The organism is Streptomyces canarius (assembly GCF_014650735.1).
Taxonomy (GTDB): Bacteria; Actinomycetota; Actinomycetes; order Streptomycetales; family Streptomycetaceae; genus Streptomyces; species Streptomyces olivaceoviridis.
On record NZ_BMVN01000009.1, the window covers coordinates 226,068 to 282,486 of the forward strand.

The following is a 56,419-nucleotide window of genomic DNA, read 5'->3' on the forward strand; positions in this document are numbered from 1 at the left end:
CGTCGCCACCGGCCTCTGCCTGCTGCCCGGCGGTGTCACCATGCTGCTGTTCTCCCCGCTGTCGGCCCGTATCTCGGCCACGCGGGGCCCCCGGATCACGCTCGCGCTGGGCGCCGCGGTCATCGCCTGCGGGTACGCGCTCCGCATCGCCGACAGCCGCGACCTGTGGATGATCATCCTCGGCGCCACCGTGGTGGCGACCGGCACCACGCTCGCCTACTCCGCGCTGCCGACCCTCATCCTGCGCGCCGTACCGGCCGCCCAGACCGCCTCCGCCAACGGCGTCAACGTCCTCATGCGCACCATCGGCCAGGCCGTCTCCAGCGCGGCCGTCGCCGCCGTCCTCGTCCACCACAGCAGCCCCCTCGGCGGCGTCCCCGTGCCCAGCCTGCACGGCTACCAGCTCGCCTTCGCCATGGCGGGCGCCGTCGCCCTCGCGGCCTGCGCGTCGGCCCTGTCCATCCCCGGCGACGGCCCCGCGCCGGGCACCCGGCGGGCCCGGAGCGGCACCCGGGGCGCCCGTGACGAGGCGATGGAGGGAGCATGAGGGCCATGACCACGCCACCCGGTCAGGCGCCCGCCCCCGCACGCAGGGACGCCGAGGCCACCAAGGCCGCCATCCTGAAGGCCGCCCGCCACCTCCTGGCCCGGCACGCGCACGCCGACATCACCCTCAAGGCCGTCGCCGAGCGCGCCGGGGTCAGCCCGCCGCTGATCCTGAAGTACTTCGGCAACAAGGACGCCCTGTTCGCCCGCGTGATGTCCTTCGACACCGACGCCGACGCCCTGCTGGACGCGCCGCTGGACGCACTCGGCCGGCACATGGTCCGGCACGTCGTGTCCAGCCAGCGCGAGCGGGGCGCCGACCCGCTGCTGCGCATCGCCTTCGCCCCGCTGCACGGCGACCACGGCGACGTCCTGCGCGCCAACTTCCGCGCCCAGGTCACCGAACGCCTCGCCGCCCGGCTCGCCGGCCCCGACGCGGGCCTGCGCGCCGAACTCGCCGTCGCCGCCCTGGTCGGCCTCGGCGTCATGTACGGCATCGCCCGCGGCCCCCACCTGCGCGAGACCGGCACCGACGCCCTCGCCGACCGCTACGGGCCCGCCGTCCAGGCGCAGCTGACACCCGGTGCCGACCAGCGGGATCCGGCCGGGGCGGACCCCCGGCGGTGATCTCGCGGAGCCGGCCGGTGAGCGCCGTGCGGGGTCCATCTCGTCCGGAAGCCCGGGGAGTTCCGCCGGGGCCACCGCCGGGGTGGCCGCCGACGCGGGCTCCCCGGCCGGATGACAGACTGACGGCATGGACGAACGCGTAATCGGCAGGTCGGGTCAGTGGGCATCGGTGGTCGGGCTCGGCACATGGCAGCTGGGCGCCGACTGGGGCGACGTGGACGACAAGGAGGCGCTGTCCGTCCTGGAGGCGGCGGCCGAGGCCGGGGTGACCTTCTTCGACACGGCCGACGTGTACGGCGACGGGCGCAGCGAGGCCACCATCGCCTCGTTCCTGCGCGGCCGGCCCGATCTGCACGTGCTGGTGGCCACCAAGATGGGCCGCCGGGTCGAACAGGTCCCGGAGAACTACGTCCTGGACAACTTCCGCGCCTGGAACGACCGCTCGCGCCGCAACCTCGGCGTCGACCGCATCGACCTGGTGCAGCTGCACTGCCCGCCCACCCCGGTCTACTCCTCGGACGCGGTGTTCGATGCCCTGGACACCCTGGTCGAGGAGGAACGGATCGCCGCCTACGGCGTGAGCGTGGAGACCTGCGCCGAGGCGCTCACCGCCATCGCCCGGCCGAACGTGGCGAGTGTGCAGATCATCCTCAACCCGTTCCGGATGAAGCCCCTGTACGAGGTGCTGCCCGCCGCCCGCGCGGCCGGCGTCGGCATCATCGCGCGCGTGCCGCTCGCCTCCGGGCTGCTGTCCGGCAAGTACACGAAGGAGACGGTGTTCGCGGCCAACGACCACCGCACCTACAACCGGCACGGCGAGGCCTTCGACCAGGGCGAGACCTTCTCCGGCGTCGACTACGGGACGGGCGTCGAGGCCGCCGCCGAGTTCGCCGCGCTCGCCCCGGAGGGGTACACCCCGGCCCAGCTGGCGCTGCGCTGGATCATCGAGCAGGACGGCGTGACCACGGTGATCCCGGGCGCCCGCAACCCCGAGCAGGCCCGCGCCAACGCCGCCGCGGTCAAGCTGCCGCCGCTGCCGCCGCAGACGTCCACCGCGATCCGCGAGCTGTACGACCGCCGGATCAAGGACCAGGTCGAGCACCGCTGGTAGCCGCGGGCTTGCGGACCGTTTGAAGGCACGGCCGGGCGGTTACACGCAACCGCATGACGGAGGCAGGACGGCGCAGAGGGCGGAACGAGACCGAGGAGGAGCGGGCCGACCGGATGTGGGGCGAGCTCATCCAGGAGGTCCGGGTGGCGCAGACGGGGGTGCAGATCCTCTTCGGTTTCCTGCTGACCGTCGTCTTCCAGCCGAAGTACGCGCAGCTCACCCCCGCCGACCAGGTCATCTACATCGTGACCGTCGTCCTGGGCGCCTGCGCGACCGGCGCCCTCATCGGACCGGTGTCCCTGCACCGCCTGGTCTCCGGCCGCCGGGTCAAGCCGCAGGCGGTACGGCTGGCGTCCCGGATGACCTTCGTCGGCCTGGTCCTGCTGCTCGCCACGATGACGTCGTCCCTGCTGCTGATCCTCCGGGTGGCCACCCACGACACCTATGTGCCGTACCTGGTAGCGGCCGTCGTCGCCTGGTACCTGCTGTGCTGGTACGGCCTGCCGCTGTGGGCCCGCCGCCGGCACACGTCCCGGACGGACGGCTAGGCCCGGCGGGCCGCCAGCGCCCTCAGGTGCCGGTCGTGCGTCCCGCTGAGCAGCAGCAGGGACAGGACCGAGCCGATCAGGGCGCAGAACATGTCCCACTGGGTGTCCCACACATCGCCCTGGGTGGCAAGGAACGCGTCCGCGCCGTGTCCGCCGATCTCGGCCGCCAGCCACTCCAGCAGCTCGAAGCAGGCGCTGAAGGCCAGGCAGGCGCACACCGTGAGCGGCGCCAGCCAGCGGCTGCCGCGCAACGGCGAGGTGCGGCTGAGCAGTTCACGGACCAGCACGGCCGGGACGAAGCCCTGCATCAGGTGGCCGAACCGGTCGTACGGGTTGCGTTCCAGGCCGAAGGTGTCGCGCACCCAGTCGCCCACCGGGACCTGCGCGTAGGTGTAGTGCCCGCCGACCGCGAGGACCAGCGCGTGCGCGGTCAGCAGTCCGCACAGCAGCCCGGTCAGGGGGAAGCGCCGCCAGAGCAGCACCACCAGGGGCAGCCCGGCCAGCGCCCACACCGTCTCCAGGAACCAGGTGGTGCGGTCGCGTGCGCCCCACGCCGACACGGCCAGCCCCACGGCCACCACGCCGGCGAAGAGGGCGGGCGGCACGCGGCGCGGCGCGCGGAGCGGGGCGGGGTGCACTGCGGTCACGGCGGGGCTCCTTGCCTGGGGACGGCCTGGGGGTCGTAGGAGCCCCATCGTGGCGCCCGGCCGGGGCCGCCGGCATGAGTACGGCTACTCAGCCGCGGAGAGGATCTCCGCCAGCAGTTCGTCCACGGACATGCGCTCCCGGCCCGGTGGGACGATCTGGTAGGTCTCGCGCAAGAACGCGGCGACGGCGGGCGCCCAGGCGAACACCACCGCGTGGTGCCGGCCGCCGTCCGGCCGGGCGTCGCCGAGGAACTCCAGGCGCAGCTCGTGCCACAGGCCGGTGGCCTCCGGCCGCATCCGGACGTCGCCGATGCCGACCGGCCCGGCCAGTGCGTCGGCGAGCATCTGCCGGTCCAGCCGCCAGCAGGCCAGCACCCTGCCGTCGTGGGCGAACACGGCGGTGACGGCGAACGGGTCGTCGGCGTCGTAGCCGAGGTGGGCCAGCACCGGGCACCGGCCGGTGCCGTGCGCGAGGAGCTGCACCACCAGGGTCTTGTGCACGAACGAGTTCACGCGGGGGCCTTTCGGGACGATCGGCTTAGGGCCCTCTAGTACCCCCGCTGCGCCCGGAATGCTCACCCGTGTGACTGAATCCCGAACACGGCGCGCCGCCCGGCCGGGCAGCCGCCGGGGCCGCCCGGACCGGGAGGGCACGCCCGGGAGGCGTGCCGCGAGGTGGTACCCCGTCAGGCGAACGCCTCCCGCAGGGCCGGCAGCAGGGTCTTCGCCGACCAGTCCAGGAACTCGGGCTGCGTGTCACCGCCGATCTGGACCAGGGCGACCTCCCCGAACCCGGCCTCGGCGTAGGGCCGTACGGCCTCCACGAACGCGTCCGGGTCGTCTCCGCACGGGATGGAGGAGGCGACGTCGTCCTCGGTCACGAACTGGGTCGCGGCCTCGAAGGAGTCCGGGTGCGGCAGTTCGGCGTTCACCTTCCAGCCCAGCCCGAACCAGCGGAACTGGGAGTGGGCGCGCTTGATCGCCGTCTCCCGGTCCGGGTCGTAGCACACCGGCAGCTGGCCGACCCGGGGCTTGCCGGTGCCGCCGTGCCGGTCGAACGCCTCCAGCAGGCCCGCCTTCGGCTCGGTCGCGATCACCAGGTCGGCGAGGTGCCCGGCCAGCTCGCAGGACTGGTCGCCGGAGACGGCGATGCCGATCGGCGGCGCCTGCTCCGGCAGGTCCCACAGCCGGGCCGACTCCACGTCGTAGTGCTGCCCGTGACGCGTGACATGACCGCCCTCGAACAGCGCCCGGATGATCTCCACCGCCTCTTCGAGCATCTCGTGGCGGACGTCGACCGGGGGCCAGCCGCCGCCCACGACATGCTCGTTCAGGTTCTCGCCGGCGCCGAGGCCGAGCCGGAACCTGCCCTGGGACAGCAGCTGCACGGTCGCCGCCTTCTGCGCCACGATCGCCGGGTGGTAGCGCAGGATGGGGCAGGTCACGTACGTCATCAGGGGGATCCGCGAAGTGGCCTGGGCGGCGGCGCCCAGCACGCTCCACGCGTACGAGGAGTGCCCCTGCGAGCGCAGCCACGGGAAGTAGTGGTCGGAGATCACCGAGAAGTCGAAACCCGCCTCCTCGGCCTGCACCACGTGATCCACCAGGTCACGGGGACCTGCCTGCTCGGTCATCATCGTGTATCCGATTCGCACCATAGGTGGCGAGTCCCCGGGTCGGCGTCCGGAAAACGGCCGATGGGCCCGGGTCACTCCTCCGGCGTGCGGAAGGTCCCGAGGAACGTCTTCAGCGCCAGCCGGTTCGCCGCGTCGTCCCAGGCCGCGGCCGGGGTGGTGAAGCGCAGCGAGAAGCCCCGCGTCCCGCCCAGCAGGAACCCCCGCCCGAAGGTGTGCGCCCGCGCGGCCCCGGACCCCGCCAGCCACTCCAGGTCGGCGGCCCTGCGGCCCCGGTAGGTGGTCGCCCGCACGGCGCCGACGCGGCCGTAACCGGGCAGCTTCCGCAACCCGGGCTCGACGTCGTCCCGCCAGACGGCGACCGGGTCGGGGCCGACGCGCTCGCTGTAGGTCACCGCGAGCGTGGGCGAGTCGCCGCCCCGGCCGAAGGTGACGCGATAGGCCAGGTCGGACACCCGGGAAGTGGTCAGCCGCTGCCAGCCGTCGGGCAGCGCCACCGAGAAGCCCTCCGGGGCGGTGTACCGGCGGTAACCGGCCGGCGGGGCGGGAGCCGGCTTCGAGGAGGGGGCCGAGGTGGGTGTCGAGGCGGGTGTGGCGCCGCCGCCCGGTTGCCGGGCCGCGGGGCCGGACGGGGTGGCCCGGGGCGGCGCCCCCGCCGTGTCCGTGCCGGACGACAGCGCGCCGGACGCGGCCAGTGCTGCCGCGGCCACGGTGACCACGGCCAGCGCGGTGCCGGCGGCCAGGACCCGTCCGCCCCGCAGCGGTCCGGTCTGGCGCACGGCCCGGAACGCGCCGCGCGGCCGGGGCTCCGGGCCCGGCCGCCGCTCCGCGTCCGCGTCCTCGCGCAGCGCCCGGGTCAGCGCCTCGCGGACCACCGGCCGGGTCGGCCGCTCCCGCGCGTTCTTGCGCAGCAGACCCTGGACGACCTGGGTGAGCGGCCCGGCGCGCAGCGGGGTGCGCAGCGGCAGCCGGTCCACCGCCCTCAGCGTGGCGTCGGGCCGGCCGCGGTCCCGGAACGGCGGCCGGCCCTCGACCATCGTGTAGAGCAGCGCGCCCAGCGCCCACAGGTCGGCGGCCGGGCCGATGCGCTCGTCACGGGCCTGCTCCGGTGAGGCGTACGACGGTGCCGTCAGCCGGGGCACGAGCGTCGCGCCCGCCAGCCCGAACCCGGTGACGACGACCGGGCCGCCGTCCCGCACGAAGACCTGGCCGGGGCTCAGCTCGCCGTGCGTGACGCCTTCGTCGTGCGCGGCCTGGAGCACGTCCAGCAGCTCCAGGCCCAGCCGGGCCGCCCGCACCGGGTGGAACGAGCCCTCCCGGGCGAGGAGTTCGCCCAGGGGCGTCCCGTCGACCCACTCGGTGACCGTCCACAGGGCGTCCGCCTCCACCACGGCGTCGACGACCGCCGCCACCTGGCCGGGGCGCAGCAGCCGCACCGTCTCCGAGGTGCGGACGACCCGGGCGGTGACGCGCCGCGCGGTGTCCTGGCCGACGGGCCCCGGCAGGGCCGTCCGCGCCACCAGGCGGGGCTGCCCCGCCGCCACGTCCTCGGCGTACCACCACAGGCGGTTCGTCTCGCGGGCGAAGACCTCCAGGAGCCGGTACCGTCCGGCGACCGACCGGTGTGCGGAGACGTGCGCCTTGACCATGGTCATCCCTCGCTGAAACCCCTGCCTCGTCTTTCCCAGAGGTACGCGGGGCGAGCGGGGGAGCGTTCAGGGGTACGTCCAAAAGCTCCCCCGGCGGAGTCCTGGCGGCGGAGTTCTCACGGCGGCGCTGTCACAGCAGCCCGAAGCGGCCGGCCCAGTCGGTGATTTCCCGGGGCGTCGTGTTGCCCCCGCACACCACGAGCCCGATCCGTGCCCCGTCGCCGACCCGCTCCACCACCTGCCGGGCCGCCGGCAGCAGACAGCCCGCGGCCGGCTCGGCCCACACCTTGGCGTGCTCGGCGAGGTCCAGACAGCCCCGCACCGCGTCCCGGTCCGGGACCACCAGCACCTCCTCGACCAACGCGGACACATGGTCGTACGTCAGCCGCGACGCCGAGGGCGCGCTCAACGTGGTGACCAGGGAGGACAGCGGCACAGGCACCGGACCGCCGGCCTTCAGCGCGCCGGACACCGCCTCCGCGCCCGCGGTCTCCACGCCCCACACGCGCACCCCGGGCCGCCGGGCGCGCAGGGCCGCCGCGACCCCGGCGATCAGACCGCCGCCGCCCACGCTGACGACGACGTCCGTCAGCTCCCCGGCGTCCTCGGCCAGCTCAAGACCCACGGTGCCCTGTCCGGCGATCACGACCGGGTCGTCGAACGGATGGACCAGGGTCAGGCCCTCGTCCCGCAGCCGTGTCACCAGCTCGAAGGCGCTGTCCATGCCGTCGGTCAGCCGCACCACCGCCCCGGCCTCCTCGGCGAGGGCGAGGGAACGCGCGGGCGCGGTGCGCGGCATGACCACGGTCGCCTTCACATCGAGGGCCGCAGCCATCACCGCGAGCGCGATCCCGTGGTTGCCGCCGCTCACCGCGACCACGCCCGCCGCCCGCTCGGCCTCGCTCAGCGACAGCAGCTTCGCCGTGGCCCCGCGGGCCTTGAACGAGCCGGTGCGCTGGAGCAGTTCGAGCTTGGCGGTGACGGGGACGCCGAGCAGCGCGCCGAGGCCGGGGCTCGGTACCGTCGGCGTGCGGACGACGTGCCCGGCGATCCGCCGGGCGGCGGTTTCGATGTCCGAGATCTCGATCACGGTGCTCCACCCTTCCGGCGCGGGTCGGGACCGCGCCGCTCGCACCTTCACCCGCCGGGAGGCCGGAGGTCAACGGCGTTCCGGATCATGGCTACAGCGCGCGGCCCACCAGGGACTCCAGCAGCTCCGTCAGCGCCTCGGCGGCCCCGGTGGCCAGGGAAGCGGTGGCGAGCAGTTCCCGTGCCGCGGCCGTGTGGGTCCGGGCCTCGGCCAGGGCCGCCGTACGGCCCCCCGCCGCCTCGATCAGCGCGGCGGCCTCCTCGGCGTGCCCGTCCGGGCCGAGCAGCGCGGGCAGCCGCCGGGCCGCCGGGGAGCCGAGCGCGGCCAGCACCGGGAACGTCTTCTTCCGCTCCCGCAGATCGCCGCCCACGGGCTTGCCGGTGACGGCCGGATCGCCCCAGATGCCGAGCACGTCGTCCACCAGCTGGAAGGCGACCCCGAGGTGGCGGCCGGCCCGGTCGAGCGCGTCGGCCGTGTCCCGGGGCGCCCCGCCGAGGGTGGCGCCCAGCGCCGCGGCACAGCCCAGCAGCGCGCCGGTCTTGCCCTCCGCCATCGCCCGGTACTCCTCGGGTGTCACCCGGTCCGGGCCGCTCCAGGGCCGGGTGGCGAACAGCAGGTCGTCGGCCTGCCCGCGCACCAGTTCGGCGAGGGCCGCCGACAGCAGCCGTACCGCGCCGGCGCCCTCCGGCGCGGCGGCGAGGGTGTCGACCGCCAGCGCGAACAGGGCGTCCCCGGCCAGCACCGCGGGACCCGTGCCGTAGGCCTGCCAGACGGCGGGGCGGCGGCGCCGGGTCGCGTCGCCGTCCATGATGTCGTCGTGCAGCAGCGAGAAGGCGTGCACCAGCTCCACCGCGACCGCCGCCGGGACCCCGGCCCGGCCGTCGGCGCCCGCCGCCTCGGCCCCGAGGACCGCCAGTGCCTGCCGTACGCCCTTGCCGCCCGGCGCGGTGACGGGTGCCCCGCCGACCTCGCACCAGCCGAAGGAGTACGCGGCCATCTCGGCGACCCACGGGTGCAGCCGCCCCACCGCGTTCCGCAGCTCCGGCCGGACCAGTTCCCCGCAGCGGGCGAGGACGTGCCGGGCGGACTCCCGCACCGGCGAGACGGGCGCCGTCATCGCACGGCCTCCGCGTCGAGGCCGAACTCCCGCTGGGCCCGGGCCACCATCTCCCGCGCGTGCCGCAGCCCGCTGCGCTCCAGGGTCCGGGCCAGGTCGGCGAGTTCGGCGGCGGTCTCGGCACGGTCGCGGCCGAGCCGGGCGAGGGACTTGGCGAGGCCCAGCCGGGACAGCGCCTCGCCGCGCGGTTCGCTGATCGCCCGGAACTCGGTGAGCGCCAGCTCGTAGCGCTCGCGGGCCTCGGCGTGACGGCCCGCGCGGTACAGGACGTTGCCCTGCATCTTGTGGTTGTAGGCGAGCGCGCTGGAGAGGTTCATCTCCCGGCAGGTCGCCTCCGCCTCGGACAGCAGCTCCAGCGCCCGCCCGGTGGCGCCGTCGCGCACCGAGAGGACGTCCGCGAGTCCGCGCAGCGCCCAGGCGTGCCCACGCCGGTCGTCGGCCCGGCCGGCTATCTCCGCCGCCTCCTCGAACAGGGCGTAGGCCCTGTCGTAGTCCCCGGTGTTGCGGTGCATCTGGGCGATGCCCTCCAGGGCCCACACCGTGTGCCGGGCCTCACCCCGTTCGCGCGCCTCGGCCAGCAACTGCTCGTGCAGCCGGCCCACCGCCGCGTAGTCGCCCTGGATGCGGCCGGTCTCGGCGAGGCCGGCCAGCGAGTAGCCGCGCACGACGACGTCCCCGCCGCGCTCGCCGAGTTCGGCCGCGAGCCCCAGCAGCCGCCAGGCCAGCGGGAAGGCCCCGCGCTGCCGGGCGAGTGTGCCCCCGCTCCACAGCGCCCACGCCATCGCGGCGGTGTCGCCGGCCTCGCGGGCGGCGCGGTAACTCGCCTTCCAGGCCCGGTCGGCGTCCCGCACATGACCGAGCCGCCGGTGTGCCTCGGCGACGGCGAGCCCGCAGCGCGCCGCCTCGCCGGGGCGTCCGGCGTCCTCGGCCTCGCGCAGCCGCTCGGTGCCGGCGGCCAGCACGTCGACCAGCGAGGAGTTCACGGACAGGGTGGTCAGGGCGCCCTGGTACTCCGGGGCGAAAGCCTTGCCGTACATGCGTACCCTTCTACACACTGAGTGTATACATGGTGTGTATAGCATCGTGAAAATCACCCCGGCCCGAGGGGCCGGGGCTCGGTCTGTCGATGATCAAGACGCCGGTACGAAGACGGGGGTTGCCCGCCCTAGAGGATCACCTGTGAAGGTTCAGTGCTGGTCCTTCTGGGGGGTCACCTCGCTCGGCCGCACCACCACGAAGCCCTCACCCTGGAGCATCAGCTGCACGGCCTCACCCGAACCGCCGCGCAGCATCGAGCCGATGGACTGCGAGCGGTGCAGCGAGGTCTCCAGGTGCGCGGTCCAGCCGACCACGGCGTCCGTGTCGACGTACACCGGCGCCTGCGCCGACACCGGTATGACCAGCGGGTTGCCGTCGCAGACCAGGCCGAGCCGGCCCTGCCCGCTGAAGACGCTGTTGAACAGGCCGCCGCCGGCGATGCCGGAGCCCTTCACCGTCTTGATCTCGTACGAGAGCGAGGCGTCGAAACACAGGACGTTGCGGCCGTTGACGGTGAACTGGTCACCGGCCTCCACCTCCACGATGAAGCAGTTCTGCGCCTCGTGCGCGAACCAGGCCTCGCCCTGCCCGCGCACCGCCATGAGGGGCAGCCCCTCACCGGTGACCGCACGCTTGAGCATGCCGCCGACGCCCTGCCCCTTGCGTTCGAACTTGAGGCTGCCGCGGTAGGCCACCATCGCGCCCTGCCGGGCGTACATCTCGTCGTTCACCGCGTACTTGATGCACTTGGCGTTCTCGACGGACATTCCCGGCTCCACGGCCGGCTGCACCACGTGCTGACTGGAAAAGAGATCACCCTTCATGCGGGGCATGGTGTCCCGGAGGATGTCATTCCGCCAAGATCACGGAACATACCGGTTCTTCCGGGACAGGCGCCCGCCCGTGCCGGCGCACGTCGGCCGGCACGGGCGGCCCCCCTCCCCGTCAGGCGGCCTGCCACAGCGCCGGCACCGCCGGGGGCTCCCAGCCGGGCTGGGACGTGTGCGGCTGGAGGCAGACGTACGCGCGCGCCGCGTACGTGACCCAGTCGCCCGTCCGGTAGGCGGTCCCCGGCATCCAGGTGTTCTCCGGCGAGGAGGGACCGGGACCCGGGCCGGGGTCCTGCGGGACGTCGAGGACGAAGTCGAACGCCGCCTCCCGGCCGCCGCTCCCGTCGCGCACCGTCATCAGCAGGCGGGAGTCGAAGATGGTGTCGGTGTTGTTGCGCGGTTCGTTCGGGAAGTACAGCTGCGTGGTCAGGACGGGACGGTGCGGTGCCTGCACCTTGACGTGCAGGTGGCGGGTCCGGCCCGGATACAGGCCCGGCACGATCGTGGTCAGCGCGAAGGAGCCGCGGGAGTCGGTGAACTGGTGGCCGCGCAGCCGGAAACCGGTGCCGTCGTACGCGCCGTTGGTGTCGGCCTGCCAGAAGTCCAGCAGGACGCCGGACAGGGGGAGGCAGGCCCGGCCGAAGACGTAGCCGGTCACGGTGAGCCGGGTGCCCGGCAGGCCCGGTTCCAGCAGACTCGTGCGCTCCGGTGAGTTCGGTTTGAAATAGGGGCCCTCGATCTGCTGCGGAGTGGGGTCGTCGCCGTCGTCGCACGGCGGGGTGAGCCCGGGCGCCGTGCCGCCCGCGACGAACGTGCGGGCGAGCGCCGGACCGCCGATCAGGGCGACGGGCACCGCGGCGGTGGCGGCGAGTGCCGCGCGCAGCACCGTCTTGCGGTGGACGAGCCGCCCGGACCTCGGCTCCTCCTGCGCCCCGGCGCCGTCCTTGCCTGCTCCGTCCATGTCTCCTCCTCGTGGGGGGTCGGATGCGGAACGAAACTAGGGGCGCGCGGGCGGCACTTCGAGGGACTGGTCGCGGTGGCTGTGGTGTTTTCGGAAGTCACCGGGGCTGCTGCCGGTCTCCCGCCGGAAGAACCGGCTGAAGTAGGCCGGATCGGTGAAGCCGGTGCGGGCGGCGACCTGCCGGACCGACAGCCGGGTGTGGGCGAGCAGTTGCTGCGCCTGGTACACCCGGGCCTCGATGAGCAGCCGTCCCGGCGGACGGCCGGTGGCGGCCCGTACCGCCTGGGTGAGGTAGCCGGGCGTCACGCCGAGCCGGCTCGCGCACTCCCGCACCGTCCACCCGGCCGCCCCCGGACGTGCGATCAGCCGCGTGAACTCCTCGGAGACGGCGGCCGGCCGGCCCAGCACCCGCGCGTCGCGGTCGTCCCCGGCGTGCCGTGGCAACCGGGCGGCGCGTACGACGAGCACGTGCAGCAGCGAGCGCAGGACGCTCTCGTGACCCGGGGCGCGCTGCCGGTGCTCCGCCACGAGTTCGGCCATCAACCGCCCCACGGACCGGTCGTGTTCGGCGTCCAGGGCGAACCAGCCCCGCTCCCCGAGCCGCCGCAGCACCTCGCGGTCGCCGGGGTGGTCGACCAGGAAGTCGTCGGTGAACAGCGCCAGCGTCCCCTCCGGGCCCCGGCCGCCTTCCCAGTGGTGCACCTGCCCGGGCAGGACCACGGCCAGGCGCGGCGGCCGGACCGGCCACCGCGCCAGGTCGACGACGTGCGTGCCGGAACCGGAACTGACGTGGATGATCTCGTAGAACGTGTGCCGGTGCGGACGGCCCCACCGGGACAGCGGCCCCACCGCCTCGAAGGAGCCCGCGGCGAACGGTGGGTCCCCCGGCCCGGCCACCTCCAGCCGGTGCAGGGGCACGTCGCCCGAGGCTGTCGGCAGACCGGGGGTTCCCGGTGGGACGGTGGTGCCGCGCATGGCTCGTGCTCCCCTCCTCCGGGCGAGCCGGACGGCTCGCCGTTCCTCACCGGCAGGGATCACCTACCGCACTATGGTCTGTACCAACCCCTTGCCCCGTGCCCCACGGCGTCGCAAGCTCCCCTCATGGAGTTGGAGCTGCGGCATCTCAGGACCCTTCGGACCATCGCGGAGGCAGGCAGTCTGACCAGGGCGGCGACGGTGCTCGGGCTCGCGCAGCCCGCACTCAGCGCGCAGCTCAGGCGCATCGAGCGGACCCTGGGCGGCACCCTGTTCGAACGGGGGCGGCACGGGGTGCGGGCCACCGCGCTCGGCGAACTGGTCCTGGAACGCACCCGCATCGTGCTCCCCGCGGTCAGCGAACTGCAACAGGAGGCGGCCGAGTTCGCCCGCGGGCGCCGGGAGGCGGAGCGGCTGCGGCTCGGCGGCACCCACGGGCCGCTGCTCGGCGCGCTGGTGGACCGGCTCGCCGACGCCGCCCCCGGCACCAGCCTGACCACCCGCGCCTCCTGGTCGGAACGGGAACTGGCCGGTCTGCTCGCCGAGGGGCGCCTGGACTTCGCCCTGGCCGGTACCTGTGGATCCGCGCCCCCGCCCGACGGCACGCACCTGGTCTGGGAGGAGATCGCCGTCGACCCGGTCTTCGTCATGCTCGCCGACACCCATCCGCTCGCCGGGGGGCGGGAGATCGACCTGGCCGCGCTCGCGGACGAGGAGTGGGCGTGCGTCCCGGGTGACGGCTGTTTCGGCGACTGCTTCACCGCGGCCTGCGCCCGGGCCGGCTTCACCCCCCGCCGCATGTACGAGACGGACACCGCGTCCTGCGTCCACCTGGCGCAGGTCGGCCGGGCCGTGGGCCTGTGCCGGGCCACCTTCCCGTCGACGCCCGGCCTCACCACCCGTCCGCTCGCCGGCACCCCGCTGGTCTGGCGGCACCTGCTGGGCTGGCGCCCGGCCGGCCAGCGACCGGGCACGGCGGCCACGGTGCTCGCGCAGAGCCGCAAGGCACACGAGGACGCGGCGGCGCGCAGCGACGGCTACGCCCGCTGGCTCGCCCACCGCGGGGAACCGGCGGCACGGCGCACCGCCGCACCGGGCGCCCGTCCTTGAGGGCACGCGGGCGGGACGCGCGGCTGCCATAACACCGGGGCAGGGGGTCGGTTGACGTCTTACGGGAACGGGCGGGTGCTCCGTACGGTTTCCGGCACTCCACCGAATCCGAGGAGACCTCCCCATGCTCCAACGACACCTCAGAGCCGCGTGCGCCGCCGCCGTCGCGGTGGGTGCCCTGCTCGTGGCCGGGCTCAGCGGCTCCGCGAGCGCCCGGCCGTCCGGCCTCCCGGCCGCGCCCACGGCGGCTGAGACGCTGCGCACCGACGCGGCCCCGCCCGCCCTCCTGCGGGCGCTGCAACGGGACTTGGGCCTCAACCGGCACCAGGCCGAACGCCGCCTGGGCAACGAGGCGGAGGCGGGCGCCGCCTCCGGCCGGCTGCGGGCCGCACTGGGCGCGCACTACGCGGGCGCCTGGGTGCGCGGCGCGGAGTCGGACACGCTGACCGTGGCCACCACGGACCCGGCCGACGTGCCGGCGATCCGGGCCCAGGGCGCCGTCGCGCGCGTGGTGGACCACTCCCTGACCGCGCTCGACGCGGCCAAGGCACGCCTGGACCGGGTCGCCGCCCGGCGCGCCACCACGGACACCCCGGTCTGGTACGTCGACGTCCCGACCAACACGCTGGTGGTGCGGGCGGTACGCACGGACGCCGCACGCTCCCTGCTCGCCGCGGCCCACGTCGACGCCTCCCTCGCCCGCACGGTGAAGTCCGCCGAGCACCCCCGTCCGCTCTACGACCTGCGCGGCGGCGACGCCTACTACATCGACGGCAGCACCCGCTGCTCGATCGGCTTCCCGGTGACCCGCGGCACCCAGCATGGGTTCGCCACGGCCGGCCACTGCGGCCGGGCCGGCAGCACCACCACCGGCTCCAACCAGGTCGCGCAGGGCACCTTCCAGGCGTCCGTCTTCCCCGGCAACGACATGGCGTGGGTGGCCGCGAACGCCAACTGGACGGCGACGCCGTACGTCAACGGTTCCAGCGCGCAGGTCACCGGTTCCACCCAGGCCACGGTGGGCTCCTCCGTGTGCCGTTCCGGCTCGACAACGGGCTGGCACTGCGGGACGGTGCAGCAACTGAACAGCAGCGTCACCTACCAGGAGGGCACGGTCACCGGGGTCACCCGCACCTCGGTGTGCGCCGAACCGGGCGACTCGGGCGGCTCGTTCATCTCCGGCAGCCAGGCGCAGGGCGTCACCTCGGGCGGCACGGGCAACTGCACGAGCGGCGGCACGACGTACTTCCAGCCGCTCAACCCGATCCTCCAGTCGTACGGCCTGACGCTGAAGACGACCGCGAGCGGTCCCGGCGACCCGGGCGATCCCGGTGATCCGGGCAACCCGGGCGGCACCTGGTCGGCCGGCACCGTCTACCAGGCGGGCGCCACGGTCACCTACGGCGGCGCCACGTACCGCTGCCTCCAGACCCACCAGGCCCAGCAGGGCTGGGAGCCGCCGAACACCCCCGCGCTGTGGCAGCGGCAGTGAACGGCTGATCCCGGGCACCGCCGTCCGCCCGGACACTCCGGATGTCCCGAGCCCTCCGGACGTCACGACCGGAGCGTCCCGGCGGACGGCACCGTCGCGCGGTGGCTAGCCCCCGGCCGTTCCCGGCTTGCCGCAGAACGCCGATTCCAGGGCACCCGCCAACGTCTCCCACACCTTCCCGTTGTTCGACGTGTTGGCCACGGCCGTCAGGCTCCGCCCCCCGTCCTTCGTGCTGAACGCATACGTGTAGTACCCCTGCACCGCCCCCGTGTGCCCGTACACCGACACCCCGCAGGACAGGTCCCGCCGCCGCAGCCCGAGCCCGTACGCCGTCGTGCTGTTCACCTTGGTGAACCGCTCCATCTCGGCGAGCCGCGCGGCGGACATCAGCTTCCCTCTGAGCAGCGCGCGGTAGAAGACGTCGAGGTCCCGCGCGCTGGAGATGACCGCCCCGGCGCTCTGCGCCCAGGAAACGGTCTGTGCGGTCGCGTCGACCAGCGGGGCGCCCGCCGTGTCCGGCGTCAGGTACCCGCGGGCGTACCGGCCCGGGATCGCGGTGTCCGGATGGACGTAGAACGTGTCCTTCAGCTTCAGCGGCCCGATGACGCGCTTTTGGTACGCCGTCCGCACGGACCGCCCGGTGAGCTTCTCGATGAGCAGCCCGGCGACGACGAAGTTGGTGTTGGAGTACGCGTACGCGGCGCCCGGCGCGTTGGTGCGGGGCTTCTTCAGGGAGAGGGCGACCAGCTGCCGGTAGGTGAAGACCTTCTTCCGGACCGCCTCGAAGCCGGAGACACTGCTCGCGAACATGTCGTCGGTGTAGTCGTACAGCCCGCTGCGGTGGCTGAGCACATGACGGACCGTGATCCGGTCGTCCGGCAGCAGGTTCGGCAGGTAGCGGTTGACCGGCGCGTCGAGCGAGAGCCGGTGTTCGTCGACGAGCTGGAGCAGCACGACGGCCGAGAAGGTCTTGGTGACGCTGCCGATCCGGAAGCGGTCGTCGGTGCTGATGGCCCGCCGGGTGGCGCGGTCGGCGACGCCCTGGGCGACCCGGTACGTCCTGCCCCGGTCGTCGATCCGGGCCAGCGCCCCCGGCGCGCCCTGCGCCACCGCCGACCGCAGCACAGCGGCCAGTCCTGCGGTGTCGGGTGCCGGCAGCGCCGCCGGCACCGGCGTGCCCGGGCCTGTGCTCGCGGCCCGCGCCGGGACCGCGAGCAGCGACAGCGCGACCGCTCCGAGGACCGCTCCCCGCCCCACCGTTGCCGAGACCATCCCTCACCACTCCCATCGGTCGGTTTCCGCTGCGATATCGGTCCGTCTGGGAACCTAGGGGATCGCGACCGCGTCTCCACAGCCGACACACAGTTGGCCATCTCGCGATCACTCTGCGGCTGCCGTTCGTAAAGGATTGCCATAGAAGTTCGCGAAATAGATCATTCCGGCTTTACGTGCCCATGACTGATCCGCAAGGGTTGTCCCTCGGGGCCGGACCGGCCCCCGTGACGCCCAACCGCGCCACGTCGCAAGGCGGTTGGGCAGACCGGCCGCCCTCGAACGGAGGAACCCTGATCAGATTGCGTAGACCGCACATACGCACCGTGGCTGTCGCCGTCGCGGTGACGACCGCTGCCACGGGCCTGGCCGGTACGGCCTTCGCGGCTCCTTCCACGGGGGTGGAGCGGTCCGCCGCCTCCGCCGCCCCGAGCGCCACGGTGGTGGTGGAGGCGGCGCGCACCGCGGCCTTCGCGCACGCCTCGGCGACCGGTGTCTCCCAGGGCGACGACCTGCACGCGCAGGACGTCATGATCGACCCCGAGGGTGCCCGGCACGTCCGTTTCGTCCGCACCCACGACGACCTGCCGGTGCTCGGTGGCGACCTCGTCGTCCACCTCGACCGCCGGCTCGGCTACACGGGTGTGACCCGCGCCGCCGACCACGCCGTCAAGCCGGCCGCCGCCAAGGCCAAGCTGACCGCGGGCCAGGCCGCCGCCAAGGCCGCCCAGGCCGCGAAGGGCGACGCCGGCAGCGCGCGGCTCGTCGTCGACGCCCGCGGCGGTGCCTCCGCACTCGCCTACCAGGTCACCGTCACCGGCAAGGACAGCGCCCGCACGGTCGTCGTGGACGCGGTCACCGGCAAGGTGCGCAGCAACACCCCGACCAGGGACGAGTTCCTGTCGCCGAAGCTGCTCGACGCCCTGCGCGAGCGCGGCGAGACCCTCGACCCGGCCACCGGCACCGGCTCCGGCGCCGCCGTCTCCGGCCTGGTCGGCTCCCGCGGCGCCGGCGCCGCGGCCTACCCGTCGGCCGCCAAGGGCACCGGCAAGACCCTCTTCGTGGGCACCGTCGGTCTGACCACCACGCAGACGTCGCGCGGCCACTACCAGCTCAAGGACCCGAACCGGTACGGCACCGAGACGCGGGACGCCAAGGGCTCGTACACGGAGAAGTTCAGCGCCGGTACGAAGCTCACCAACACCACCAACGTGTGGGGCAACGGCGCGACCACCAGCCGGGTCAGCGCCGCCGCGGACGCCCAGTACGGCATCACCAAGACGCTGGACTTCTACAAGGCCACGTTCCAGCGCAAGGGCATCGCCAACAACAGCAAGCCCGCGCAGGGGATGGTCCACTGGGGCAAGCAGGTCGCCAACGCCTTCTGGGACCCGACCTGCAACTGCATGCTGTACGGCGACGGCGACGGCCAGATGTTCAAGAAGCCGCTCGTCGTGCTCGACGTCACGGGACACGAGCTGACCCACGGCGTGGTGGAGGCGACCGCCAACCTCCAGCCGACCTTCGTCGACTCCGACGGCAACCAGTACGGCGAGCCGGGCTCGCTGAACGAGTCGCTCGCGGACATCTTCGGCTCGAACGTCGAGTTCTACGCCAAGAACACGAAGGACACGCCGGACTACCTGGTCGGCGAGAAGCTGGGCCTCGCGCAGAAGTTCCTGCGCCGCCTGGACCACCCGTCCCTCGACAAGCTCGAAGGCACGATCGACTACTGGTCGGCGGACACCTACTACACCGAGGTGCACGCCGGTTCGGGTGTCTCCTCGCACGCCTACTACCTCCTTGCCGAGGGCAGCGGCAAGAAGACGATCAACGGCGTCAACTACAACTCGCCGACGTACCACAGCATCGCGGTCAAGGGCATCGGCCGTACCAAGGCGACGGCCATCTACTACCGCGCACTGACCCGGTACATGGTCTCCACGACCGACTTCCACCAGGCGCGCACCGCGACGCTGAAGGCGGCCAAGGACCTGTACGGCGCGAACAGCACCGAGTACAAGACCGTGGACAAGTCGTGGGCCGCGGTCAACGTCACCGCCGCCAACACGCCGAGCGTCCGTCACTGACGGACACCGGACCACACCGGCACCACCGGATGCCCCGCCCCGTGCGGGGCATCCGCGTGTCCGGGGCCGTTTCAGCCCCAACAGCCCCCGCAACAACCGCTGTTTCTTTTATTGACAGCGGAAAATAAGAGCCCTAGGTTCCCGTGCCATGCGCTCGACCCCGCGCGCCGAGACCTTCCCGGCGCAGACGCCCGCCGCTGCCCAGGTCTTCACGACGGTCCTGTCCCACGGCCCCCTGACCCGCCTGGAGGCGGGCCGCCGGGCCGGGCTGTCCCCGGCCGCGGTGACCAAGGCGGTACGGCCCCTGCTGGCGGCGGGATACCTGGTGGAGGGCGGTGACCCGGCCGGGGGCGCCGGCTCGGGGGAGGGCCCGGTGGCAGAGGCCCGCCCGGTTCTCGGCCGGCCCGCCGGCCTGGTCCGGGTCAACGGCGAACGCGCCCTGTTCATCGGGGTGAAGGCGACCGGGGACGAGCTGATCGCCGTCCTGACCGACCTGTGCTGCCGGGTCCGCCTGGCCTGCCGCACCCCCCTGCCCGACCGGGCCGCCGGGCCCGCGCTGGCGTCGATCGCGGACCTGGTCCACGAACTCCTCGCCCACGCCGCCGAGTCGGGCGCGCCGGTGGCCGGCCTCGGTATCGCCGTGTCCGGCGACGTCGACCGCGCCGAGGGAGCCGTACGCTACTCGCCGTTCCTGGACTGGCGGGACGTGCCGCTGGCCGCACTCGCCGCCACCGCCTGCGGACTGCCGGTCACCGTCGACAACGATGTCCGTGCGCTGACCGTCGCCGAGCAGTGGTTCGGCGCCGGAGCGGGGCTCAGCGACTTCGCCGTGGTGACCGTCGGCGCCGGCATCGGCTGCGGACTCGTGGTCCACGGCCGGGTGGTGGCCGGCGCCCACGGGGTGGCCGGCGAGATCGGGCACCTCGTCGTCGACCCCGCCGGGCCCCCGTGCCACTGCGGCAACCGAGGCTGCGTGGAGGCGATCGCCGGGGACGCCGCGATCGTCGCCCGGATGCGCGAGGTGACCGGGCACCAGGTCCCCGACCGCGCCGCCGCCGTGGCCCTCGCCCACCAGGACCTGCCCGGCGCGCGCGAGGTGTACGCGCGGGCGGGCGAGGCCATCGGCCGGGGCATCGCCACCGTCGCCAATCTGCTCGGCCCCGAACGCGTGATCATCTCCGGTGAGGGGCTCGCCGCCTACGACCTCTTCGCCGAACAGATCCGGGAGGCGTTCACCACGGCCGCCTTCGGGTCCGCCGCCCGGTGCGACGTACAGACCCGCCCGCTCCCCTTCGAGGAGTGGGCGCGGGGCGCGGCCGCCGTCGCGATCCAGACCTTCATCACCGACAACCCCGCCCGCGGAAAGGGCTGAGCCGCCCCGACCCGAACCCACCCAGGAGGCAGACCCATGCGGTCACCCTCGTCGTCCGTCCTGCCCGCTCGCGGGCTCACAGCCGCCGTCGTCCTCGCCCTCACCGCGGGCCTCGCGACGGCCGTCCCGGCCACCGCCCACGCCGACACCGCACCCGTCCCGGCCGCCAAGCCCTACATGGGCTGGTCCAGTTGGAGCATGCAGTCGTCCAAGTACCCGGGCCTCAACCCGGACGGCGACTTCAGCTATCTGACCGAGGCGAACGTCCTCAAGCAGGCCGACGCCCTCGCCGCCAGGCTCAAGCCGTACGGCTACACCTACGTCAACATCGACTCCGGCTGGTGGCGGGACAAGGACTGGAAACCGCAGTTCGACGCCTACGCACGCCAGCAGGCCGACCCGGCCCGCTTCCCGCACGGCATGAAGGCGGTGGCCGACCACATCCACGGCCTCGGCCTCAAGGCCGGTATCTACCTGCCCGTCGGCCTGGAGAAGGAGGCGTACGGCGACGGCAAGGTGCCCGTCCGGTACGCCGAGGGCTGCACCACCGCCGACATCGTCTACGGCGACCTGCGCACCACCAACGGCTGGGACAGCGCCTACAAACTCGACTTCGACAAGCCCTGCACCCAGAAGTACGTCGACTCCCAGGCGCAGTTGATCGCCTCCTGGGGCTACGACTTCCTCAAACTCGACGGCGTCGGGCCCGGCTCCTTCAAGAGCGGCGAGAACTACGACAACGTCGCCGACGTCGCGGCCTGGCAGAAGGCGATCGCCGCCACCGGCCGCCCCGTCCACCTGGAGATCTCCTGGTCCCTGGACATCGGCCACGCCGCCGACTGGAAGAAGTACTCCAACGGCTGGCGCGTCGACACCGACGTCGAGTGCTACTGCAACACCCTCGTCAGCTGGGAGAACTCGGTGGACGACCGCTTCACCGACACCCCCGGCTGGACGAGGCACGCGGGCCCCGGCGGCTGGAACGACCTGGACTCCCTCGACGTCGGCAACGGCGCCATGGACGGTCTGACCAAGGCAGAACGGCAGACCTACGCCACCCTGTGGGCCATCGCCAAGTCCCCGCTCTACACCGGCGACGACCTGACGAAGCTCGACGACTACGGCGTGAAGCTCCTCACCAACCGTGAGGTCATCGCCGTCGACCAGGGCGACCTTCCGCCCGCCCGGCCGGTCACCCCCTCCGACCCCCAGCAGGTGTGGGCCGCGAAGAACCCCAACGGCACCTACACCGTCGCCCTGTTCAACCTCGCCGACGCCCCCGCCGCCGTCACCGCCGACTTCTCCTCCCTCGGCTTCACCGGCAAGGCGTCCGTCCGCGACCTGTGGAACCACGAGAACCTCGGCTCCTACAAGAACAGGATCACCGAGGCCCTGCCGGCCCACGGCTCCCGGCTGTTCACCGTCACCCCGCGCGGCAGCGCCCTCACCACCACCGGCTACGAGGCCGAGGCCGGCGCCAACACCCTCGGCGGCCGGGCCTCCGTGGCCGACTGCTCCGCCTGCTCCGGCGGCAAGAAGGTCGGCGACCTCTACGTCGGCGGCACCCTCCGCTTCCACGACGTGGTCGTGGACCGCCCCGGCACCTACCTGATCAAGGTGGCCTATGTCAGCGGCGACCCCCGCCCGGTGAACGTCTCCGCCAACTCCGGCGCCGCCACCCGCCACAGCTTCCCCTCCACCGGCGACTGGGGGACCGTCGAGACGGTCAGCGTCCCCGTCACCCTCAAGGCCGGCAGCAACACCGTCACCTTCGACAGCGGTTCGGACTACGCCCCGGACATCGACCGCATCGACGTCCCCTCGTCCCCGCGCTGACGCCACGGAAGTTCGGAGCCCGCCGTGATACCCACCCCGCCCAGCAGACGCGGCTTCCTCGCGCTCGCCGCGGCCACCGGAGCCCTCGCCTCACTGCCCGCCTTCACCGCCACCGCCGCACCGCGCCGGCCCACCGCGGTGCCCTCCGCCGACGCCCGCCACCGGCTGTGGTGGCGGGCCCCCGCCGACGAGCACTCGCTCATCGAGCAGGGCCTGCCCGTCGGCAACGGCCGCCTCGGCGCCCTCGCCACCAACGACCCCGGCCGGGAGGTGCTCCTCGTCACCGACGTCACGATGTGGACCGGCGGCCTCAACGACACCCTCGACGCCGACGGCCAGTTCCCCTACGGACGCGACGACTTCGGCTCCCTCACCCTCCTCGCCCGGCTCACCGTCGACATCCCCGACCACGACCTGTCCGCCGTCACCGGCTACCGCCGCACCCTCGACCTCGCCCAGGGCGTGGTCACCACCTCCTACGTCCGCTCCGGCGTCACCTACCGGCGGCAGATGTTCGCCAGCCACCCCGACGACGTCATCGTGCTGCACTTCGGCCAGAGCGGCGGCGGCCGGTACACCGGCACGATCACGCTCGACGGCACCCACGGCGAGAACGGCACGGCGGACTCCTTCGCCGGCGCCTTCCCCGGCGGCCTGCGCTACGGCGCCGCCGTCGAGGCGCGCGGCGACGGCGGCACCGTCCGCACGACCGGCTCGCGCCTGGAGTTCACCGGCTGCCGCGAACTGACCGTCGTGCTCAGCGGCGGCACCAACTACACCCCTGACGCCGCCGCCCACTACCGCGACCCCGGCCTGGACCCCCGGGCACTGGCCCGCACCAAGGTCCGTACCGCCGCACGGCACTCCGCCGGCACCCTGCTGCGCACCCACGTCGCCGACCACCGCGCCCTGTTCGACCGGTTCGGGCTCTCCCTCGGCACCTCCTCCGCCGAACAGCGCGCCCTGGACACCTGGGAGCGGATCCAGGCCCGCGCCCGCGACGACGTGCCCGACCCCGAACTGGAAGCGGCCTACGTCCACTTCGGCCGGTACCTGATGATCGCCGGCTCCCGGGACAGCCTGCCGCTCGGCCTCCAGGGCCCCTGGCTCGACGGCAACGACCCGGACTGGATGGGCGACTACCACACCGACATCAACCTCCAGATGAACTACTGGATGGCCGACCGGGCCGGCCTGTCGTCCTGCTTCGACGCGTTCACCGACTACTGCGTCTCCCAGCTCCCCTCCTGGACCGACCTCACCCGAAGGCTCTTCAACGACCCCCGCAACCGCTACCGCAACTCCAGCGGCGAGAACGCCGGCTGGACCCTCGCCATCTCCACCAACCCCTTCGGCGGCGGAGGCTGGTGGTGGCACCCGGCCGGGAACGCCTGGCTGTGCAACTCCCTGTTCGAGCACTACGAGTACACGCGGTCCCGCTCCCACCTGGAGAAGATCTACCCGCTGCTCAAGGGCGCCTGCGAGTTCTGGGAGGCCCGGCTGCTCACCACCACGCTGCCCGACAACGGCCGCGAGGTGCTGATCGCCGACAGCGACTGGTCCCCCGAGCAGGGCCCGCTCGACGCCAAGGGCATCACCTACGCCCAGGAACTGGTGTGGGCCCTCTTCGGCAACTACCGCACCGCGGCGCGTGAGCTGGGCCGGGACGCCGGGTACGCGCGCACCGTCGGCGCCCTGCGCGACAAGCTGTACCTGCCCGTGGTGAGCCCCAAGACCGGCCGGCTGGAGGAGTGGATGTCGCCGGACGACCTCGGCGAGACCACCCACCGGCACCTCTCCCCGCTCGTCGGCCTGTTCCCCGGCGACCGCATCCGGCCCGACGGCTCCACCCCCGCCGACATCGTCACCGGCGCCACCGCCCTGCTCACCGCGCGCGGCATGAACAGCTTCGGCTGGGCCAACGCCTGGCGCGCCCTGTGCTGGGCCCGGCTGAAGAACGCCGACAAGGCCTACCAGCTCGTCGTCACCAACCTGCGCCCCTCCACCGGCGGCGGCAACGGCACCGCGCCCAACCTCTTCGACATCTACGAGGTCGAGCGGGGCCGGGGCATCTTCCAGATCGACGCCAACTTCGGCACCCCGGCCGCCGTGGCCGAGATGCTGCTCTACTCCCGCCCCGGGCACCTGGAACTGCTGCCGGCCCTCCCGGACGCCTGGGCCGCGGCCGGCTCGCTCACCGGTGCCGGGGCCCGCGGCGGCTTCCTCGTCGACCTTCGGTGGCGGGACGGGAAACCCACCGAGGTACGGCTGCACAGCGTCGGCGGCACCACGACCTCCGTGGGACACGCGGGGACGTTCCGCACGGTCCGGGTCCGGCCCGGCGAGACCGTCACGCTCCGGGACCTCGACCGGTGAGCGCCCGCCCCGCACGCCGCCGGCGCGTCCTCGCGGTCCTGCTCACCGCCGCCGCCCTCCAGACCGCGCCCGCCGCCCGGGCCGCCACCCCGCCCGGGTCGGCCGCCCTGCCCGAGTCGACCACCCGGGCCACCGGAGTGGTCACCTGGGCGGCGAGCGCCGACCGCATGGGCGAGGGCACGGCCGGCCAGGGCTACCGGCTCGTCGTCCACACCAGCGTCGGCGGCAGCGACCTCCGCGTCCGCTTCACCAACGCCTTCGGCGACCGGCCGCTGACCCTGGACGGCGTCCACGCGGGAGTGCGTGCCCAGGGCGCCGCCCTGCGGCCGGGCAGCAACCGGCCGCTCACCTTCGGCGGCGCCCGCACGGTCACCGTCCCGGCCGGGGCCGTCGCCTGGAGCGACCCGCTGCCCGGCCGGATCGCCGCCGGCACCGACCTGGTCGTCAGTCTGCGCACCCCGGACGCGGCCGGCCCGGCCACCGGTCACGGGATGGCGATGCAGACGTCGTACACCGGACCGGGCGAGTACACCGCCGAGGAGAGCGGGACGCACTGGACGCGGACCACCGGGTCCTGGTGGTACGTCGACTCGGTCGCCGTACGGCCCTCCCGGGCGGCCGGCGGTGCCGTGGTCGCGCTCGGCGACTCCATCACCGACGGCTGGCAGTCCACCACCGACCTGAACCGGCGCTGGCCCGACTACCTCGCCCGGCGCCTGAACGCGGCCGGCGGACCCGTCCAGGGCGTGGCCAACGAGGGCATCTCGGGCAACAAGGTCCTCACCGACGGCGCCGGGCAGGCCGCGCCGCACCGGCTGGACCGGGACGTGCTGTCCCAGCCCGGGGCGCGCACGGTCTTCCTCTTCGAGGGCGTGAACGACATCAAGGCCCACACCGGGGTCACCGCCGACGATCTGATCGCCGGTTACCGGGAGATCGCCCGGCGGGTGCACGCGGCCGGCACGTGCGTGGTCGCCGCCACCGTCGGACCGTTCAAGGGCTGGCCGGAATGGGACCCGGCCGGCGAAGCCGTACGGCAGGAGGTGAACCGGTACCTGCGCGGCAGCGACGACTTCGACGCCGTCACCGACTTCGACCGCGTGCTGCGCAGCCCGTACGACCCCGAGCGCATGCTGCCGTTCCTCGACGGCGGCGACCACCTGCACCCCAACGACAAGGGCATGCAGGCCATGGCCGACGCCGTCGACCTGGACAGCCTCGACTGCGCCCGCTGAGGGCCGCGCCCGGGACGCGCGACGGCCGGGCCGGGGGCGACCCCGGCCCGGCCGTCGCGTTCCTCAGCGCAGTGTCCGCGCCCAGTCCGCCGGCACCCGGCCCGCCGGGCCCGGCACCGGCTGGTCGGCGGGATGGGAGTCCGGGGGAGCGAGCGTGGGCCCGGAGCCGTACAGCTGGTCCGTGCTGAAGTCCCAGAACCAGTCCTCGCCCGGCTCGAAGCTCTGGATGATCGGGTGTCCCGTCTCGCGGTAGTGGGCGGTGGCGTGCTTCGAGGGGGAGTCGTCGCAGCAACCGACGTGCCCGCACTGAGCGCACCGGCGGAGGTGGAACCACCAGCCACCCGCCTCCTCGCACTCCACGCAGCCCGTGCCGCTGGGCGGGACGCTGGGGTCGATTCCCTCGATGTCGTTCATACCGGCTCCTCGTCGGGCGTCTCGGCGGTCAGGGGGAGCAGCACCTGGAAGCGGGTGTCGCCGGGGACCGACTCCACCCGCAGGGCGCCGTGGTGCTTGTTGACGACGATCCGCCAGGAGATGTCCAGGCCGAGCCCGGTGCCCTCGCCGACCGGTTTGGTGGTGAAGAACGGGTCGAAGATCCGGTCCCTGATCTCCGGCGGCACACCGGGACCGGTGTCCCGGAACTCGACCAGCAACTGCTCGTTGTGGAGCGCCGTGCGCACGGTCAGCGTGCCCTGGCCGCCCGCGCTGTTCATGGCCGAGACGGCGTTGTCCACCAGGTTGGTCCACACCTGGTTCAGCTCGGCCGGGTAGGCGGGCACCGGCGGGAGCGTGCGGTCGTACTCCTTGACGACCTCGATGCCCCGCCCGATCTTCCCGGAGAGCATCAGCAGCGTGCTGTCGAGGAGTTCGTGCACGTCCACCACCCGGTACGGCGCCCGGTCGAGCTGCGAGTACTGCTTGGCCGCGTCGACGAGGTGCGAGATGCGGGTGGTGGAGTCCTCGATCTCGTTCATCAACAGCTCGGTCTCGATGGTGTAGTTGAGCCAGCCGACCGCGTTCGGCAGGATCTCCTGGTCCACCGCCGCCGCGACCTGCTCCAGCCAGTCCACGTCGACCCCGGCCTGCACGAAGGTGGGCGCCAGCTGCCAGGCCTGCTCGACGCCGTGGTCCTCCAGCCAGTCGGTGAGCGTGTCCTCCCGGTCGCTGGCCTCCAGCGGGCTGAGCGCCGGGGCCTTCGCCACCCGCTCCGCGGTGCGCTCCTGGATCTCGACCAGGCGCGCCAGCACATCGCGGGAGAACGGGCCCTCGGCGATCAGGCCGAGCTTGCGCCGCATCTTCGCGACCCGCTCCCGCAGGGTCGCGGTGGCCCGGACCGCCGCCGCGGCGGGGTTGTTCAGCTCGTGCGTGAGCCCCGCCGACAGCGAGCCCAGTGCCAGCAGCCGCTCCCGCTGCCCGATCATCGCCTGGGTGTTCTTCGTCCCGAAGAACAGGCCCTCCAGCAGGTGCACGGCCATCGGGAACCACTCGCGCACGACGTCCGCGAAGACCTCCGCCGGCAGCACGAAGAACCGCGTCGGCTCGGTGACCCGCATGGAGTTGTTGTAGACCTGCGGGACCCGGTCGCCGAGGTACGCCTGCATAGCGCCCCCGTACACCCCGGGCTGCGAGGTCCGGATGACCTCCACGTCGTCACCGCCGACCCGGCGGGACAGGACGACCGCCCCCTCGATCATCACGTAGAAGCAGATGGCCGGGTCGCCCTCGGCGTAGACCGGGCCGGGCTGGAACAGCTCCACCCGCCCCTGGGCGCACAGCCGGCCCAGCTGCTCGTCGCTGAGCTTCTCGAAGAGGAACAGCGAGCCGACCTCCTGCGGGCTGCACGCCACGACCTGCCCGCTCACGACTGCTCCAGGTACCGGTGGACGAGCATCACGGCCATGGCTCCCTCTCCGACGGCGGACGCGACCCGCTTGGCGGACTCGGAGCGCGCGTCACCCGCCACGAACACCCCGGGGATGCTGGTCTCCAGGTGGTACGGCGGCCGGTCCAGCTCCCAGCCGGCCGGTGGCCGCCCGTCGGCGGTCAGGTCGGGCCCGGCCAGGATGAACCCGCGCCGGTCGCGCAGCACCGCCTCGCCCAGCCAGTCGGTCAGCGGGGCGGCGCCGATGAACACGAACATCCACTGCGCGTCGACCCGCTCCGTCTCCCCGGTCACCGTGTTCCGCAGCGTCAGCTGCTCCAGGTGCTCGGCGCCGTGCGCCTCCTCGACGACCGTGTGGCAGCGCACCGAGATGTTCGGGGCCTCGCCGATCTGCTGGATCAGATAGTGCGACATGGACGCCGACAGGTCCGGGCCGCGCACCAGCAGCGTCACCGACTTCGCGCCCCGGGACAGGTACATGGCCGCCTGGCCCGCGGAGTTGGCGCCGCCGACGATGTACACGTCCTGGCCCTGGCAGGAGGCGGCCTCGGTCAGCGCCGAGCCGTAGAACACCCCGCAGCCGGTCAGGTCGGTGCAGCCCGCCGCCTCAAGCTGGCGGTACTGCACCCCGGTCGCGAGGATCACGCTGTGCGCGGCGATCGCCGAGCCGTCCGCGAACCGTACGACGCGCGCGGCGCCGTTGACCTCCAGGCCCGTCACCTCACGGGCGGTCAGCATCTCGGCGCCGAACTTGGCGGCCTGCCGCCGTGCCCGGTCGGTGAGCTGGGCGCCGGAGACCCCGTCGGGGAAGCCGAGGTAGTTCTCGATCCGGGAGCTCTGCCCGGCCTGCCCCCCGGTCGCCGAGCGCTCCACCAGCACGGTTCGCAGGCCCTCGGAGGCCCCGTACACGGCCGCGCCGAGCCCGGCCGGGCCGCCGCCGATCACGATGAGGTCGTAGAAGTCGGCCGTCGGTGTCGTCGCCAGGCCCACGTGCGCGGCCAGCTCGGGCGCCTCGGGTTCCACCAGGACCGTGCAGTCCGGGGTGATCACCAGCGGCAGCCGCTGCCCGTCCTGCCCGGCCGCCGCCAGCAGCCGCTGCCCCTCCGGCTCCTCCACCGAGTACCAGCGGTAGGGCACCTGGTTGCGGGCCAGGAACTCCCGCACGTCCGAGGAGCGCGCCGACCAGCGGTGCCCGACGACCTTGGTGCTGGGCACCGGCTTGTAGGCGCTGTTGCGCCACGCGTCCAGCAGATCGTCCAGGACCGGGTAGAGCTTCTCCTCCGGCGGGTCCCAGGGCTTGAGCAGGTAGTGGTCCAGGTCGACCACGTTGATCGCGTCGATCGCCGCGTTGGTGTCCGCGTACGCGGTCAGCAGCACCCGGCGCGCCCCCGGGTACACGTCGAGCGCCTGCTCCAGGAACTCGATGCCGTTCATCTGCGGCATGCGGTAGTCGGCCAGGATCACCGCGACGAGGTCGCCGCGCAGCTTCAGCTCGCGCAGTGCGTCCAGCGCGGACTCGCCGGACTCCGCGCGCACGATCCGGTACGACTCGCCGTAGCGCCGTCTGAGATCGCGGGCGACGGCACGGGAGACCCCCGGGTCGTCGTCCACGGTCAGGATGACGGTCCGCGCGGTGTCGGCGGCCTGTGCCATACGTCTCCCACCCGAGTGTCGGATCCCCCCCGGCCGGTGTCATGCGGACACCGCACCGGTTCCAGGCCATCGTAGGGTCGGTGCGCCCGGACGCGCTTGTCCGACGGAGACCGGTACTTGCCTGACAGTGACCATCCAGCGCGCCCGCCGCCCGGGGGACCGGTGCGGCGGTTCGTGAAAGAGATCATCATGACCGTGCGCACCGGCGCCCGACAGCGGGCACCCGGAACCCGAGGACACGACGACGAGGAGGCCCACGGATGACACGCCCGATCACGGCAGGGGTGGACGGTACGGCGGAGAGCCTGGCCGCGCTGGACTGGGCGGCCCGGGAGGCCGTCCGCCGCGGGCTGCCGCTGCGGGTGGTCCATGCCTGGCGGTACGCCGAGGCGCTCGCCACCGCCGACCGGGACACCCAGCACGGGTGGGTGTCGGAGGCCGCCGCGCAGGCCGTGCGCACCGTCTCCGAGCGGCACCCCGAGCTGACGGTGAGCACCGACGTGGTGGAGGGCGCGGCGGCGCACGCGCTGGCCGGCGCGGCGGCCGACGCCGAGATGCTGGTGCTCGGCTCGCGCGGCCACGGACCCGTCGTCGGGTTCCTGCTGGGCTCGGTCGGCCAGCAGGTGATCGCGGAGGCGACCCGGCCCGTGGTCCTGGTGCGCGCCGAGGACCAGCCCGCGGCGGAGGCGGCCGGCCGGGACGTCGTGGTCGGCCAGCACGGCGGCCCCGAGGACAGCGCGGCGGCGCTGCGGTTCGCGTTCGAGACGGCGGCGGCCCGTGGCGCCGCCGTCCGTGCCGTCCGGGCCTGGACCCTGCCGCCGGTCTTCGCCTACAGCCCCGGTTCGCTCAAGCTGCTGGACGACGCGGGCGGTCTCGAACCGTACGAGAAGCAGGCGCTGGCCGATGCCCTGCGGCCCTGGCGGGAGCGGTTCCCCGAGGTGCCCGTGGCCGAGCACGTCGAGATGGGCAGCGCCGCCCAGGTGCTGCTGTCGATGACCGGCCGGGCCCAGCTGATGGTCGTCGGACGCCGGGCGCGCCGTACGGCCGTCGGCGCCCGGATCGGTTCGGTCGCGCACGGGGTGCTGCACCACGCCGACTGCCCGGTGGCCGTGGTCCCGCACGAGTGACCTACTCCGGGTCGGCCGTCTCCAGGCCGGCCCGGGCCTTGGGCAGGACGTTGTCGATGTAGTCCTTGACGGCGGTGTCGAGACCTATGTCGTGCTGCGCGCGCTCGGACAGGTACCAGCGGTGTTCGAGGAGCTCGTGGTAGATCTCGGCGGGGTCCATGGAGCCGCGCAGCTCCGGCGGCACCGCCCGCACCGTCGGCCGGAACACGTCCCGCACCCAGCGGTGGGCGAGCACCTCCGGGCGGGCGGCGAGGGGATCGCCGGGCGCGTAGTCGTCCTGGGTGGCCATCCAGCTCTCCAGGTCGTTCAGCAGCCGCCGGGCCTGGTTCTCCTCGGCGTCCAGACCGGTCAGCCGGAGCAGCTGCCGCTGGTGGTGCCCGGCGTCGACGACCTTGGGCACGAAGGTGACGGTGTCGCCGTTGGAGGAGTGCTCGATCTGCATCTCGGCGACGTCGAAGCCGAGGTCGTTCAGGCGGCGGATCCGGCGCTCGATGTAGTGGTACTTGCCCGCCGGGTAGACCGAGGTGCGGGTCAGCTCCTGCCACAGGCCGTGGTAGCGGGTGCAGATCTCGTGGCCGAACTCGACCGGGTCGACGGACGGGTGCAGCGCGCCGGACGCCTCCAGGTCCAGCAGTTCCCCGCTGATGTTCACGCGGGCCAGGTCCAGGTCGTAGTCGCGTTGTCCGGGGCTGAGCCGGGGGTGCAGGTCGCCGGTCTCGGCGTCGACCAGATAGGCCGCGTAGGCGCCCGCGTCCCGCCGGAACAGGGTGTTGGACAGCGAGCAGTCGCCCCAGGCGAACCCCGCCAGGTGGAGGCGGACCAGCAGCACGGCGAGGGCGTCCATGAGCCGGTGCATGGTCGCCGGGCGCATGGTCGTCTCGAACATCGACCGGTACGGCATCGAGCCGCGCAGGTGCCGGGTGACGAGCACCGGCTCCAGCGGGGCGCCGGCGGGGTCGGTGCGGCCGGTGACCACGGCGAGCGGGTCGACGGCGGGGATGCCGAGCCGGTCCAGGTCGCGCAGGAGCTCGTACTCGCGCAGCGCGGGCCGTTCGGCCAGTTCCTTGACGGCGATCACCTCGTCGCCGGCGTGGGCGTAGCGCACCACGTGCCGGGAGATGCCGCGGGGGAGCGGCACGAGGTACTCCTCGGGCCACTCCTCCAGCGGGGTGTCCCAGGGGAGCGCGAGCAGGAGCGCGGGGTGCTCCGGGTTCGTGGCGCTGATCTGCAAGGCCATGGCACGAACCCTAAGGCCCCGCACCCCGGTCCGAGGAGGCCGGTCCCCTCCGGGAGGCTCGGCGGGCTCCGGGCGGACCTGTGCACCAGGCGGCCCGGCGCCTGTGGGAGGCCGGGCGTGCTGCGGGCGGCCCGGCGCCTGCGGGAGCCCCACGCGTCGGGCGGCGCCCGATCATTCTGGGCGGTCGGGCAGGCTCCGGGCGGCTCGGTCCCTCCGCGGTCCGCGCTCCGGGCGGCTCGGTCCCTCCGCGGTCCGCGCTCCAGGGCGGTCGGGGCCCTCCGGGAGGCTCGGCGCGTTACGGGTGGCCCCGTGCGCCAGGTGGCCTGGCCCTGTGGGAGGTCAGGCGTGCTGCTGGTGGCCCGGCCTCCTGCGGGAGCCAGCCATGCTTCGGGCGGCCCGGTCCTTCTGGGAGGCCAGGCAGGCTTCGGGCGGGTCCGCTGCTCCGGGCGACCCGGCGCCTGGGGGAGCCCCACGCGTCGGGCGGTCCGGTCTTTCTGGGCGGCCAGGCAGGTGTTGGGCGGGTCCGGTCCCTCCGGCGGTCCGCGCTCCGGGCGGCTCGGCCCCTCCGCGGTCCGGCGCTCCAGGCGGTCGGGGCCCTCGGAGAGGCTCGGCGCGTGACGGGCGGATCTGTGCGCCAGGCGGCCGGCCCCTGCGGGAGGTCAGGCGCGCGTCGGGCGGTCCGGCCCTTGCGGGAGCCAGCCATGCTTCGGGCGGCCCGGTCCTTCTGGGAGGCCAGGCAGGCTTCGGCCGGGTCCGGTCCCTCCGGGCGGCTCGGTTTCTCCGCCCGGTCCGGTCCCTCCGCCCGGTCCGGTCCCTCCGGGAGGTTCGGCGCGCTTCGGGAGAACCCGTGCTTCAGGCGGACCGGTCCCTCCGGGCGGACCGGTCCCTGCGCGTGGCTCGTTCGTCTACGACGCCCGTTCCCGGGCCTGTTCGGCCGCGGCCCGTACCGAACCGTGGTGGAGCGGTCCGTGGCCGGGCAGCAGGGTGTCGCCGTCGAGCGCGCCGACCACGTCCAGCGAGGCCAGTGTCCGGGCGCGGTCGTGGTGGAAGAAGTCGGGCAGCAGCTGCGGGCCCTTGAGCCGGGAGATGGCGTGCCCGCTGACCAGGGCGTCCCCGGAGATCACGATGCCGGCGTCAGGCAGGTGGTAGACGCAGTGGCCGTCCGTGTGGCCGGGGGTGTGCACCGGGACCGGCCGCCCCGGCAGGTCGAGCGCCCCCTCGGTGGGGAACGGCTCGGGGGACGTGACGGGGTGCTGCTCGGTGCCGCCCACGCGGATCACGTGCACCGCCCAGGGCAGCACGCCGGGCCGCCAGGCGTTGCGCACCACGTCGGCGATGGTCGCCTGCTGGAGGAAGTCGCGCCGGGCGTGCGGGACCTCAGCCGGGTGGAGGTAGACCGGGGTGCCGTGGGCGGCGCGCAGGTACTCGGCCGAGCCCAGGTGGTCGTTGTGCGCGTGGGTGATGAGGACGGCGGCGACCGCGTCCGGTGAACTCCCCACCTCCGCGAGGGACTCCAGCAGCCCGGTCCGGTCCCCGGGATATCCGGTGTCCACCAGCGTGACGGCGTCGCCGTCCTTCAGGATCACCCAGTTGGTGTTGTGGCCGTGCACCAGGTAGGTGCCGTCGGCGACTTGTCTTACTTCTGCCCGCATGATCTCTCCGAGCCCTCAGCGGCGGATCGTCGGGGACAGCCAACCAGACGGGGGCTCGTCCCGCGCGAGCGGGCCCCGTCGTCAGTGCACACCGTGCGGGCGGAACTGGACGCTGATGCGCGGTCCCGTGGCCCGGCTGGTCTTGGGGACGCAGTGCTCCCAGGTGCGCTGGCAGGAGCCGCCCATCACGATGAGGTCGCCGTGGCCGAGCGGGCGCCGGACCGCCGTACCGCCCCCGCCGGCCGGCCGCAGCAGCAGGTCGCGGGGCTCGCCGACGGAGAGGATCGCGACCATCGTGTCCTCCCGGGAGCCCCGGCCGATCCGGTCGCCGTGCCAGGCGACGCTGTCCCGGCCGTCGCGGTAGTAGCACAGCCCGGCGGTGGTGAACGGCTCGCCCAGTTCGCCGGCGTAGTGCCGGGACAGGGCGGTGCGGGCCTCGTCGAGGACCGGGTGGGGCAGCGGGTCCTCGGCCCGGTAGAAGGCGAGCAGGCGCGGCACGGCCACCACGTTGTCGTACATCTTGCGCTGCTCGGCCCGCCAGGGGACCTCGGCCGCCAGGTGTTCGAACAGGGCGTCGGCGCCGCTCAGCCAGCCCGGCAGGACGTCGATCCAGGCGCCCGAGCCCAGTTCGGTCCGGCGCAGCCCGTCGAGCGGGCCGAGCCTCAGCTCGTCGGTCTGGTCGAACAGGGAGCCCTGGAGGTGCGTGGACATGGGTCCAGCGTACTCCTTAATCGAAAATCCGTTCCATTTGATCGGTGGGTGCGCAGAAGGTTTCGATACATCGGTGTATCCGATACATTCGCGTATCCGATGGAGGAGGCAGCCATGGAGACGGCCGGACGCGTCACCCGGCGCCGGGTCCGCACCCGTGCCCGGCTGCTCGACGCCGCGTTCGCGGTGTTCGCGGCCAAGGGCTACGGGCGCGTCTCCATCGAGGAGGTCTGCGAGGCGGCCGGGTTCAGCCGGGGCGCCTTCTACTCGAACTTCGCCACCCTGGACGAGCTGTTCTTCGCCCTCTACCAGGAGCGCGCCGACCTCATCGCCGCCCAGGTGGCCGACGCGCTCGCCCAGGACGGGCCCGACCTCGACGTGCCCGCCTCCGTGGACCGGGTCACCGAGGTACTGCTGCTCGACGTCGACTGGCTGCTGGTGAAGACCGACTTCCTGGTGCACGCCGCCCGGAACCCGGCCGTCGCCCGGGCCCTCCTCGGCCACCGCGCTCGGCTGCGGCGGGCCATCGCCGACCGGCTCTCCCGGGCCCGGGGCCACACCGCACTGCCCGCCGCGCTCGGCGACGCCGAGGGCGCCGCGCACGCCGTGGTCGCCGCGTACGACGGGGTCACCACCCAGCTGCTGCTGGACCGGGACGTCGAGGCCGCCCGGGCCTGGCTGAAACAGCTGCTCACCGCGCTGCTCACGGACGGCAGCCGCACCCCCGCCGCATGAGCACAGCCGGAACGGCACCGTCGTACGAGCGCGCGCGCACCGGCACGGGCCGGCACCGAACACCGTACCGAGCACCGTCAGGAAGGACACAGTCGTCATGGACGCGGACGTCATCGTCGTCGGAGCGGGTCTCGCCGGCCTGGTCGCGGCTCACGAACTCACCAGCCGGGGCCGCCGGGTGGCCCTGGTCGACCAGGAGAACGCCGCCAACCTCGGCGGCCAGGCGTTCTGGGCCTTCGGCGGGCTCTTCCTCGTCGACTCGCCCGAGCAGCGCCGCCTCGGCGTCAAGGACTCCTTGGCCCTCGCCTGGAACGACTGGCAGGGCAGCGCGCGGTTCGACCGGCTCGCCGACGAGGACTCCTGGGCGGTGCGCTGGGCCCGCGCCTACGTCGAGTTCGCGGCCGGCGAGAAGCGGTCCTGGCTCCAGGGGCACGGCATCGAGCTGCTGCCCACGGTGGGCTGGGCCGAGCGCGGTGACCTGCGGGCGGACGGACACGGCAACTCCGTACCCCGCTTCCACATCGCCTGGGGCAGCGGCACCGGCGTGGTCGAGCCCTTCGTGCGGTACGCCCGGCAGGCCGCCCGGGAGGGGCTGCTGACCTTCCACCACCGCCACCGGGTGGACGAACTGGTCGTCGAGGCGGGCACGGCACGCGGTGTGCGCGGGACCGTCCTCGCCCCCGACGACTCCCCGCGCGGCGTCGCCTCCAGCCGCGACCGCGCCGGCGACTTCGAACTCACCGCTCAGGCCGTGGTCCTCACCACCGGCGGCATCGGCGCCGACCACGACATCGTCCGCCGCCACTGGCCCGAGCGGCTCGGCACACCCCCCGCCGAGATGGTCACCGGCGTCCCCGCCTACGTCGACGGCCGCATGCTCGACATCAGCGCCGAGGCCGGCGTACGGCTCGTGAACCGCGACCGCATGTGGCACTACACCGAGGGACTGCGCAACTGGGACCCGATCTGGCCCGGCCACGGCATACGCCTTCTGCCCGGCCCGTCCTCCCTGTGGCTCGACGCCCTCGGCCGCCGGCTGCCCGACCCCTGCCTGCCCGGCTACGACACCCTCAGCACCCTCAGGTACCTGCGCACCACCGAGGACATCGCCGGGTACGACCACTCCTGGTTCATCCTCACCCGGAAGATCATCGAGAAGGAGTTCGCGCTCTCCGGCTCCGAGCAGAACCCCGACGTCACCGCCAAGGACCGCAAGGCCGTGCTGCGCGACCGGCTGCTCGGCAAGGGCGCCCCCCCACCGGTGCGGGCCTTCCTCGAACACGGCGCCGACTTCGTCACCGCCGGGAACCTGGAGCAGCTCGTCGGGAAGATGAACGCCCTGACCGGCGAGCCGCTGCTGGACGCGGCCGTGGTGCGCCGCCAGATCGAGGCCCGCGACCTCCAGATCGCCCACCCCTACAGCAAGGACGCCCAGGTCCAGGGCATCCGCAACGCCCGCCGCTACATCGGCGACCGCCTCGCCCGCGTCGCCGCCCCCCACCGCCTCCTCGACCCGGCCGCGGGCCCCCTCATCGCGGTCCGGCTGCACGTGCTGACCCGCAAGGCCCTCGGCGGCATCCAGACCGACCTGGACTCCCGGGCGCTCGGCACCGACGGCACACCGGTCGAGGGGCTGTACGCGGCCGGCGAGGTCGCCGGCTTCGGCGGTGGCGGTGTCCACGGCTACAACGCCCTGGAGGGCACCTTCCTCGGCGGCTGCCTCTTCTCCGGTCGCGCGGCGGGCCGGCACGCGGCCCGGCACACCGGCTGACCTCAGCCCTGCACCAGCTCCGCGAGGACGTGCGCGTGGCTCTCCTCGGTCTTCCTGGACGCCGTGAGGAGGGTCACCGTGCCCGTGCGGGCCGACTCCCTGAGGCCGTCCAGCAGTTCGGCGGCCCGGGGGGCTTCCAGCTCCTGCTCGTAGCGGCTCCTGAACTCCTCGTAGGAGCCCCCGCCGTGGTACCACGTGCGCAGCTCGCTCGACGGGGTCAGTTCCTTCGGCCACTCGTCCACGTGCGCCGCGTCCTTGGCGAGGCCGCGCGGCCACAGCCGGTCGACCAGGACCCGCAGGCCGTCGTCGGGCTCGGGCGGTTCGTAGATCCGGCGCACACGCACGCTCACGGTCGGGCCCCTCTCGGGTCGTGGACGGTTGTGCGAGCCTACTGCGCCGGCCCGCGCCCACCCGGCGGCGACGCGGCACGTCTTGACCCGAACAAGGGGGAAACCGGACCCGCACGGCGCCTAGTCTGACGGCCAGTCGATCATCGGCCACTTCCGAGGAGCACATGTGACGCCGTCCCGCAGACAGCCCGCCCGCCGCCGTACCGCCGTCCTCGCCACCGTCCCCGTCGCCGTGGCCGCCCTCCTCGGCGCCGCCGGACCCACGGCCCCGGGCACCACCGGAGCACCCGGCGCGGGCGACCCGTACTTCCCGCTCAGCGGCAACGGCGGCTACGACGTCCGCCACTACGACCTGACGCTGGCTTACGACACCTCGGCCCGCCGCCTGGACGCCACCGCCGTGCTCACCGCCCGCGCCACCCAGCGGCTCACCCGCTTCGACCTCGACCTCACCGGCCTGAAGGTCACCGCCGTCACCGTCGACCGCACGAAGGCGGCCTTCCGGCGCGACGGCCAGGAACTCGTCGTCACCCCGCGCCACGCCCTGCGCGCCGGGCAGGAGTTCCGTGTCACGGTCGCCTACCACGGCACCCCCGAGCCGGTCACCGACCCCGACGGCTCGGCGGACGGCTGGATCCCCACCGACGACGGCGCGTTCGTCGCCGGCGAGCCGCAGGGCGCGATGACGTGGTTCCCGGCCAATGCCCACCCCAAGGACAAGGCGTCGTACGACTTCACCATCACCGTGCCCGAGGGGCGCGCCGCCGTCGCCAACGGCGTCCTGCTCGGACAGCGCACCGCCGGCGGGAGGACGACCTTCCGCTGGCGCGAGACCCAGCCCATGGCCGCCTACCTGGCGACCGCCACCATAGGCAAGTTCCAGGTCGAGCGGTACACCACCCGCGACGGCATCCAGGTGTACAACGCCGTGGACGCCCGCGAGGCCCGCGCCGCGGCGCCCGTGCTGAAGAAGCTGCCCTCCGTGCTGGAGTGGGAGAGCAAGCTGTTCGGGCCCTACCCGTTCCGGGCCGCCGGAGCCATCGTCGACCACGCCCCGGACGTCGGCTACGCCCTGGAGACCCAGACCCGGCCGGTCTACGACTCCGCACCCGACCTCGACACCCTCGTCCACGAGAGCGCCCACCAGTGGTTCGGCGACTCCGTCACCCTCACCGCCTGGAAGGACATCTGGCTCAACGAGGGCTTCGCCACCTACGCCGAGTGGCTCTACGCCGAGCAGCACGGCGGCCGGAGCGCCCAGCAGGCGTTCGACTCCCTCTACGCCCGCCCCGCGAGCGACGAGCTGTGGGCCTACCCGCCCGGCGACCCGGGCAGCGGCGGGAACATCTTCGGCACCCCCGTCTACGCCCGCGGCGCCATGGCCCTGCACGAACTGCGCCGGACCGTCGGCGACCGGGACTTCTTCCGGATCCTGCGCGCCTGGGCGACCGGGCACCGCGGCGGACACGGGACCACGGCACAGTTCGTCAGGCTCGCCGAGGCGACGTCGGGCAAGCGGCTGGGCGGGCTGTTCCACACCTGGCTGTACACGTCGGGCAAGCCGAACCACCCCTGAAATCCGGCCAGTTCGCCTGCTTTCCCAACGCTGACCGGTTCCAAACAACTGCCGGTCAAGATCGACTCATGATCCGACGCAGAACCGCTGTCGCTCTCCTCGCCTCCCCGCTGCTGCTCACCGGCTGCGGCGGCGGAGCCGAGGCGACCGAAGCCCGGACCCCGGCCCGCCGTCCGGCACCGGCACCCACCCCCGGCACCCCCAGCCCGTCGGCCCCGCGCGGCATACCCGGCCTCGGGCCCGAGCGGACCGCGGCGATACCCGCGCGCTGCACCCAGGCCGTCGTCGTCACCGGGCGCGGCGAGAACTCCCCGCTCTGCACCGTCGTCCTGCACCAGCGCACCCCCGCCGGCTGGCAGGCCGGAGCCGCCTGGCCCGCCCACAACGCGCTGCACGGCTGGAGCGCCCACCACATGCTCGGCGACCTCCGCTCCCCGCTCGGCGTCTACACCCTCTCCGACGCCGGCGGGCTGCTCCCGGACCCGGGCGGCAAGCTCCCGTACCACCACTCCAGCGGCTTCCACTCGCCCGGCACCGGCTTCAAGGGCGAGCCCCTGGAGGGCTCCTTCGACTACGTCATCGCCATCGACTACAACCGCGAGCCCGGTACCTCGCCCCTGGACTGGACCCGGCCCCTCGGCCCGGAACGCGGTGGGGGAGTGTGGCTGCACGTCGACCACGGCGGACCCACCCATGGCTGCGTCAGCGTCGCCAAGGCGCACATGAAGGACCTCCTGCGCACCCTCGACCCCGACCGGCACCCGGTCGTCGTCATGGGACACGCCGACTGGCTCGCGCACTGAGCCGCTTAGGATCCGCATTCGTGTGCGCACATGTACTGGTCGCCGAGGACGACGAGAAACAGGCCGAACTGCTCCGCCGCTCCCTGCTGGCCGAGGGTCACACCGCCACGGTCGTGCACGACGGCGCGGCGGCGCTCGACGCCGCCCGCCGGCTGCGGCCCGACCTCGTCGTCCTGGACCTGATGCTGCCGGTCCTCGACGGCTTCGGCGTGTGCCGGGCGCTGCGCGCCGGCCCGGAGCGGCCGGACATACCGGTCGTCATGCTCACCGCCCGCTCCGCCGAGGACGACGTCCTGCTCGGCCTCGACATCGGCGCCGACGACTACCTGACCAAGCCGTACAGCCCGCGCGAGCTGATGGCCCGCATCCGTACGGTCCTCAGGCGCAGCGGGCGGGGCGTCGGCGCCCGGGACGAGGACCCGGTCGTCCGGGCCGCCGGGATCAGCGTCGACCCGGTACGGCACGAGGTGCGCTGCGACGGCGCGCCGGTGGAGTGCACACCGGCCGAGTTCCAGATCCTGCTGGCCATGGCGGGCGAGCCGGAGCGGGTGTTCACCCGGCGGCAACTGCTGCACTGCACCCGGGGCTTCGACCGGGCCTCCACCGAGCGGGCCGTCGACGTGCACATCATGAACCTGCGCCGCAAGATCGAGGCCGACCCGCGGCGGCCGGTGCGGCTGCTGACCGTGTTCGGCGTCGGCTACAAGCTGAGCGGCACCCGGCGGTGAGGCGCCGGATCCCGGTGCGCAAACGGCTGGTCGTCCGGCTGCTGTTCGTCTCCGCGCTGATCGCCGTCTGCTCCGTGGCGGCCACCGCCTGGCTCGCCGTGACCACCACCACCAGCGCCCTGAAGGAGGAGCAGGGGCAGGACCTCGCCGCCGACAACCGCATCCTCGCCCAGCTCAGCGGCTACGCCGCCACCCACTCCGACTGGGCGGGGGTCCGTCCCACCCTGCGGGAACTGGCCGCCCGCACCGGACGCCGGATCGCCCTCACCACCGCCGACCGCACCCCGGTCGCCGACTCCGCGCCCCGCGGCACCCCGCTGCCGCCCCGGGCCGCCGCCACCGTCGACCCGCTGCGCACCGACACCTACACCGAGACCGGCGCCCAGCTCAGCGGCGTGGACCCGCGCGTGGTGGGCCCCTACCGGCTGCCGGCCGCGGAACGCGTCACACTGGACTCGCTGGCCGAGCGACGCGAACACTGCTACGAACGCCACGGCCTCCAGGCCACCGTCGAACGGACCGAGAGCGGGCGGCCGGTGGTCACCGTCGCGGACGGCGCCGATCCCTTCGCCTACGGCGCCGACGTGTGCCTGGACGGCCGGCTCAACACCCCCACCGCGACCGAGCACAAGGCCCTGGACGCCCTGTCCGACCTGGTCCGGCCCTGCTTGCGCAAGAACGGACTGAACCTCGACGGACGGCTGTTCTTCACCTTCGACCCTCGCGGCAAGGACTCCATCGGGGGCGGATTCCTGGTCGCCAAGTTGCCCAAGCTCGGCACCGATGAGGCCACGCGGACCGCCCGGCGCTGTGTCCAGACCGCCCGCCGCACCCAGCTCCAGCCCTACGTCGCCCCGGTGGCCGAGCTGTTCCTCGGCATCGGCGACCAGAACCCGGCCCGCTTCGACATGTCACCGGCCAACAAGGCCAAGGTGGTCGGCGTGGCCGGTCTGGTCCTCGCCGTCACCGTCGCCGTGACCGCCGTCGTCGCCGTCCGGCTGGTACGGCCGCTGCGCGCGCTCACGCTCGCCGCGCAGCAGCCGCCCGAACTGCACGTGCGCGTGCCCGTGACCACCCGGGACGAGACCGGCATCCTCGCCGAGGCCTTCAACGACCTGGCCGAGCGCCGTGCCCGCCTGGAGGCGCAGCGCAAGGCCATGGTCAGCGACATCGCGCACGAGCTGCGCAGTCCGCTCACCAACATCCGGGGCTGGCTTGAGGTCGTCCGGGACGGCGTGGTCGAGCCCGACCCGGCGCTGCTCGACTCGCTGCACGAGGAGGCGCTCGTCCTCCAGCGGATCATCGACGACCTCCAGGACCTCGCCGCGGCCGACGCCGGCACCCTGCGCCTGCACCGGGAGCCGCTGCGGGCGGGCGACCTGCTCGACCAGGTCGCCGCCGCCCACCGCGTCGCCGCCGACGCCGCCGGGGTCGCCCTGCGCACCGAGGCCGACACCGCCGCCTGGCTGGAGGCCGACCCGGTGCGGATGCGGCAGGTCCTCGGGAACCTGGTCTCCAACGCGCTGCGGCACACCCCCGCCGACGGCACCGTCACGCTCTCCGCCCGCCGGGACGGCGACGAGGCCGTGTTCACCGTCGCCGACACCGGCTCGGGCATCACACCCGAGGACCTGCCGCACGTCTTCGAGCGGTTCTGGCGCGCGGAGAAGTCCCGCAGCCGCCGCACCGGGGGCAGCGGGCTCGGCCTGCCGATCGTCCGCCACCTGGTGGCCGCCCACGGCGGCACGGCCGGGGTCGCGAGCGAGCCGGGCGTGGGAACGGTGTTCACGCTGCGGCTCCCGGCCGCGCCACCGCCCGGCGACGAGCCCTGAGAGCGGCGCATGCGGGGCCCTCAGGGCGGAGCACACGGGGCCTGAGAGCGGCGCATGCGGGGCCGGAGAGCGGAGCGGCGGAATCCGATTTCCGGCCCGCGCCGGGGGTACCCCGGTCGCGCGAGCGCAGCACAGCGGGGCAGAGGGAGGCCATGCCATGAGCGGACCGGACGACCTTCCGGTCATGTCCACGCTGGCCGAAGTGGCCCGCCTGGTGCAACGGCACCAGGGTCTGTACGTGCGCTGGTCCAAGGGACCGGGCACCGACCTCGACGACGTCTCCAGCACCGACGAACTGACCGGCGTCCCCATGCCGGGGCTGTCCGCCAACCCGCTCGACGTGCAGAACTGGTGGGAGGACCGGTCGGTGGAGCTGTGGGTGGCGCGCCGCCTCTACGACTACGCGCACCTGCCGCACGACAAGGGCCCCGGCGTGCGCCCCTGGGTCCTGCGGGGCCGGGAGACGGGCCGGGGCCCCGACAACGAGCCGCTCGTGGCCGACGTCGAGCCGCTGTGCTGGATCGCCGACGAGGTGATCGACGCGGCCCGGGACGAGGTGGCCCGGCAGGAGCGGGAGTGGGGGACCCTGCGGCGCGGTGGCCGCTGAGCCCCCCCGCCGGGCCCCCGGTCAGCCGGAGCGCTGCCGGGAGCGGGCGCGGCGCCGCAGAGCCCGGCGTTCCAGCTCCGTCGTACCGCCCCAGATCCCGATGCTCTGGCCCGTGTCCAGCGCCCAGTCCAGGCACTGCTCCCGCACCGGGCAGCGCCCGCACACCGCCTTGGCCTGCTGTGCCTGCACCTGCGCGGGTCCGGTGGTGCCGATCGGGAAGAACAGGTCCGGGTCCTCGTGACGGCACGCGGCTTGTTCGCGCCAGTTGTCCATCGGAAATCTCCTGGTTCGGGATCGAAGTCGTCCGTGCCCTGTCGCATGCGGCGCCGAGGGGTCGTGGAGGCGTTCCGCACGCGTTCTCCGGTCTCGGGTGACCGGTCGGGAGGGCATGAAACGGCACAAGAGGCGGAGATCGGGTGAGGAGCGCGCGGCGATCTCCCCGGGCGGCGCCGGTTTGACGGGTCCGGACACGGTCAACAGGCCGGGCAGCGGGGCCCGGAGAACACCGGACCACCCGACCGGCCACCCCCGGCGAGGAGTTCGAACCGGCAGACCGCCCGGCCCGACACCGAGGGGGCTCCGCCACTCCGCCAGGAACCGTCCGCCGCCGACGAGGTGACGGGCCGCCGGGCGAGGAGCCCGTGAGGGCCCGGAGCTCGGCTTCGACCCGCGCCGGACCGCACCGCGGAAGCGGCCTGCGACACGGCGCCCGGCCCCGCCGGGCCGTCAGCGCCGATGCGTCACGACGGCACGGCATGTCGCCTCGCGGGGTTCGACGGGGGAGCGGTACGGCGTCTCGGCCTGGCCGGGTTTGGGCCCCGGACCGGGACAGGGCCACAGCGCCCCGGCCTTGCCGGCCTCCAGCACCGATGAGTGGCCCGGCGGCACGCCCCTCGGCCCCGCCGGACTCCGCCGGCGGAGCAGCATGGCGGGACAGTGCCCCGGTTCCGTCGGGCTTCGGCGGGGGAGCGGCGCGGCCGGACGGCGCCTCGGCCCCGCCGGGCTCTCGCAGCGGAGCGGGACGGCGCTTCGAGGGTCAGCCGCGCAGCGTTTCCGATGCTGTCGTCGTCACCGCCTCGGCCAGGGACGCCAGCGCGGGCGAGTCGAGCTTCCACTGCTGCCAGTACAGCGTGACGTCCATCCACTCGCCGGGGGCGAGCACGACCAGCCGCCCCCGGTCGAGCAGCGGGCCCGCCTGCACCTCCGGGACCATGCCCCAGCCGAGCCCCGCGGCGACCGCGTCCAGGAACCCCTCCGAGGTGGGCACGTGGTGCCGGAACGGGCCGGCGGACGCGCGGCCGTGCCGGCGGGCGAAGGCGTCCTGGAAGTCGTCCTTGCGGTCGAAGACCACGACGGGCGCCCGGGACAGCGCCTCCGGCAGGGGCCGCCCGTCGAGGTGGGCCGCGGTGAACTCGGGGGCGGCCACCGGCAGATAGCGCATCCGGCCCAGCGGACGGACCGTGCAGCCGGGCACCGGGTCGGCCGAGGAGGTCACCGCCGCCATCACCAGGCCCTCGCGCAGCAGCGCCGCCGTGTGGTCCTCGTCCTCCCGGTGCAGCTCGTAGCACAGGCCCGCGACCCGGGTCAGGGCCGGCAGGAACCAGGTCGCCAGCGAGTCCGCGTTCACCGCGACCGACACCCGCGTCGGCTCCCCGGTGCCGTTCAGCCCCAGCTCGCCCCAGGCGTCCCGCTCCAGCCGGGCGAGCTGCCGGGCGAACCGCACGAGCACGGCGCCGGACTCCGTGGGCCGTACCGGTTTGGTGCGCTGGAGCAGCACCCGGCCGGTGCGCTGTTCGAGGGCCTTGACCCGCTGGCTGACCGCGGACGGCGTCACGTGCAGCGCGGCGGCGGCCGCGTCGAAGGTGCCCTCGTCCACCACGGCCAGCAGCGTCCGCACCTGCTCCAGAGGCAGTTCTGACATCACACGCGCTAATGATACGTAAAAACCTTTAGCTGTACTTGCCACCAGGACTTTTCTAGCGTCGACGGCATGAACCACGCCCTGACCACCGCTGCCGCCGGCTTCGGCACCGGCCTCTCCCTGATCGTCGCCATCGGCGCCCAGAACGCCTTCGTCCTGCGGCAGGGGGTGCGCCGGGACGCCGTCCTCGCCGTCGTCGGCATCTGCGCCCTGTCCGACGCGGCGCTCATCGCGCTCGGCGTCGGCGGCGTCGGCGCGGTCGTGGTCGCCTGGCCCGGCGCGCTGCGGGCGATCGGGATCGTCGGCGGTGTGTTCCTGCTCTGCTACGGCGCCCTCGCCGCCCGCCGGGTGCTCAGACCCGGCACCGGACTGCGCGCGGAGGGCGACGCGGCCGGCTCGCGCCGCCGGGCCGTGCTCACCTGCCTGGCGATGACCTGGCTGAACCCGCACGTCTACCTGGACACCGTGTTCCTGCTGGGCTCCCTGGCCGCCGACCGGGGCCCGCTGCGCTGGACGTTCGGGCTCGGCGCCGCGCTCGCCAGCCTGTGCTGGTTCGCCGCGCTCGGCTTCGGCGCCCGGCTGCTCGGCAGGTTCCTGGCCCGGCCCGGCGCCTGGCGGGTCCTGGACGGCCTGGTGGCCCTCACCATGCTGGCCCTCGGCGCGACCCTGGTCGTCGGATCCTGAGACGAACCGGTTCGGCGCGCACAGCAGTTCCTGGGACAGTTAGGCTCTCGAAGCGAAAAGATGTAACGAGCAACCAGGACATCCGTGGACACCAGCGAGAGCAGCAGCACCCAGGCCGACCGGTCCGAGAGCCGAACGGAGGGCCCGTCCGGCACCGAAGCGCCGACGGCCGGGGACCCGCCCCGGCGCGGCTGGCGCCGCTGGGCGATGGACACCCGCCCGTTGCGCATCCCCGCCTACCGGCGCCTGTGGTCGTCGACGATCGTCACCGCCGTCGGCAGCCAGCTCACCGCCGTCGCCGTACCCAAGCAGATCTACGACATCACCCACTCCTCGGCCTGGGTCGGCTACGCGAGCCTCGCGGGCCTCGTGCCCCTGGTGGCCTTCGCGCTGTGGGGCGGGGCGGTCGCCGACAGCGTGGACCGGCGCAAGCTGCTGCTGGTCACCAACATCGGTATCGCGGTGACCTCGCTGCTGTTCTGGGCACAGGCCGTCACCGGTCTGGACTCGGTCGTCGTCCTCATGGTCCTGCTCGCGCTGCAACAAGCGTTCTTCGGGCTCAACTCGCCCGCCCGCACCGCGTCCATCGCCCGGCTGGTCCCCGCGGAGCAGCTGCCGGCCGCCAACGCCCTCGGCTCGACGGTGATGCAGACGGGCCTGGTGGCCGGCCCGCTGCTCGCCGGTGTGCTCATCCCGGTCATCGGGCTGCCCGAGCTGTACCTGATCGACGCGCTGGCGCTGTGCGTGACGGTGTGGGCCGTCTTCCGGCTGCCCGCGCTGCCGCCGCTCGGCGCCACCGCCCGCCGGGCCGGACTGCGCGAGATAGCGGCGGGCTTCCGGTACATCTCCCGGCACAAGGTGCTGCTGCTGTCCTTCCTCGCCGACATCGTCGCCATGGTGTTCGGCATGCCCCGCGCCCTGTTCCCGGAACTGGCCGCGCACACGTACGGCTCGTACGGCGAGGGTCTCGCGCTCGGTGTGCTGTTCGCCGGCATCCCGGTCGGCGCGGTGCTCGGCGGCCTGTTCTCCGGCGTGTTCTCGCGGGCCCGCCGGCACGGCTGGATGGTCATCGGGGCGGTCGTCGCCTGGGGTCTGGCCGTGGCCGGGTTCGGGCTGAGCGCGAACCTCTGGGTCGCCGTGGCCTTCCTCGCCGTGGCCGGTGTCGCCGACATGGTCTCGATGGTGTTCCGCGGCGCCATCCTGCTGTCCGCCGCGACCGACGAGATGCGCGGCCGGATGCAGGGCGTGTTCACGGTGGTCGTCGCGGGCGGGCCGCGGCTGGCCGACGTGCTGCACGGCACGGCCGGTTCGGCGTTCGGCCCGCGGGCCGCCGTCGCGGGCGGCGGCGTCCTGGTCGTCGTGGTGATGCTGGCCCTGGCCGTCACCGTCCCGGCCCTGCGCCGCTACCGGATCTGAGGGCCGGGCGCGCCGGGGGCCCGGCGGATCCAGTGCCCTAGATCGGGCTGCTGCGCCGCCGCATCGTGTACTGCTCCATCAGCTTTCCCCGGGTCGTCTCCAGCCGGTGGGCGAGGATCTCGGCCACCGTCCGCACCAGCGAGAGCCCGAGCAGCGGATCCTCCACGCACAGCCCGAGCACCGACGGCCCGTCGAACTCGTAGGCCCGTACGTTGCTGAAGGCGACGGCGCCGAAGTCCCACTGGTACGGCGGGAAGAGCCAGGACCAGCCGAGCATGTCGCCCGCGCCCAGCGTGGCGACGGTCACCCGCTGCCGCGAGGTGACCTGCTGGTCCAGGTGAACCGCGCCCGAGCGGATCACCCAGAACCGGTCGGCGGTGCCGCCGGCCTCGAAGATGTGGGTGTCCTCCGGGAAGGACACCTCCTTCGCCAGCTCCATCAGGCGCTCGCGCTGCGCCTGGGGGAGGGCGGTCAGCAGTTTGATCGCTTTGGTCATGGCGCATGGCTCCTCGCCGGCGGCGGTCGCGGTCCGGGTGGTGTGCTCCCAAGCCCATTTCAGCCGCTGTGACCGTCCGGAGCATGTCGAGGGAGGCGGACCTCCGCCCGCGTGTCGTGTTCGGGGCAGCAAAAAGCCCTGGCTGGACGGGGGAAACCAGCCAGGGCCGTATGTGGTGACACAAGGAGCGGGGAAGAACGGCTTCCACGCCGCTCCCGCGTCAGTTATGGATGAACCATAAACCAGCTGCCGTACCTTTGGGTAACCAGAAGTGGGTCAGGTGACCTGTTTCACTCCTTCCGTCCGCACCGGGTCCCCGCCCGGTCGGACGATCTCCTCCAGCACCCGCAGCACCGCCTCGAACGCCCGGGCCCGGTCCGCCGCCTCCCGCGCGCCCTCCGGATCCGTCGCCGTCAGGCTCTGCGCCCGCTCCCGCCAGGCCCGCTCCTCCTCGGCCGCGCGCTCCTGGCCCCTTCGGATCCGCCGCAACAACTCGTCCGCGTCCACCACATCGGTCATGTCCGTGCGGGTACCCGCTCGGTCCGCCGTGATGACACGGGCACCGAGGGTGTTTGACGGCGCTCCGACGGGTCAGCCGGATGAGGGAGAGAACCCTGCAATCCGGGCACCGCTCAAGGAGGAAGGGATGCTCGACAAGCACCGGACCGGTTCCACCGCGACCCTGCCACAGACGCACGGCCGGGTGCCGTGCCGGCCGGCCGAGGCCCGCAGAACGGTGGAGCGCGTCATGACCGAGCGGTGCCGGGCCCGCGCCCTGCCGTGTCCGCCCGAGGCCGTCGAGGACGCACTGCTGGTCACGTCGGAACTCGCCACCAACGCCCTGCTGCACGGCGGCGGCATCACCGGCTTCGACGTCGACGTCGACGGCGGGGGCGTCCGGGTCTCGGTGAGCGACAACAGCGACGACCTCCCGGTCACCGATCCGGCCGGCGACGAGCCCGGCCACGCCCTCCCCGGCGGCCGTGGCTGGCCCATCGTGTGCCGGCTGGCCCGGGACATCCGGGTGGCCGAGCTGCCCCGCGGCGGCAAGTGCATCACGGCCGTCGTCCCGCTGCGCTGAAGCGGTCCGGGAAGTTCCGCTCAGCGCGTTTGCGCGTGGGGGCGAGGGGCAGACGGAATCTCGTGCTTCGGACCGGAGGCGCCTGCCCCGCGGGGACAATCCCGCTGCCTGGGCCCCCTTCCGGCGGGCCCGGTGGCTCACCCGCGGAGAACCCTGACACCACCGTTCGGGCCAGGACCTGGAACCGCAGTTCCGGCCATGTGCCCTGAAACCCCGTTCAGGAGCGATTCCGCATGCTGACCGACATGTCGACAAGCCGTCCCGGCACGACCGCCACCCCCAGCGACACCGCCGGTTCCGCCGCGGCGACCACCCGACGGAACCACGACGACGCTCCGGACACCGCGGAGCTGTTCGTCCGGCTGGCGGAACTGGAGGACGGACCCGAGCGGGACGCCGTACGCGACGAACTCGTCACCGCCTGGCTCCCCATGGCCCACCGGATCGCCGGCCGCTTCCGCGACCGGGGCGAGTCCGTCGAGGACCTGCGCCAGGTGGCGGCCCTGGGCCTGGTGAAGGCCATCGACCGTTTCGACCCCTCACGCGGGGCCTTCGAGAGCTACGCCGTGCCGACCATCACCGGGGAGGTCAAGCGGCACTTCCGCGACCGGATGTGGGCCCTCAGGGTGCCGCGCCGGGTGCAGGAACTGCGCAACCGGGTGCGCGTCGCCCGGCGGGAACTCACCCAGAACCCCGGCAGCCCCGAACCCACCGTCGCCGACATCGCCGCCCACACCGGGCTCAGCGAGGAGGACGTGACCGCCGGCATGGAGGCGCTGGAGAGCTTCAGCACCCTCTCGCTGGACGCCGAGCTCTCCAGCGGCGACGACGGCTACAGCCTCGCCGACACCCTGGGCGCCACGGACACCTCCTACGACGTCGTGGTCGACCGCGAGGCCGCCAAGGAGGGGCTGCGCCGGCTGCCCGAGCGAGAGCGGGCCATCCTCTACATGCGCTTCTTCGAGGACATGACCCAGAGCCGCATCGCCGACCGGCTCGGCATCTCCCAGATGCACGTCTCCCGGCTGATCAGCCGCAGCTGCGCCCGCGTCCGCGACGAGGTGCTGGGCAGCCGCCGCCCCGGCGCCGACCCGCGGTGAGCGCTCACTTCCGCGGCTGAGCCGGCCCACCGGCCAGGCCCAGTGGCCGGGCCAGGCCGGAGACGGCCTCGTCCAGGCGTTGCAGATGGCGCAGCACCCGGTCGGTCACACGGCCGTAGCGCGGGGTGCGCAGGGTTCCCGGCTCCAGCATCGACGCGATGCTAGAGCCGGTCTCGATCCGTGCGGGGGACTTCGGGTCCGTGACGTGCGCGGCGATCGCCTCGATGTTGTGCACGATCCGTCCGCACGCCCCGCGCAGCCGGGGGTCCGCCGCGATCGACGGGTGCGTCGGCAGCAGCTCGGCCGTGGCCGCGAGGGACCGCCCGTGGTACGCGCAGGTCTCCAGCAGCGCCACCACATAGCGGACCGTGTTCCGGCGCGAGCGCAGCGGGGTGATCGGGTGCGTGAGCGGCTGGGTGGCCGCGCGCAGGTCGGCCAGCGCCTGGTCCAGCTCGCGCGCCTGCTCCACCAGGTCGCCGCCCGCCCCGCCGCTGAGCTGGTCGACGGCGCCCCGGGTGACGTCGGCGAGCCGGTCCAGCACCGCGACCAGCAGCTCGTTGGTACGGCGGTCGGTGTGGACCGGCAGCACCACGGCCGCCGCGATCACCCCGCAGGCCGCGCCGAGCGCCGTCTCCTCGATCCGCAGCACCAGCACCGACAGGCTGTAGGTGTTCAGCAGGGTGTACAGCAGCCCCAGCATGGCCGTGACGAAGAACGACATCAGCGTGTAGGACAGGGGCGCGGTGTAGAACATCGCGAAGATGAACAGCAGCACCAGCGCGAACGCCGTCCACGTGTGGTGTCCCACCAGGGCGGCGAGCCCGATGCCGGCCACCACGCCGAGCACCGTGCCCAGCAGCCGCCGGTAGCCCTTCACCAGGATCTCGCCGGTGGAGGCGGTGTTCAGGAAGACGATCCAGCACGTCAGCACCGCCCAGTACCAGCGCTGGGCGGACAGCAGCTCACCGCCGACGATGGCCAGCGAGGAGCCGACGGCCACCTGGACGGCGGCCCGGGTCGTGGGCCGTTTCAGGCCGGTCGGCCGCGGCTCCTCCGTTTCGCTCCCCTCGCTGATCTCGATCGCGGTGTCCTCCGCGTCCAGCTCCTCGCGTGAGCGTGCGGTCGCCGGGGTGTCGTCGGACTCGTCCTGCGGCCCGTCCAGGGCGAGCCGCAGGCCCAGGGCGGCCCGCGCGGCCTCGCCGAGGCCACGGAAGACGTCCTGCACGGCCGGGGCGGCCGGGGGCAGGTTCTCCTCCTCCCGGTAGCCGAGCAGCCGGTTGCGCACCTGGGCGAGCGCCGTCCCCGACGCCTCCCCGGCCGGCCGCAGCATCAGCAGCCGCAGGGCCTGGAGATCCCGGCGCAGCGCGACCGTCGCCTCGTCCCGCACCGGCAGCTCGCCGCCGGCGGGCAGCGGGGCGCCCGGCAGATGCAGGGTGAGCGTGTCGGTCCGCTGCGCGCTGCGCGCGGTGAGCAGCAGCAGGCCGAGCCGCTCGGCCGCGATCTCCGCGTCCGCGACCCTGCGCTGGAGCAGCCGGGCCACCGCCGGGTCCGAGGTGCCGTCCTCCAGCCGGCCCTGGATCAGCAACGCCGTCTCGTGCAGCCGTGCGGTGCCGGTGCGCAGGTCCGCGAGCACCTTCTCGGCCTCTTCGGGACCGGCGTCCAGCAACTCGGCCTGGGTGGCGAGGAGCTGGGCGAGCCGGGCCCGGAAGGCCCGCCGCAGCCGGTCCAGGGTGCCCGCCGGGGTCTGCGGGAGCAGCACGAAGCGGGCGGCGGCGCTGCACGCGAACGCGACGCAGATGACGCCGTACAGCTCCGGCAGTACGGACGCCGTCGCGCCCACGAACAGCGACAGGAAGTAGACCTGGAAGCCGATCAGCCCCAGGGCCGTGCCCCGGTCGCCGAACCGGCGGCCGTAGACGGCGCAGAAGATGAGGACGACGAAGAACAGGTCGCCGGCGACGACCCGTTGGTTGAGCAGCGCGCCCAGCGACACCGAGGCCAGCGCCACCGGCAGGCCGACCGCCAGCGTCACGGCCTGCTGGGCGCGCTGCTTCTCCCGGATGGCGAAGGTGGCGACCATCGCCGCGATCGCCCCGGCGACCAGCTGGGACACCGGGACGTGCAGCGCGGCGAGGACGGCGAGGGTGAGGGCGATCGCGGTGACCGTGCGCAGTCCCGCGGTCAGGCGGAGCAGCCCGGGATCCGACGCCGCGAGCCGGTCCCACATCCGTACCCGTCCCGACCGTGCCACTGCCCTCACGCCGCCGCGCTCTCTCCCGTGCCGGTAATCGATCTCCGCCCCAGCATCGCACGCGGCCCCGGCTCACCTCTCTCCGGCCAGGGTGGCGGCCACCAGCGCGTTGGCATGCCCGTGCCCCATACCGTGCTCCGACTTCAGCCAGCCGACCAGCTCCATGTGCTTCGTCAGCGGTGAGCGGCGGATCAGTTCCTGCCACTCGCCGACCGGGCGGCCGTACTTCTTCTCGATCGACGGGAAGTAGCTCGCCGGGCCCTTGACGGTCTTCTCGGTCATGCTGGGGTGCCCCCTCCGTGCGACGTCTGCGGTCACATGGGAAGACCGCCGATCCACGGTGGAATGATCGGCGGTCCTCAGTGATCCACGTCACCTCACGGATGGTCGATGCCCGCGCCCTCCACCCGAGCCCGGACCTCGTCCGGTGTCAGGTAGGAGTCGGTGAACTCGAAGTCCTTCAGCCGGGCGGGCTTGCGCGCCTGGAAGCCGGTGCGGACGAAATCGTCGCCCGCGACCGCGTTCAGCAGCCAGTTGGTCATCACCCGGGCCTTGGCGACGTTGGTGCGCAGCGCCGACCAGTGGTAGCCGCGGGCCACCACCTGCGCGGGCACCCCGCGCAGCTCGATCCCCAGCGGCTTGGACACCGCGTCCTTGCCGCCGAGGTCGACGACGAGGCCCAGGTCCTTGTGGACGTACGGCTGCATCTGCTGCCCGCGCAGCGTCGCGATGACGTTGTCGGCGACCTTCCTGCCCTGCCGCATGGCGTGCTGCGCGGTGGGCGGGCAGACCGCGCCCTCCTGGCCCTTGGCCAGGTCCGGCACGGCCGCCGAGTCGCCGAGCGCGAACACCCCGTCGTGGCCCGGCAGGCACATCTCGGCGGTGACCGCCAGCCGGCCCTTCAACGTCTTCGCGCCGAGCGTGGCGATGAGCGGGCTGGCGACCACCCCGGCCGTCCAGATGAGGGTGTGCGTCGGCACCACCCGGCCGTCGGTGAAGGTCACCTCCTCCGGGCCGGCCTTGTCGATCGACACGCCCAGCGAGACCTCGATGCCGCGCCGCCCGAGGATCTCCTGCGCGCTGCGGCCGAGCTTGTCGCCCAACTCGGGCATCAGCTTGGGCGCGATGTCGATCAGGTGCCACTTGATCAGGCCCGGGTCCAGCCGCGGGTAGCGCTGCACGGCCGCGTGCGTCAGCCGCTGGAGGCAGGCCGCGGTCTCGGTGCCCGCGTAGCCGCCGCCGACCACCACGAACTGAAGGCGCGCGGCCCGCTCGGCCGGGTCGTCGCTGGCGTCCGCCAGGTCGAGCTGCGAGATGACGTGGTCGCGGATGTAGGCGGCCTCGGCGAGGGTCTTCATCCCGAAGGCGTGCTCGGTCAGGCCCGGGATGTCGAAGGTGCGGGTCACGCTGCCCGGTGCCAGCACGATGTAGTCGTAGCGCTCGTTGACGATCTTGTCGGTGATGGTGCGGATGACGCACACCTTGGCCTTCAGGTCCACCCCGATCGCACCGCCGGGGATGATCCGGGTGCGGTACTTCCGGCTGCGGCGCAAGGACAGGGCGATCGACTGCGGCGTGAGCACGCCGGAGGCGACCTGGGGCAGCAGCGGCAGATAGAGCTGGTAGGCGAACGGCGTCACCAGGGTGACGTCGGCCTCGTCCGGGGCGAGTTTCCGCTCCAGGCGGCGGACGCAGTCGACTCCGGCGAAGCCTGCGCCAACCACCAGGATCCTGGGTCGTGTCACGGTGTTCATCCCTTTCTGCGGCTCCGGGCGGTCCGACTCGACGCCGTTCGCATGCCCTGGATCGCTCTGCGCCAACTCCGATCCCACCGTGCGTCCAGCCGTTCCGCGAGCCGGGTGCGGCAGGCAGACGAACGCGTGGGGACCAGCATGCCCCGACTGGGACGTGGAGTAACCGGATGGCGCACACCTACACGTCGAACACCTGTCACCAGGGCAGGAACGCGTGGATGTCCTTGCCGCGGTCGTGCACGACCACACTGACCTGGGTGCACAGCGTGTGCACCAGGTGCCAGCCGATGCCGCCACCGCCCGTGCGGGGGTGGAACGGCCTCGGCTCCGGCTTGGTCGTGCTGGTGTCCCGCATCGTCACGTGCACCCCGTCGAACGTGCGGCGCATCCGCAGGTCGAACGGACCGGGCGCGTACTGGATCGCGTTCGCGGCCAGTTCGGTCACGACCAGCAGGATGTCGTCCCAGTACTCGTGCGCGCCCGGCGGCGCGTCCCGGGCGAGGGAGCACAGGAACTCCTCCGCCGCGAGCCGCGCCCCCGTGACGTTGCGCAGCTCCCCGGGGAAGGAGAACGTACGCTCGTACCTCTCCTCCGAGGGTGGTGTGTCGTCCCAGCGCGGCTCCGTCACCATCTCGCATTCCCCGGCCCCGGCCCGGAAGCGGCCGGCTCGGCCCCTTCCGACCGGAACGGTCGTCGTTGCTGATCTCTCGCTGCGGGTTCCCCCAGCCGCGCAGGCTATCCGTCTCCCCTGGGACCCGCCGCCCGTACGCCGTACTTCCGCGGTCCTCGTCAGCGGAAGACATCGTCCGGCTCGTCCCAGTCGGCCGGCTCCGACGGACCCGGACGCGACCGGGAGCGCGCCTCGTACATCGCCTCGATCTCGGACGCGTAGTGCCGCACAACGGCGTCCCGGCGCAGCTTCATGGACGGCGTCAGCAGTCCGTTGTCCGGTGCGAACGGTTCCTGGAGGACACGGTAGACCCTGATCGACTCCGCCCGGGACACCGCACTGTTGGCGGAGGCCACCGCCCGCGCGATCTCCTCCCGCAGCGCGTTCTCCTCGCGGGCCTCCCGTCCCCGGGCGTCGCCCTGCAACGCCAGGGCGGCCCGCCAGTCCGCGAGGAACTCCGGGTCCAGGGTGATCAGGGCACCGACACAGGGCCGGTCGTCGCCGACCACCACCGCCTGGTGGACCAGCGGATGCATCCGCAGCCGCTGCTCCAGCGGGGCCGGGGCCACGCTCTTGCCGCCGCTGGTGACGATGATGTCCTTCTTGCGCCCGGTGATCGTCAGATAGCCCTCGGAATCCAGCCGGCCGATGTCCCCGGTGGCCAGCCGGCCGCCGCGCAGCGCGGCCCGGGTCGCGTGCTCGTCGCTGATGTAGCCCTGGAACACCGACGGGCCGCGCACCAGGATCTCCCCGTCGTCGGCCACCTGGATCTCGGTGCCGGGCAGCGGCAGGCCCACGGTCCCGGACTTCTCCCGGCCGAGCGGCTGCATGGTGATCCCGCCGGAGGCCTCGGTGAGCCCGTACCCGTCGTGGAGGTACACCCCGATGCCCGCGTAGAACAGGCCCAGTTCGCGGTCGAGCGCGCTGCCGCCGGAGGTCCCGCGCACCACCCGGCCGCCCAGTGCGGCCCGCAGCCTGCGGTACACCGTCCGCTCGTATAGAGCGTGTTGCAGCTTCAGTTCGAGCCCGGGGCCCGGCCCGGTGCCCAGCCGCCGGCGCTCCTCGGCGGCGGCGAAGTCCCGCGCGGTCTGCGCGGCCCGCTCGAACAGGGCGCCCCGGCCCGCCTGCCGGGCGGTGCGCAGGAACGTCTTGTAGAGCTTCTCGAACACCGACGGCACGCCGTACAGGTACGTCGGCCGGAACGTGCTCAGGGCCGCCGACAGGGCCGGCCCGGTCAGCTCCGGCTCGTGCGCCATCAGGACCCCGCCGCGCACACACATCAGCATGATCATGATGCCGTAGACGTGGGAGAACGGCAGGAACGCCAGCACGGACGGCTGTTCGCCCGGGGGTGCGGCGGTGTGCGCCCAGCCGGCCAGCAGCGTGTCGCAGGGGTACGCCAGACCGCGGTGGCTGAGCGCGCAGCCCATCGGGCGCCCCGAGGTGCCGGAGGTGTAGACGACGGCCGCCGTGGAGTCCGGCAGCACGATCCGGCGCAGCGACTCCACCGTGGTGTACGGGACGACCGTGCCCCGCTCCACGAGGTCCGCCAGGGCGCCCGCGTCGAGCTGCCAGACGTGCCGCAGCCGCGGCAGCCGGGTGCACACGGTGCCGACGGTCATGACGCCCTGCTCGTCCTCCACCACCACGGCCACACAGCCCGCGTCGCGCAGGATCCACTCCACCTGGTCCCGCGAGGAAGCCGGATGGACCGGCACGATCTCGGCACCCACCGCCCACAGCGCGTGCGCGAGCACCGTCCACTCGTAGCGGGTGCGGGCCATCAGGGCCACTCGGTGGCCGGGCGAGATCCCGGCGGCGATCAGGCCCTTGGCCAGGCCGACCACCTCGTCCCGCACCTCGGCCGCCGTCAGCTCCAGCCATCCTGCGGCGGCGGGACCGGCCCGGCGCGCGAGGACCGGCAGCGCCGGATCCCGTTCCGCCGTGGTGAACACGCTGTCGGCGAGGCCGCCGGTGAGCGGCGGGGCGACGGCGGGACCGGGGGCGAGGTTCCGCATGCGCTGCTCCTGGTGTACGGAGGGTCACTCCGCCGATCGGCTCGGTGTCGGCGGTGCCCGAATGTAGCCCAGGCAGGCGCGTTCGGTGAGGGGAACGTGGAAGTCGTGATCGGCTGATGATGTCGGCGTGTCCTGGGGACTCGGGACACATGAGTCATGTGAACCCCGATCCGGAACCCGAGCGCACGACCGGTCTGGAACCAGGTGGGGGAGTTCCGCCCGGCGAGACCCCGCCGGCCGAGAGCAGCATGCCCGAGGCCGGCCCCCGCGAGCCGCACGTCCAGCGCAGGGGCTGGGCCAAGGCACCGCTGACCCTGATCCTGCTGCTGGTCGTGCTGATCGCGGCCTTCTTCCTGGTGTACGCCCTGGTACTGATCCTCTGACCGGCCCGCTCAGCCCTGTGTGCGCCGCACGCACTCGGTGACGACGTCCCGCAGGCTGCCGGTGTGCTCCAGCAGCCTGCGCTGCTCCCGCGCGCCGTTGCCCGTGCGCAGCAGCTCCTCGACGGCCTGCTCGGCACGGGCCGCGTCGCCGTTCTCGGTGAGCGCGTCCCCCGTGTACTCCAGCAAGGAGCGCAGCACCCGGGGCGCGCGCCGGGGCCGCATGGCCACCGGGTCGAGCAGGTCCTCCTCCAGGCCGTACCGGGCGGCCTGCCAGTCGGCCAGCCGGAGCAGGCTCACGCCGGGGTCGGGCGCCGGCCGGCCCGCCCGCCACTCCCGGGCGGCCGTCTCCACGAGGGCACGGCAGAGCGTCGCGACCAGTACGGCGGTCTCCGCGCACAGGCACACGTCCGCCACCCGGATCTCCA

At 73.6% G+C, this 56,419-nt stretch carries 52 protein-coding genes (2 of these 52 only partly in view); 24 read left to right on the plus strand and 28 right to left on the minus strand.

What is annotated here, in order from left to right; all coding sequences use genetic code 11:
* The 4 genes from IE294_RS16200 to IE294_RS16215 all read left to right on the plus strand — a co-directional run.
* Positions 1-547, plus strand: partial view of an MFS transporter gene (locus IE294_RS16200; RefSeq protein WP_189886576.1) — the 3' end only. It extends 926 nt beyond the left edge of the window; the window shows 547 of its 1,473 coding nt (coding positions 927-1,473); its start codon lies off the left edge, out of view; it ends in the stop codon at positions 545-547.
* Positions 544-1,173, plus strand: a complete 630-nt coding sequence (locus tag IE294_RS16205) for a TetR/AcrR family transcriptional regulator (RefSeq protein ID WP_189886578.1) — start codon at positions 544-546, stop codon at positions 1,171-1,173. Before IE294_RS16200 ends, IE294_RS16205 begins: the two co-directional genes overlap by 4 nt.
* A gap of 127 nt (positions 1,174-1,300) precedes the next feature.
* The gene (locus tag IE294_RS16210; protein WP_189886580.1) at positions 1,301-2,284 is read left to right on the plus strand and encodes an aldo/keto reductase; all 984 of its coding nucleotides are present in this window, start codon (positions 1,301-1,303) and stop codon (positions 2,282-2,284) included.
* A 53-nt stretch (positions 2,285-2,337) separates the two neighbouring features.
* The gene (locus tag IE294_RS16215; protein WP_189886583.1) at positions 2,338-2,832 is read left to right on the plus strand and encodes a DUF6328 family protein; all 495 of its coding nucleotides are present in this window, start codon (positions 2,338-2,340) and stop codon (positions 2,830-2,832) included.
* Here IE294_RS16215 and IE294_RS16220 read toward each other — a convergent pair.
* From IE294_RS16220 to IE294_RS16265, 10 genes are all read right to left on the minus strand, one after another.
* A complete protein-coding gene (locus tag IE294_RS16220; RefSeq protein WP_189886716.1) occupies positions 2,829-3,437 on the minus strand; it encodes a DUF2238 domain-containing protein in 609 nt (202 codons plus the stop codon). The two genes, IE294_RS16215 and IE294_RS16220, sit on opposite strands and share 4 nt — an antisense overlap.
* 126 nt (positions 3,438-3,563) lie before the next feature.
* Positions 3,564-3,992 carry an SsgA family sporulation/cell division regulator gene (locus tag IE294_RS16225; protein ID WP_189886585.1) on the minus strand — a complete coding sequence of 143 codons (429 nt, stop codon included), beginning with the start codon at positions 3,990-3,992 and terminating at the stop codon, positions 3,564-3,566.
* 173 nt (positions 3,993-4,165) lie between these two features.
* On the minus strand, positions 4,166-5,137 hold the full coding sequence (locus IE294_RS16230) for an LLM class F420-dependent oxidoreductase (protein ID WP_189886587.1): 972 nt from the start codon (positions 5,135-5,137) through the stop codon (positions 4,166-4,168).
* A 50-nt stretch (positions 5,138-5,187) separates the two neighbouring features.
* Complete coding sequence (locus IE294_RS16235) at positions 5,188-6,768, minus strand: protein kinase domain-containing protein (protein WP_189886590.1); 1,581 nt, start codon at positions 6,766-6,768, stop codon at positions 5,188-5,190.
* A 124-nt stretch (positions 6,769-6,892) separates the two neighbouring features.
* Complete coding sequence (locus IE294_RS16240; protein ID WP_189886592.1) at positions 6,893-7,852, minus strand: threonine/serine dehydratase family protein; 960 nt, start codon at positions 7,850-7,852, stop codon at positions 6,893-6,895.
* Positions 7,853-7,943: 91 nt separating this feature from the next.
* Positions 7,944-8,969, minus strand: a complete 1,026-nt coding sequence (locus tag IE294_RS16245) for a polyprenyl synthetase family protein (RefSeq protein ID WP_189886594.1) — start codon at positions 8,967-8,969, stop codon at positions 7,944-7,946.
* The gene (locus tag IE294_RS16250) at positions 8,966-10,006 is read right to left on the minus strand and encodes a tetratricopeptide repeat protein (RefSeq protein WP_189886596.1); all 1,041 of its coding nucleotides are present in this window, start codon (positions 10,004-10,006) and stop codon (positions 8,966-8,968) included. The genes IE294_RS16245 and IE294_RS16250 overlap by 4 nt, the downstream gene beginning before the upstream one ends.
* Positions 10,007-10,156: 150 nt before the next feature.
* Positions 10,157-10,831 (minus strand): AIM24 family protein, encoded by a 675-nt coding sequence (locus IE294_RS16255; RefSeq protein WP_189886598.1) that lies wholly within the window; start codon positions 10,829-10,831, stop codon positions 10,157-10,159.
* Positions 10,832-10,952: 121 nt separating this feature from the next.
* A complete protein-coding gene (locus tag IE294_RS16260) occupies positions 10,953-11,798 on the minus strand; it encodes a dioxygenase family protein (protein ID WP_189886600.1) in 846 nt (281 codons plus the stop codon).
* Positions 11,799-11,834: 36 nt separating this feature from the next.
* Positions 11,835-12,773, minus strand: coding sequence for a helix-turn-helix transcriptional regulator (locus IE294_RS16265; protein WP_189886602.1), 939 nt, complete (start codon positions 12,771-12,773; stop codon positions 11,835-11,837).
* Between the two features lie 126 nt (positions 12,774-12,899).
* On the opposite strand from IE294_RS16265, the gene IE294_RS16270 reads away from it, so the two are divergent.
* Both IE294_RS16270 and IE294_RS16275 read left to right on the plus strand, forming a co-directional pair.
* Positions 12,900-13,883, plus strand: coding sequence for a LysR family transcriptional regulator (locus IE294_RS16270; RefSeq protein WP_189886605.1), 984 nt, complete (start codon positions 12,900-12,902; stop codon positions 13,881-13,883).
* A gap of 124 nt (positions 13,884-14,007) precedes the next feature.
* Positions 14,008-15,375 carry a carbohydrate-binding protein gene (locus IE294_RS16275; protein WP_189886608.1) on the plus strand — a complete coding sequence of 456 codons (1,368 nt, stop codon included), beginning with the start codon at positions 14,008-14,010 and terminating at the stop codon, positions 15,373-15,375.
* Between the two features lie 105 nt (positions 15,376-15,480).
* On the opposite strand, the gene IE294_RS16280 is transcribed toward IE294_RS16275, so the two are convergent.
* Positions 15,481-16,647 (minus strand): serine hydrolase domain-containing protein, encoded by a 1,167-nt coding sequence (locus tag IE294_RS16280; protein ID WP_189886610.1) that lies wholly within the window; start codon positions 16,645-16,647, stop codon positions 15,481-15,483.
* Between the two features lie 326 nt (positions 16,648-16,973).
* Between IE294_RS16280 and IE294_RS16285 the strand changes: the two genes are divergently transcribed.
* The 5 genes from IE294_RS16285 to IE294_RS16305 all read left to right on the plus strand — a co-directional run bounded on the left by IE294_RS16285 (position 16,974) and on the right by IE294_RS16305 (position 25,556).
* Complete coding sequence (locus IE294_RS16285) at positions 16,974-18,737, plus strand: M4 family metallopeptidase (RefSeq protein ID WP_229917180.1); 1,764 nt, start codon at positions 16,974-16,976, stop codon at positions 18,735-18,737.
* A gap of 148 nt (positions 18,738-18,885) precedes the next feature.
* Positions 18,886-20,109, plus strand: a complete 1,224-nt coding sequence (locus tag IE294_RS16290; protein ID WP_189886614.1) for an ROK family transcriptional regulator — start codon at positions 18,886-18,888, stop codon at positions 20,107-20,109.
* A 36-nt stretch (positions 20,110-20,145) separates the two neighbouring features.
* Positions 20,146-21,945, plus strand: a complete 1,800-nt coding sequence (locus tag IE294_RS16295; RefSeq protein WP_189886616.1) for an alpha-galactosidase D — start codon at positions 20,146-20,148, stop codon at positions 21,943-21,945.
* Positions 21,946-21,969: 24 nt separating this feature from the next.
* Positions 21,970-24,321, plus strand: coding sequence for a glycosyl hydrolase family 95 catalytic domain-containing protein (locus IE294_RS16300; protein ID WP_189886618.1), 2,352 nt, complete (start codon positions 21,970-21,972; stop codon positions 24,319-24,321).
* Entirely contained in the window at positions 24,318-25,556 is a 1,239-nt protein-coding gene (locus tag IE294_RS16305; RefSeq protein ID WP_189886620.1) for an SGNH/GDSL hydrolase family protein, read from the plus strand. Before IE294_RS16300 ends, IE294_RS16305 begins: the two co-directional genes overlap by 4 nt.
* A 63-nt stretch (positions 25,557-25,619) precedes the next feature.
* On the opposite strand, the gene IE294_RS16310 is transcribed toward IE294_RS16305, so the two are convergent.
* Genes IE294_RS16310 through IE294_RS16320 form a run of 3 tightly spaced genes read right to left on the minus strand, consistent with a single transcriptional unit; the run spans position 25,620 to position 29,091 of the window.
* Positions 25,620-25,970 (minus strand): UBP-type zinc finger domain-containing protein, encoded by a 351-nt coding sequence (locus tag IE294_RS16310; protein ID WP_189886622.1) that lies wholly within the window; start codon positions 25,968-25,970, stop codon positions 25,620-25,622.
* The gene (locus tag IE294_RS16315) at positions 25,967-27,418 is read right to left on the minus strand and encodes an ATP-binding protein (protein WP_189886625.1); all 1,452 of its coding nucleotides are present in this window, start codon (positions 27,416-27,418) and stop codon (positions 25,967-25,969) included. Before IE294_RS16315 ends, IE294_RS16310 begins: the two co-directional genes overlap by 4 nt.
* Positions 27,415-29,091 carry an NAD(P)/FAD-dependent oxidoreductase gene (locus tag IE294_RS16320; protein WP_189886627.1) on the minus strand — a complete coding sequence of 559 codons (1,677 nt, stop codon included), beginning with the start codon at positions 29,089-29,091 and terminating at the stop codon, positions 27,415-27,417. Before IE294_RS16320 ends, IE294_RS16315 begins: the two co-directional genes overlap by 4 nt.
* A gap of 260 nt (positions 29,092-29,351) precedes the next feature.
* Between IE294_RS16320 and IE294_RS16325 the strand changes: the two genes are divergently transcribed.
* Positions 29,352-30,218 (plus strand): universal stress protein, encoded by an 867-nt coding sequence (locus IE294_RS16325; protein ID WP_189886629.1) that lies wholly within the window; start codon positions 29,352-29,354, stop codon positions 30,216-30,218.
* Between the two features lies 1 nt (position 30,219).
* Here the strand turns inward: IE294_RS16325 and IE294_RS16330 are convergent, their stop codons facing one another.
* From IE294_RS16330 to IE294_RS16340, 3 genes are all read right to left on the minus strand, one after another.
* Positions 30,220-31,455: a DUF4032 domain-containing protein gene (locus IE294_RS16330; protein WP_189886631.1), complete on the minus strand. Its 1,236-nt coding sequence runs from the start codon at positions 31,453-31,455 to the stop codon at positions 30,220-30,222.
* A 905-nt stretch (positions 31,456-32,360) separates the two neighbouring features.
* Positions 32,361-33,107, minus strand: a complete 747-nt coding sequence (locus tag IE294_RS16335) for an MBL fold metallo-hydrolase (RefSeq protein WP_189886633.1) — start codon at positions 33,105-33,107, stop codon at positions 32,361-32,363.
* 81 nt (positions 33,108-33,188) lie between these two features.
* Positions 33,189-33,818: an alpha-ketoglutarate-dependent dioxygenase AlkB gene (locus IE294_RS16340; protein WP_189886635.1), complete on the minus strand. Its 630-nt coding sequence runs from the start codon at positions 33,816-33,818 to the stop codon at positions 33,189-33,191.
* Between the two features lie 114 nt (positions 33,819-33,932).
* Between IE294_RS16340 and IE294_RS16345 the strand changes: the two genes are divergently transcribed.
* Positions 33,933-34,553: a TetR/AcrR family transcriptional regulator gene (locus IE294_RS16345; RefSeq protein ID WP_189886638.1), complete on the plus strand. Its 621-nt coding sequence runs from the start codon at positions 33,933-33,935 to the stop codon at positions 34,551-34,553.
* A gap of 97 nt (positions 34,554-34,650) precedes the next feature.
* The gene (locus tag IE294_RS16350; protein WP_189886640.1) at positions 34,651-36,324 is read left to right on the plus strand and encodes an FAD-binding dehydrogenase; all 1,674 of its coding nucleotides are present in this window, start codon (positions 34,651-34,653) and stop codon (positions 36,322-36,324) included.
* Positions 36,325-36,326: 2 nt separating this feature from the next.
* Here the strand turns inward: IE294_RS16350 and IE294_RS16355 are convergent, their stop codons facing one another.
* Positions 36,327-36,674, minus strand: a complete 348-nt coding sequence (locus IE294_RS16355; RefSeq protein WP_189886642.1) for a DUF488 domain-containing protein — start codon at positions 36,672-36,674, stop codon at positions 36,327-36,329.
* A 166-nt stretch (positions 36,675-36,840) separates the two neighbouring features.
* Here IE294_RS16355 and IE294_RS16360 point away from each other — a divergent pair, with 166 nt between their 5' ends.
* The 5 genes from IE294_RS16360 (at position 36,841) to IE294_RS16380 (ending at position 42,220) form a co-directional block, all read left to right on the plus strand.
* Positions 36,841-38,250: a M1 family metallopeptidase gene (locus tag IE294_RS16360; protein ID WP_189886644.1), complete on the plus strand. Its 1,410-nt coding sequence runs from the start codon at positions 36,841-36,843 to the stop codon at positions 38,248-38,250.
* 68 nt (positions 38,251-38,318) lie between these two features.
* Positions 38,319-39,053, plus strand: a complete 735-nt coding sequence (locus IE294_RS16365; protein ID WP_189886646.1) for a L,D-transpeptidase family protein — start codon at positions 38,319-38,321, stop codon at positions 39,051-39,053.
* A 20-nt stretch (positions 39,054-39,073) separates the two neighbouring features.
* Positions 39,074-39,781: a response regulator transcription factor gene (locus tag IE294_RS16370; RefSeq protein WP_189816059.1), complete on the plus strand. Its 708-nt coding sequence runs from the start codon at positions 39,074-39,076 to the stop codon at positions 39,779-39,781.
* Positions 39,778-41,613, plus strand: a complete 1,836-nt coding sequence (locus IE294_RS16375) for a sensor histidine kinase (protein ID WP_189886648.1) — start codon at positions 39,778-39,780, stop codon at positions 41,611-41,613. The genes IE294_RS16370 and IE294_RS16375 overlap by 4 nt, the downstream gene beginning before the upstream one ends.
* A gap of 157 nt (positions 41,614-41,770) precedes the next feature.
* Complete coding sequence (locus tag IE294_RS16380; RefSeq protein WP_189886650.1) at positions 41,771-42,220, plus strand: DUF6098 family protein; 450 nt, start codon at positions 41,771-41,773, stop codon at positions 42,218-42,220.
* Positions 42,221-42,241: 21 nt separating this feature from the next.
* On the opposite strand, the gene IE294_RS16385 is transcribed toward IE294_RS16380, so the two are convergent.
* A complete protein-coding gene (locus IE294_RS16385; protein ID WP_189886652.1) occupies positions 42,242-42,493 on the minus strand; it encodes a WhiB family transcriptional regulator in 252 nt (83 codons plus the stop codon).
* Positions 42,494-43,256: 763 nt separating this feature from the next.
* Positions 43,257-44,144, minus strand: coding sequence for a LysR family transcriptional regulator ArgP (locus IE294_RS16390; RefSeq protein WP_189886654.1), 888 nt, complete (start codon positions 44,142-44,144; stop codon positions 43,257-43,259).
* Between the two features lie 66 nt (positions 44,145-44,210).
* Between IE294_RS16390 and IE294_RS16395 the strand changes: the two genes are divergently transcribed.
* Positions 44,211-44,825, plus strand: coding sequence for a LysE/ArgO family amino acid transporter (locus tag IE294_RS16395; protein WP_189886656.1), 615 nt, complete (start codon positions 44,211-44,213; stop codon positions 44,823-44,825).
* Between the two features lie 84 nt (positions 44,826-44,909).
* Positions 44,910-46,241, plus strand: a complete 1,332-nt coding sequence (locus tag IE294_RS16400) for an MFS transporter (RefSeq protein WP_189886660.1) — start codon at positions 44,910-44,912, stop codon at positions 46,239-46,241.
* 37 nt (positions 46,242-46,278) lie between these two features.
* Here IE294_RS16400 and IE294_RS16405 read toward each other — a convergent pair whose 3' ends face one another.
* Together IE294_RS16405 and IE294_RS16410 are read right to left on the minus strand one after the other, a co-directional pair.
* Positions 46,279-46,737, minus strand: a complete 459-nt coding sequence (locus IE294_RS16405) for a cyclic nucleotide-binding domain-containing protein (RefSeq protein ID WP_103816649.1) — start codon at positions 46,735-46,737, stop codon at positions 46,279-46,281.
* A 276-nt stretch (positions 46,738-47,013) separates the two neighbouring features.
* Positions 47,014-47,256, minus strand: a complete 243-nt coding sequence (locus IE294_RS16410; RefSeq protein ID WP_189886662.1) for a hypothetical protein — start codon at positions 47,254-47,256, stop codon at positions 47,014-47,016.
* Positions 47,257-47,383: 127 nt separating this feature from the next.
* Here IE294_RS16410 and IE294_RS16415 point away from each other — a divergent pair, with 127 nt between their 5' ends.
* Both IE294_RS16415 and IE294_RS16420 read left to right on the plus strand, forming a co-directional pair.
* Positions 47,384-47,818, plus strand: coding sequence for an ATP-binding protein (locus IE294_RS16415; protein WP_189886664.1), 435 nt, complete (start codon positions 47,384-47,386; stop codon positions 47,816-47,818).
* A gap of 233 nt (positions 47,819-48,051) precedes the next feature.
* Entirely contained in the window at positions 48,052-48,918 is an 867-nt protein-coding gene (locus IE294_RS16420) for an RNA polymerase sigma factor SigF (RefSeq protein WP_189886666.1), read from the plus strand.
* Between the two features lie 4 nt (positions 48,919-48,922).
* Here IE294_RS16420 and IE294_RS16425 read toward each other — a convergent pair whose 3' ends face one another.
* From IE294_RS16425 to IE294_RS16445, 5 genes are all read right to left on the minus strand, one after another.
* Positions 48,923-51,145 (minus strand): FUSC family protein, encoded by a 2,223-nt coding sequence (locus IE294_RS16425; protein WP_189886668.1) that lies wholly within the window; start codon positions 51,143-51,145, stop codon positions 48,923-48,925.
* A 96-nt stretch (positions 51,146-51,241) separates the two neighbouring features.
* Positions 51,242-51,451, minus strand: a complete 210-nt coding sequence (locus tag IE294_RS16430) for a DUF4287 domain-containing protein (protein WP_189886670.1) — start codon at positions 51,449-51,451, stop codon at positions 51,242-51,244.
* A 95-nt stretch (positions 51,452-51,546) separates the two neighbouring features.
* Entirely contained in the window at positions 51,547-52,923 is a 1,377-nt protein-coding gene (locus tag IE294_RS16435; RefSeq protein ID WP_189886671.1) for an NAD(P)/FAD-dependent oxidoreductase, read from the minus strand.
* A 196-nt stretch (positions 52,924-53,119) separates the two neighbouring features.
* Complete coding sequence (locus tag IE294_RS16440) at positions 53,120-53,554, minus strand: ATP-binding protein (RefSeq protein ID WP_014670719.1); 435 nt, start codon at positions 53,552-53,554, stop codon at positions 53,120-53,122.
* A gap of 158 nt (positions 53,555-53,712) precedes the next feature.
* On the minus strand, positions 53,713-55,611 hold the full coding sequence (locus tag IE294_RS16445) for an AMP-dependent synthetase/ligase (protein ID WP_189886673.1): 1,899 nt from the start codon (positions 55,609-55,611) through the stop codon (positions 53,713-53,715).
* A gap of 149 nt (positions 55,612-55,760) precedes the next feature.
* Between IE294_RS16445 and IE294_RS16450 the strand changes: the two genes are divergently transcribed.
* Positions 55,761-55,994 carry a DUF6480 family protein gene (locus tag IE294_RS16450; protein ID WP_041664959.1) on the plus strand — a complete coding sequence of 78 codons (234 nt, stop codon included), beginning with the start codon at positions 55,761-55,763 and terminating at the stop codon, positions 55,992-55,994.
* A gap of 9 nt (positions 55,995-56,003) precedes the next feature.
* On the opposite strand, the gene IE294_RS16455 is transcribed toward IE294_RS16450, so the two are convergent.
* Positions 56,004-56,419, minus strand: partial view of a glutamate--cysteine ligase 2 gene (locus IE294_RS16455; RefSeq protein ID WP_189886675.1) — the 3' end only. 673 nt of this gene lie beyond the right edge of the window; the window shows 416 of its 1,089 coding nt (coding positions 674-1,089); the start codon falls outside the window, past its right edge; it ends in the stop codon at positions 56,004-56,006.

What these genes read in the sequence shown, in the direction of transcription:
- IE294_RS16205 (WP_189886578.1), top strand. Translation starts at nt 544, where the DNA reads ATGAGGGCCATGACCACGCCACCCGGTCAGGCGCCCGCCCCCGCACGC.
- IE294_RS16210 (WP_189886580.1), top strand. Translation starts at nt 1,301, where the DNA reads ATGGACGAACGCGTAATCGGCAGGTCGGGTCAGTGGGCATCGGTGGTC.
- IE294_RS16215 (WP_189886583.1), top strand. Translation starts at nt 2,338, where the DNA reads ATGACGGAGGCAGGACGGCGCAGAGGGCGGAACGAGACCGAGGAGGAG.
- IE294_RS16230 (WP_189886587.1), bottom strand. Translation starts at nt 5,137, where the DNA reads ATGGTGCGAATCGGATACACGATGATGACCGAGCAGGCAGGTCCCCGT.
- IE294_RS16235 (WP_189886590.1), bottom strand. Translation starts at nt 6,768, where the DNA reads ATGACCATGGTCAAGGCGCACGTCTCCGCACACCGGTCGGTCGCCGGA.
- IE294_RS16245 (WP_189886594.1), bottom strand. Translation starts at nt 8,969, where the DNA reads ATGACGGCGCCCGTCTCGCCGGTGCGGGAGTCCGCCCGGCACGTCCTC.
- IE294_RS16250 (WP_189886596.1), bottom strand. Translation starts at nt 10,006, where the DNA reads ATGTACGGCAAGGCTTTCGCCCCGGAGTACCAGGGCGCCCTGACCACC.
- IE294_RS16255 (WP_189886598.1), bottom strand. Translation starts at nt 10,831, where the DNA reads ATGAAGGGTGATCTCTTTTCCAGTCAGCACGTGGTGCAGCCGGCCGTG.
- IE294_RS16260 (WP_189886600.1), bottom strand. Translation starts at nt 11,798, where the DNA reads ATGGACGGAGCAGGCAAGGACGGCGCCGGGGCGCAGGAGGAGCCGAGG.
- IE294_RS16265 (WP_189886602.1), bottom strand. Translation starts at nt 12,773, where the DNA reads ATGCGCGGCACCACCGTCCCACCGGGAACCCCCGGTCTGCCGACAGCC.
- IE294_RS16270 (WP_189886605.1), top strand. Translation starts at nt 12,900, where the DNA reads ATGGAGTTGGAGCTGCGGCATCTCAGGACCCTTCGGACCATCGCGGAG.
- IE294_RS16275 (WP_189886608.1), top strand. Translation starts at nt 14,008, where the DNA reads ATGCTCCAACGACACCTCAGAGCCGCGTGCGCCGCCGCCGTCGCGGTG.
- IE294_RS16280 (WP_189886610.1), bottom strand. Translation starts at nt 16,647, where the DNA reads ATGGTCTCGGCAACGGTGGGGCGGGGAGCGGTCCTCGGAGCGGTCGCG.
- IE294_RS16290 (WP_189886614.1), top strand. Translation starts at nt 18,886, where the DNA reads ATGCGCTCGACCCCGCGCGCCGAGACCTTCCCGGCGCAGACGCCCGCC.
- IE294_RS16295 (WP_189886616.1), top strand. Translation starts at nt 20,146, where the DNA reads ATGCGGTCACCCTCGTCGTCCGTCCTGCCCGCTCGCGGGCTCACAGCC.
- IE294_RS16310 (WP_189886622.1), bottom strand. Translation starts at nt 25,970, where the DNA reads ATGAACGACATCGAGGGAATCGACCCCAGCGTCCCGCCCAGCGGCACG.
- IE294_RS16320 (WP_189886627.1), bottom strand. Translation starts at nt 29,091, where the DNA reads ATGGCACAGGCCGCCGACACCGCGCGGACCGTCATCCTGACCGTGGAC.
- IE294_RS16325 (WP_189886629.1), top strand. Translation starts at nt 29,352, where the DNA reads ATGACACGCCCGATCACGGCAGGGGTGGACGGTACGGCGGAGAGCCTG.
- IE294_RS16330 (WP_189886631.1), bottom strand. Translation starts at nt 31,455, where the DNA reads ATGGCCTTGCAGATCAGCGCCACGAACCCGGAGCACCCCGCGCTCCTG.
- IE294_RS16335 (WP_189886633.1), bottom strand. Translation starts at nt 33,107, where the DNA reads ATGCGGGCAGAAGTAAGACAAGTCGCCGACGGCACCTACCTGGTGCAC.
- IE294_RS16340 (WP_189886635.1), bottom strand. Translation starts at nt 33,818, where the DNA reads ATGTCCACGCACCTCCAGGGCTCCCTGTTCGACCAGACCGACGAGCTG.
- IE294_RS16345 (WP_189886638.1), top strand. Translation starts at nt 33,933, where the DNA reads ATGGAGACGGCCGGACGCGTCACCCGGCGCCGGGTCCGCACCCGTGCC.
- IE294_RS16350 (WP_189886640.1), top strand. Translation starts at nt 34,651, where the DNA reads ATGGACGCGGACGTCATCGTCGTCGGAGCGGGTCTCGCCGGCCTGGTC.
- IE294_RS16365 (WP_189886646.1), top strand. Translation starts at nt 38,319, where the DNA reads ATGATCCGACGCAGAACCGCTGTCGCTCTCCTCGCCTCCCCGCTGCTG.
- IE294_RS16380 (WP_189886650.1), top strand. Translation starts at nt 41,771, where the DNA reads ATGAGCGGACCGGACGACCTTCCGGTCATGTCCACGCTGGCCGAAGTG.
- IE294_RS16385 (WP_189886652.1), bottom strand. Translation starts at nt 42,493, where the DNA reads ATGGACAACTGGCGCGAACAAGCCGCGTGCCGTCACGAGGACCCGGAC.
- IE294_RS16395 (WP_189886656.1), top strand. Translation starts at nt 44,211, where the DNA reads ATGAACCACGCCCTGACCACCGCTGCCGCCGGCTTCGGCACCGGCCTC.
- IE294_RS16405 (WP_103816649.1), bottom strand. Translation starts at nt 46,737, where the DNA reads ATGACCAAAGCGATCAAACTGCTGACCGCCCTCCCCCAGGCGCAGCGC.
- IE294_RS16410 (WP_189886662.1), bottom strand. Translation starts at nt 47,256, where the DNA reads ATGACCGATGTGGTGGACGCGGACGAGTTGTTGCGGCGGATCCGAAGG.
- IE294_RS16415 (WP_189886664.1), top strand. Translation starts at nt 47,384, where the DNA reads ATGCTCGACAAGCACCGGACCGGTTCCACCGCGACCCTGCCACAGACG.
- IE294_RS16420 (WP_189886666.1), top strand. Translation starts at nt 48,052, where the DNA reads ATGCTGACCGACATGTCGACAAGCCGTCCCGGCACGACCGCCACCCCC.
- IE294_RS16425 (WP_189886668.1), bottom strand. Translation starts at nt 51,145, where the DNA reads ATGTGGGACCGGCTCGCGGCGTCGGATCCCGGGCTGCTCCGCCTGACC.
- IE294_RS16430 (WP_189886670.1), bottom strand. Translation starts at nt 51,451, where the DNA reads ATGACCGAGAAGACCGTCAAGGGCCCGGCGAGCTACTTCCCGTCGATC.
- IE294_RS16435 (WP_189886671.1), bottom strand. Translation starts at nt 52,923, where the DNA reads ATGAACACCGTGACACGACCCAGGATCCTGGTGGTTGGCGCAGGCTTC.
- IE294_RS16440 (WP_014670719.1), bottom strand. Translation starts at nt 53,554, where the DNA reads ATGGTGACGGAGCCGCGCTGGGACGACACACCACCCTCGGAGGAGAGG.
- IE294_RS16445 (WP_189886673.1), bottom strand. Translation starts at nt 55,611, where the DNA reads ATGCGGAACCTCGCCCCCGGTCCCGCCGTCGCCCCGCCGCTCACCGGC.
- IE294_RS16450 (WP_041664959.1), top strand. Translation starts at nt 55,761, where the DNA reads ATGAGTCATGTGAACCCCGATCCGGAACCCGAGCGCACGACCGGTCTG.